General features: G+C 36.0%; 50 protein-coding genes and 8 pseudogenes. 37 read left to right on the top strand and 21 right to left on the bottom strand.

Going from position 1 to position 51939, the window contains the following annotated elements:
* The coding region (locus tag FFM68_RS12460) for an IS6-like element IS1216 family transposase (protein ID WP_163309879.1) at window positions 1-554 on the bottom strand (554 nt) is incomplete at its 3' end.
* 61 nt (window positions 555-615) lie between these two features.
* Here FFM68_RS12460 and FFM68_RS12455 point away from each other — a divergent pair.
* The 5 genes and pseudogenes from FFM68_RS12455 to FFM68_RS12440 form a co-directional block, all read left to right on the top strand.
* Entirely contained in the window at window positions 616-1383 is a 768-nt protein-coding gene (locus FFM68_RS12455) for a ParA family protein (RefSeq protein ID WP_239585174.1), read from the top strand.
* Complete coding sequence (locus tag FFM68_RS12450; RefSeq protein ID WP_137619605.1) at window positions 1376-1717, top strand: DUF5388 domain-containing protein; 342 nt, start codon at window positions 1376-1378, stop codon at window positions 1715-1717. Before FFM68_RS12455 ends, FFM68_RS12450 begins: the two co-directional genes overlap by 8 nt.
* A gap of 132 nt (window positions 1718-1849) precedes the next feature.
* Window positions 1850-2224 carry a hypothetical protein gene (locus FFM68_RS12445; RefSeq protein WP_137619604.1) on the top strand — a complete coding sequence of 125 codons (375 nt, stop codon included), beginning with the start codon at window positions 1850-1852 and terminating at the stop codon, window positions 2222-2224.
* Window positions 2217-2402 carry a hypothetical protein gene (locus FFM68_RS13150; RefSeq protein ID WP_167483495.1) on the top strand — a complete coding sequence of 62 codons (186 nt, stop codon included), beginning with the start codon at window positions 2217-2219 and terminating at the stop codon, window positions 2400-2402. The genes FFM68_RS12445 and FFM68_RS13150 overlap by 8 nt, the downstream gene beginning before the upstream one ends.
* Window positions 2403-2502: 100 nt before the next feature.
* Window positions 2503-2796: pseudogene (locus FFM68_RS12440) on the top strand (Fic family protein); the annotation flags it as partial.
* Window positions 2797-2850: 54 nt separating this feature from the next.
* On the opposite strand, the pseudogene FFM68_RS12435 reads toward FFM68_RS12440, so the two are convergent.
* Window positions 2851-3057, bottom strand: a pseudogene (locus FFM68_RS12435) (IS6 family transposase); the annotation flags it as partial.
* Between the two features lie 32 nt (window positions 3058-3089).
* On the opposite strand from FFM68_RS12435, the gene FFM68_RS12430 reads away from it, so the two are divergent.
* Complete coding sequence (locus FFM68_RS12430; protein WP_244925820.1) at window positions 3090-3488, top strand: zinc-binding metallopeptidase family protein; 399 nt, start codon at window positions 3090-3092, stop codon at window positions 3486-3488.
* A 113-nt stretch (window positions 3489-3601) separates the two neighbouring features.
* Here FFM68_RS12430 and FFM68_RS12425 read toward each other — a convergent pair whose 3' ends face one another.
* The 10 genes and pseudogenes from FFM68_RS12425 to FFM68_RS12380 form a co-directional block, all read right to left on the bottom strand.
* Window positions 3602-4144 (bottom strand): TetR/AcrR family transcriptional regulator, encoded by a 543-nt coding sequence (locus FFM68_RS12425; protein ID WP_137619602.1) that lies wholly within the window; start codon window positions 4142-4144, stop codon window positions 3602-3604.
* 21 nt (window positions 4145-4165) lie between these two features.
* Window positions 4166-5026, bottom strand: coding sequence for a phytoene/squalene synthase family protein (locus tag FFM68_RS12420; RefSeq protein ID WP_137619601.1), 861 nt, complete (start codon window positions 5024-5026; stop codon window positions 4166-4168).
* The gene (locus tag FFM68_RS12415) at window positions 5016-6503 is read right to left on the bottom strand and encodes a phytoene desaturase family protein (RefSeq protein WP_137619600.1); all 1488 of its coding nucleotides are present in this window, start codon (window positions 6501-6503) and stop codon (window positions 5016-5018) included. The genes FFM68_RS12420 and FFM68_RS12415 overlap by 11 nt, the downstream gene beginning before the upstream one ends.
* 3 nt (window positions 6504-6506) lie before the next feature.
* On the bottom strand, window positions 6507-7190 hold the full coding sequence (locus tag FFM68_RS12410) for an ABC transporter ATP-binding protein (protein WP_137619599.1): 684 nt from the start codon (window positions 7188-7190) through the stop codon (window positions 6507-6509).
* A gap of 11 nt (window positions 7191-7201) precedes the next feature.
* A complete protein-coding gene (locus FFM68_RS12405) occupies window positions 7202-8269 on the bottom strand; it encodes an ABC transporter permease (RefSeq protein WP_137619598.1) in 1068 nt (355 codons plus the stop codon).
* A gap of 38 nt (window positions 8270-8307) precedes the next feature.
* The gene (locus FFM68_RS12400) at window positions 8308-9081 is read right to left on the bottom strand and encodes a DUF1295 domain-containing protein (protein ID WP_204652637.1); all 774 of its coding nucleotides are present in this window, start codon (window positions 9079-9081) and stop codon (window positions 8308-8310) included.
* Window positions 9078-10859 carry a DegV family protein gene (locus tag FFM68_RS12395; protein WP_137619597.1) on the bottom strand — a complete coding sequence of 594 codons (1782 nt, stop codon included), beginning with the start codon at window positions 10857-10859 and terminating at the stop codon, window positions 9078-9080. The genes FFM68_RS12400 and FFM68_RS12395 overlap by 4 nt, the downstream gene beginning before the upstream one ends.
* A 5-nt stretch (window positions 10860-10864) precedes the next feature.
* The gene (locus FFM68_RS12390) at window positions 10865-11272 is read right to left on the bottom strand and encodes a DUF2177 family protein (protein ID WP_137614767.1); all 408 of its coding nucleotides are present in this window, start codon (window positions 11270-11272) and stop codon (window positions 10865-10867) included.
* Window positions 11273-11512: 240 nt separating this feature from the next.
* Window positions 11513-12193 (bottom strand): IS6-like element IS1216 family transposase, encoded by a 681-nt coding sequence (locus tag FFM68_RS12385; protein ID WP_001015311.1) that lies wholly within the window; start codon window positions 12191-12193, stop codon window positions 11513-11515.
* Window positions 12194-12267: 74 nt separating this feature from the next.
* Window positions 12268-13092 (bottom strand): annotated as a pseudogene (locus tag FFM68_RS12380) (Y-family DNA polymerase); the annotation flags it as partial.
* Between the two features lie 595 nt (window positions 13093-13687).
* On the opposite strand from FFM68_RS12380, the gene FFM68_RS12375 reads away from it, so the two are divergent.
* From FFM68_RS12375 to FFM68_RS12340, 6 genes are all read left to right on the top strand, one after another.
* On the top strand, window positions 13688-14500 hold the full coding sequence (locus FFM68_RS12375) for a ParA family protein (RefSeq protein WP_002287942.1): 813 nt from the start codon (window positions 13688-13690) through the stop codon (window positions 14498-14500).
* A 16-nt stretch (window positions 14501-14516) separates the two neighbouring features.
* Window positions 14517-14942: a hypothetical protein gene (locus tag FFM68_RS12370; RefSeq protein WP_002389872.1), complete on the top strand. Its 426-nt coding sequence runs from the start codon at window positions 14517-14519 to the stop codon at window positions 14940-14942.
* A gap of 591 nt (window positions 14943-15533) precedes the next feature.
* Window positions 15534-17033 carry a primase C-terminal domain-containing protein gene (locus FFM68_RS12365; RefSeq protein WP_137619596.1) on the top strand — a complete coding sequence of 500 codons (1500 nt, stop codon included), beginning with the start codon at window positions 15534-15536 and terminating at the stop codon, window positions 17031-17033.
* 135 nt (window positions 17034-17168) lie between these two features.
* Window positions 17169-17456 (top strand): type III secretion system protein PrgN, encoded by a 288-nt coding sequence (locus tag FFM68_RS12360; RefSeq protein WP_137619595.1) that lies wholly within the window; start codon window positions 17169-17171, stop codon window positions 17454-17456.
* A gap of 3 nt (window positions 17457-17459) precedes the next feature.
* Entirely contained in the window at window positions 17460-17774 is a 315-nt protein-coding gene (locus tag FFM68_RS12355; RefSeq protein ID WP_091898667.1) for a hypothetical protein, read from the top strand.
* A gap of 1648 nt (window positions 17775-19422) precedes the next feature.
* Window positions 19423-20205, top strand: coding sequence for a TdeIII family type II restriction endonuclease (locus FFM68_RS12340; RefSeq protein ID WP_137619593.1), 783 nt, complete (start codon window positions 19423-19425; stop codon window positions 20203-20205).
* A gap of 13 nt (window positions 20206-20218) precedes the next feature.
* Here FFM68_RS12340 and FFM68_RS12335 read toward each other — a convergent pair whose 3' ends face one another.
* The 5 genes and pseudogenes from FFM68_RS12335 to FFM68_RS12315 form a co-directional block, all read right to left on the bottom strand.
* Window positions 20219-21595, bottom strand: a complete 1377-nt coding sequence (locus tag FFM68_RS12335) for a DNA cytosine methyltransferase (protein ID WP_137619592.1) — start codon at window positions 21593-21595, stop codon at window positions 20219-20221.
* A 205-nt stretch (window positions 21596-21800) separates the two neighbouring features.
* Window positions 21801-21920, bottom strand: a pseudogene (locus tag FFM68_RS12330) (zinc ribbon domain-containing protein); the annotation flags it as partial.
* Between the two features lie 3 nt (window positions 21921-21923).
* Window positions 21924-23096, bottom strand: coding sequence for a hypothetical protein (locus FFM68_RS12325; protein ID WP_137619591.1), 1173 nt, complete (start codon window positions 23094-23096; stop codon window positions 21924-21926).
* 39 nt (window positions 23097-23135) lie between these two features.
* Window positions 23136-23648: a hypothetical protein gene (locus FFM68_RS12320; RefSeq protein WP_137619590.1), complete on the bottom strand. Its 513-nt coding sequence runs from the start codon at window positions 23646-23648 to the stop codon at window positions 23136-23138.
* Between the two features lie 515 nt (window positions 23649-24163).
* Window positions 24164-26092: a hypothetical protein gene (locus FFM68_RS12315; RefSeq protein ID WP_137619589.1), complete on the bottom strand. Its 1929-nt coding sequence runs from the start codon at window positions 26090-26092 to the stop codon at window positions 24164-24166.
* A 407-nt stretch (window positions 26093-26499) separates the two neighbouring features.
* On the opposite strand from FFM68_RS12315, the gene FFM68_RS12310 reads away from it, so the two are divergent.
* From FFM68_RS12310 to FFM68_RS12220, 16 genes and pseudogenes are all read left to right on the top strand, one after another.
* Window positions 26500-27096 carry a helix-turn-helix domain-containing protein gene (locus FFM68_RS12310; protein ID WP_137619588.1) on the top strand — a complete coding sequence of 199 codons (597 nt, stop codon included), beginning with the start codon at window positions 26500-26502 and terminating at the stop codon, window positions 27094-27096.
* Window positions 27097-27258: 162 nt separating this feature from the next.
* Window positions 27259-27483, top strand: coding sequence for a DUF3173 domain-containing protein (locus tag FFM68_RS12305; protein ID WP_137619587.1), 225 nt, complete (start codon window positions 27259-27261; stop codon window positions 27481-27483).
* The gene (locus tag FFM68_RS12300; protein WP_137619607.1) at window positions 27473-28795 is read left to right on the top strand and encodes a site-specific integrase; all 1323 of its coding nucleotides are present in this window, start codon (window positions 27473-27475) and stop codon (window positions 28793-28795) included. The genes FFM68_RS12305 and FFM68_RS12300 overlap by 11 nt, the downstream gene beginning before the upstream one ends.
* Before the next feature lie 28 nt (window positions 28796-28823).
* On the top strand, window positions 28824-29039 hold the full coding sequence (locus tag FFM68_RS13310; RefSeq protein ID WP_002311035.1) for a hypothetical protein: 216 nt from the start codon (window positions 28824-28826) through the stop codon (window positions 29037-29039).
* Window positions 29040-29257: 218 nt separating this feature from the next.
* Window positions 29258-29449: a hypothetical protein gene (locus FFM68_RS12290; protein WP_002314345.1), complete on the top strand. Its 192-nt coding sequence runs from the start codon at window positions 29258-29260 to the stop codon at window positions 29447-29449.
* A 941-nt stretch (window positions 29450-30390) separates the two neighbouring features.
* Window positions 30391-30579, top strand: coding sequence for a hypothetical protein (locus tag FFM68_RS12280; RefSeq protein WP_002311028.1), 189 nt, complete (start codon window positions 30391-30393; stop codon window positions 30577-30579).
* 721 nt (window positions 30580-31300) lie between these two features.
* Window positions 31301-31723, top strand: a complete 423-nt coding sequence (locus FFM68_RS12270; RefSeq protein ID WP_002307506.1) for a cupin domain-containing protein — start codon at window positions 31301-31303, stop codon at window positions 31721-31723.
* Window positions 31724-31806: 83 nt separating this feature from the next.
* A complete protein-coding gene (locus FFM68_RS12265; protein ID WP_010742427.1) occupies window positions 31807-32460 on the top strand; it encodes an ABC transporter ATP-binding protein in 654 nt (217 codons plus the stop codon).
* Window positions 32457-33221 carry an ABC transporter permease gene (locus FFM68_RS12260; protein WP_114526051.1) on the top strand — a complete coding sequence of 255 codons (765 nt, stop codon included), beginning with the start codon at window positions 32457-32459 and terminating at the stop codon, window positions 33219-33221. Before FFM68_RS12265 ends, FFM68_RS12260 begins: the two co-directional genes overlap by 4 nt.
* Before the next feature lie 467 nt (window positions 33222-33688).
* Window positions 33689-34878, top strand: a pseudogene (locus FFM68_RS12250) (IS256 family transposase).
* Between the two features lie 535 nt (window positions 34879-35413).
* Window positions 35414-35986, top strand: a complete 573-nt coding sequence (locus FFM68_RS12245; protein WP_002307615.1) for a Dps family protein — start codon at window positions 35414-35416, stop codon at window positions 35984-35986.
* Between the two features lie 184 nt (window positions 35987-36170).
* Complete coding sequence (locus tag FFM68_RS12240; protein WP_137619585.1) at window positions 36171-36878, top strand: Crp/Fnr family transcriptional regulator; 708 nt, start codon at window positions 36171-36173, stop codon at window positions 36876-36878.
* Between the two features lie 228 nt (window positions 36879-37106).
* The gene (locus tag FFM68_RS12235; RefSeq protein WP_137619584.1) at window positions 37107-37445 is read left to right on the top strand and encodes a hypothetical protein; all 339 of its coding nucleotides are present in this window, start codon (window positions 37107-37109) and stop codon (window positions 37443-37445) included.
* Complete coding sequence (gene lgt / locus FFM68_RS12230) at window positions 37430-38284, top strand: prolipoprotein diacylglyceryl transferase (RefSeq protein WP_060812728.1); 855 nt, start codon at window positions 37430-37432, stop codon at window positions 38282-38284. Before FFM68_RS12235 ends, lgt begins: the two co-directional genes overlap by 16 nt.
* A 146-nt stretch (window positions 38285-38430) precedes the next feature.
* Complete coding sequence (locus tag FFM68_RS12225) at window positions 38431-38664, top strand: heavy-metal-associated domain-containing protein (protein ID WP_003103602.1); 234 nt, start codon at window positions 38431-38433, stop codon at window positions 38662-38664.
* 197 nt (window positions 38665-38861) lie between these two features.
* On the top strand, window positions 38862-40766 hold the full coding sequence (locus FFM68_RS12220; RefSeq protein WP_137619583.1) for a heavy metal translocating P-type ATPase: 1905 nt from the start codon (window positions 38862-38864) through the stop codon (window positions 40764-40766).
* 360 nt (window positions 40767-41126) lie between these two features.
* On the opposite strand, the gene FFM68_RS12215 is transcribed toward FFM68_RS12220, so the two are convergent.
* Both FFM68_RS12215 and FFM68_RS12210 read right to left on the bottom strand, forming a co-directional pair.
* Entirely contained in the window at window positions 41127-41567 is a 441-nt protein-coding gene (locus FFM68_RS12215) for an OsmC family protein (RefSeq protein WP_137619582.1), read from the bottom strand.
* A gap of 301 nt (window positions 41568-41868) precedes the next feature.
* A complete protein-coding gene (locus tag FFM68_RS12210; protein WP_103892184.1) occupies window positions 41869-42429 on the bottom strand; it encodes a TetR/AcrR family transcriptional regulator in 561 nt (186 codons plus the stop codon).
* A 184-nt stretch (window positions 42430-42613) separates the two neighbouring features.
* Between FFM68_RS12210 and FFM68_RS12205 the strand changes: the two genes are divergently transcribed.
* From FFM68_RS12205 to FFM68_RS12165, 9 genes and pseudogenes are all read left to right on the top strand, one after another.
* Entirely contained in the window at window positions 42614-43552 is a 939-nt protein-coding gene (locus FFM68_RS12205) for an ABC transporter ATP-binding protein (protein WP_137619581.1), read from the top strand.
* Window positions 43539-44432 carry an ABC transporter ATP-binding protein gene (locus tag FFM68_RS12200; protein WP_048602892.1) on the top strand — a complete coding sequence of 298 codons (894 nt, stop codon included), beginning with the start codon at window positions 43539-43541 and terminating at the stop codon, window positions 44430-44432. Before FFM68_RS12205 ends, FFM68_RS12200 begins: the two co-directional genes overlap by 14 nt.
* Window positions 44433-45902 carry an ABC transporter permease subunit gene (locus FFM68_RS12195; protein ID WP_137619580.1) on the top strand — a complete coding sequence of 490 codons (1470 nt, stop codon included), beginning with the start codon at window positions 44433-44435 and terminating at the stop codon, window positions 45900-45902.
* Window positions 45903-46168: 266 nt separating this feature from the next.
* Window positions 46169-47295, top strand: a protein-coding gene (locus FFM68_RS12190) for an IS3 family transposase (RefSeq protein ID WP_102578318.1) whose coding sequence is annotated in 2 segments (ribosomal slippage) — window positions 46169-46397 and window positions 46397-47295 — 1128 coding nt in all. Because the reading frame shifts where the segments join, the coding sequence is not laid out codon by codon here.
* Between the two features lie 505 nt (window positions 47296-47800).
* The gene (locus tag FFM68_RS12185; RefSeq protein WP_137619579.1) at window positions 47801-48400 is read left to right on the top strand and encodes a tyrosine-type recombinase/integrase; all 600 of its coding nucleotides are present in this window, start codon (window positions 47801-47803) and stop codon (window positions 48398-48400) included.
* A gap of 48 nt (window positions 48401-48448) precedes the next feature.
* Window positions 48449-48739 (top strand): annotated as a pseudogene (locus FFM68_RS12180) (Fic family protein); the annotation flags it as partial.
* A 15-nt stretch (window positions 48740-48754) separates the two neighbouring features.
* Window positions 48755-48973, top strand: coding sequence for a tyrosine-type recombinase/integrase (locus FFM68_RS12175; protein WP_338070792.1), 219 nt, complete (start codon window positions 48755-48757; stop codon window positions 48971-48973).
* Window positions 48974-49091: 118 nt separating this feature from the next.
* Complete coding sequence (locus FFM68_RS12170; RefSeq protein WP_137619576.1) at window positions 49092-49985, top strand: hypothetical protein; 894 nt, start codon at window positions 49092-49094, stop codon at window positions 49983-49985.
* A 121-nt stretch (window positions 49986-50106) separates the two neighbouring features.
* Window positions 50107-51113: pseudogene (locus FFM68_RS12165) on the top strand (Y-family DNA polymerase); the annotation flags it as partial.
* Here FFM68_RS12165 and FFM68_RS12160 read toward each other — a convergent pair.
* Window positions 51092-51547, bottom strand: coding sequence for a site-specific integrase (locus tag FFM68_RS12160; RefSeq protein WP_239585175.1), 456 nt, complete (start codon window positions 51545-51547; stop codon window positions 51092-51094). The pseudogene FFM68_RS12165 and the gene FFM68_RS12160 sit on opposite strands and share 22 nt — an antisense overlap.
* Window positions 51548-51653: 106 nt before the next feature.
* Window positions 51654-51939 (bottom strand): annotated as a pseudogene (locus FFM68_RS13200) (hypothetical protein); the annotation flags it as partial.

Below are 51939 nucleotides of genomic sequence, written 5' to 3'. Positions count from 1 at the left end.
GTGCGTAAACTTCGATAGAATTTATTGCGTCTCTTTACTGGACGATGGTCTTGTTCAATCAAATTATTCAGGTATTTAATGGTACGATGTTCTGTCCCTTGATAAAAGCCGTATTCTTTTAGTTTCTTAAAGGCACTTGTAATAGAGGGGGCTTTATCTGTGACTACAACCTTCGGTTCATCAAACTGCTTCACTAACCGCTTAAGAAAAGCATAGGCTGCTTGTGTGTCCCGTTTTTTACGTAACCAAATATCCAAGGTTAAACCATCTGCATCGATGGCTCGATACAAATAATGCCATTTTCCTTTAATTTTGATGTACGTTTCATCCATTTTCCATGAATAAAAGGATTTTTTATTTTTCTTTTTCCAAATTTGATAGAGTAGTTTGCCATATTCTTGCACCCAACGATAAATCGTCGTATGAGAAACGTTAATGCCACGATCATATAAGATTTCTTGAACTTCACGATAGCTAAGGTTATAACGAAGATAGTAGCCCACGGCTACAATAATCACATCCTGCTGAAATTGCTTTCCTTTAAAATGATTCATCGTCATTCCTCCTGCTATCTTTTTCTATTATTCTACCTTATTTGATAGTAGATTTAAAACTTTGCAACAGAACCTGGGGTATCATCTAGCTGCAAAAGGTTTTAAAACACTTCTAATTGATTTGGATCCCCAGGCAAATGCAACGGCACTTTATTCTCTTACAAGACAAAGTCAAACTGGTGAGGTTATGACGTTCAATAAAACATTAATGTCTGCTATTGCGGAAGATGATGTCAAAAGTATAATTACACCTATTAAAGAGAATCTGTTCTTGTTACCTAGCTTCGCAGATTTAACTTCTTATCCTTTATTTTTAGAAAAAAAGTTCCCAAATAACTTAAAAAAACGGTCTACTTATTTCTCTGAAATTGTTAAACAATTTGAAGAGAATTTCGACTATATTTTATTTGATGTACCTCCTACACTTTCAACATTTACCGATTCAGCAGTTCTTGCTTCAGACTACATTGTTATTGTTTTGCAAACGCAAGAGCGTTCATTTATCGGAGCCGAAGCATTTATAAAATATTTACAAGAATTGATGGAAGTTTATGAAACAGACTTTGATATTTTAGGTATCTTACCCGTCTTGCAAAAAAATAATGCAATTGTCGACCGATCAGTCTTGCAGAATGCAACCGAATCATTTGGTAAAGAAAACATGTTTAAAACAGTGATTAAAAATATGGAGCGTTTGAAACGTTATGATATGACCGGAATCGTCGATCCTAAAATCAGCGAGAGATTTGACGTTCACGATAAGAATGTCCATGCCTTATACAGTGACGTGACAGACGAATTGATTGAAAGGATTGAAGGGAATGACTAATAAGAAAAAATCTAATTTATTAAAACCAAGTACGCCAGCGCAACCAGCACAAACGTATACGCGACAAAATATCTATTCTGTCACAAATTCAGATGCACTACCTACTAAAGTGCTTCCTGAAGCAAAATCAGTTAGAGGAAAAAGAACATCAATTAGTTGCTTTCAAGATACAAAAAATAGCCTACAAGCTTTAATTACTATAATGGATAAAAAAAACGTCGATGAAGTCGTGGAATCTCTCGTTGATGCCTACAAAGACTTAATGTCTGACGAAGAACTCAATGAATTTCGTTTAATTCGAAAATCATTAGATAAACGTACTATTAAACGTTAAAACGTGTTGTCAGAAGAGGTTTTAACGGTGTTTTCAGGTTTATGATCGATGAGTTATACGTATATGAGCCTGTAAATCGCATGAAAAACATACTCTATAATAGGAATAAATGAATATAGGATGGTGTATCGAATGGCTGATGAAACGTTAAAAGATGTGATCCATGATATAGAAGTGTTTAAAGAAAAAAATGTTGAACAGGTCCGACTAAATATTAATAATGAAATTTCTACACTTAAAAAAGATATTCCACAAGAACTCAACACCGACGAATTTGATTTAAAAATTCAAAAAGAAATTGATACAAAGTTAGCTAAATTTCACGATGATCTGGATATTAAGCCCAAAGCTCTTTACTATTCATTAAAAACGGATATAGAGCTTAACGAAAACATAACTGAGAAAGAATTAACCCTATCTGCTTATAACTTTTTAGAAAAGTACACTAAGAATAAAGTGTTAAAAAAAATACTAAAAGAACTTAAAAAGGAGAATAAAAATGGCTAAGCCTCTTGTTAGTTTTCTTATGAAAATAATGGCAGTAATTGCGACTGCTATATTAAATCAAATTCAAGATTATCTTTCTAGCGAACAATTCAAAACCTTAGCCAAGTCGACGATTAAGTCCTTTGTTGAGCGGATTGTTCAATTAGTAATGAAAGAACAGAATATGCCGATAAAATAACAAAAAGATAAAAGAATCGAAACCTTGTTTTAAAAAAGTTTTGATTCTTGAATTTTTGCTTTAATTTAAAATCAGTAGTAAAAGAAGAGAGGGAGAGCGTATGAAACGTTTTTTAGATACATTCACGCAGGATTATCTTGATGATATTCTTGTACGATTAGCCCACCACTCAGCAGGAATTGAAGGCAATACCATTTCCTTGCCTGCGACTGTTTCAATTATTGTGAATGGAACTTTACCTATGAGTGGGAAGGCGACCGTTCGTGAATTTTACGAGATTGAAAACCACAAACAAGCTTTTGAGAACATGCTGTCCCACTTACTGAACGAAGATCCCTTAACGATTGCTATTGTTAAGGACATACATGCCGATTTAACAGATCGTTTGCAGTATGGTTCTGTTGCAAAGTTTTAAATAAAGAATAAAATCCCTTACGGTATCTATGATTTAAGCTGGGATTCCCAATAATACCTTGATTTCAGTACAGACCGAAAACCCGAAGAGAGTGCCTTCTTTTCGGGTTTTCTTATATAATCCTCGAATGGCTTCCATGCCTTTAATCGTGGTAGAGGCAGTGCGTAAACTTCGATAGAATTTATTGCGTCTCTTTACTGGACGATGGTCTTGTTCAATCAAATTATTCAGGTATTTCATCTATCCAAGTGATGGCAGAGGCAATTTCAAATATGAATCTTTTGAAGATTGATGAAAATACAACAACAACTATCGGAAAAGTAATTTGTGACTATCCAACAAATGTTGTTCCTGAGATTACAACATTTGCCATGGAAATACGAAGTCTTAATCATGAGAGTGGTAAAAAACAGTTAGATCACGTTATTGAAACGCTTAAAAAAGCAGCAGATAAATTTGACGCGAAGTTAGAATATGAAGTCAATCAAAGCTTATATGCTTATTATCATGAAGACGATAATCGGGTAATTAAACGTTTTAAAGAAATGTGCAAACGGCATAATCTTAACTATCAAGGACTAGTAATGCGTGGAGGTACAGATGTTAGCGGTCTGACTTTTAAGGGGATTGTTGATGATAGCTATCAGCCTTTTTTTGAAGAACTTGATTAAATAGTGTGATAAGTTTTTTCAACCACTTATACTTACTGAAAATTCTGTTTAACTGGTAAACAAAGATAAATCCAAATAAGAGGTTATATGTACATAGCCTCTTATTTGGATTATTATTCAGACTGGTATATCCCATGTAAGTATAAATAGATTCTTTTAGAGAAATCTTCACTTCTATCCGTGCTATCTAAGTATGCTGCCATTAATATAAATAATTGACTTACTGCAAAATCAATATCCACTGAATGTCGTAGATGATTTTTATTTTCTTGTAGTAGCTGGATAAATGGAGATTTATAAGACTTTAAAAATAATTGATACAGTTTCATAGAAGTTTCTTTAGATACAGTATGCTGTATATCATGCATCATTACAAATAAATTAAAAGGATGCTTGGCTTTTAAAAATTCAACCATCTCTAATAATTTTATCTCTAAGGCAGAACTTGACGCGTTTGCAATTTTTTTTAAGTTAATCTCTACGTCATTTGATAAACGCAACATAACTCGATAGTAAATATCTTCCTTATTTTTAAAGTGATAGTAAATTGTTGGTTGTGTTACGCCCAAAATTTGTGTGATTTGTCTGGTAGATGTAGCTTGATATCCTTGAGTCATGAATAGCTGTTCGGCTACATCTAAAATTTCTTCGTACATAAAATCACCTGAATTCTTATTCTACATGTTTCTTTTTAATGCATGAATTAACTCAATTTTTCTACGAGTACTAACCACATGTTTCTTTTCATAAATATTATAGTGGTTTCTTCTAATTTCAGGGAGTAATTCTTTGTAAATCATAAGTGCACTTAAGAGTGCATGGCGTGTGTCATTTGCAATAAAAGGAATCATTTCTAAGGATTCATTATATAGTTTTTCTGCTTTTTTTGCTAGTTCCTCCCAAAGATTAATAAAATTGTCTGATATAATTTGTTTTTCTAAATGTGTTGTTGTAATTTGGTAACGAAGCATATCTTCTTTCGGGAGATAAATTCTACCTAAACGATAATCTTCGCCAATATCTCGCAAAATATTTGTCAGTTGCATTGCTTCGCCTAATTTTTTTGCGGGTGTGATAATTTTAGTTGGGGTAGGAGATAGCACAGGTAGAAGCATTAATCCTACACTACCAGCTACATAATAGGCATAATCTAATAGTTCTTGTTGTGTTTTTGGCTGTTGAAAATTCAAATCCATGCGTTGTCCTATTAACATATCATAAAAGGGGCGGATATCCATTGGAAATTCACTAAAAACGGCTTCTAAAGCTAGCCACATTGGATGATTGGGAACTGATCCAGCTTCAAATGATTCTAATTCTTGAAAAAGTTGTTGTAATTTTTGAGCATCTTTCTCTTCGTCTACTATATCATCAGCTACTCGACAGAATGTATAAATTGCATAAATACTTTGAGCTTTCTTTTTTGGTAGTTGAGAAAAAGCGGCATAGAAAGACTTTGAATGTTGTTTGATAGTTTGTTCGCAAATTTTAAATGCTTGTTTGCGATCTTCAAAAATATTTTGCTGATTAATTTTCATCTCTAACTAACTCCTCTACTGCCAGTTTTGCACTTTGCATAACAATAGGAACACCGGCTCCTGGATGGGTACTACTACCACAAAAATAAAGATTTTCTGCATAATCAAATTTGTTGTGTGGACGATAGTAATTACTTTGTGACAAGATTGGCTTCAACCCAAATGTCGCACCATTATAGGCATTGAATTGTTGCTTGAATTTATCTGGTGTGTAATATTCTTCAAACACGATATGATCATTTAGATCTGTAAATTGCGTTTTCGTTTGGATCAACTCAACAATTTTATTGCGATACGTTTGAATCGCCTGATCTGACCAATCATTATATTTTGACACTTCTGGTACTGGGATCAAGACATATAGACCTTCCTTGCCTTCTGGTGCTAAATCTTTATCAAGTAAAGTTGGACGATACAAATAAAATGAAGGATCTTCTGGAAGTACACCGTCTTCAAACAAATCACTCACATTGCGTTCAAAATCTTCAGCAAAATAAATACTATGTAACGTCTCTCCTGGATAATGCTTATCTAAGCCAAGATACATCAAGAAGCAAGAACATGAATACTCCATTTTATCGATTTTTTTGTTAGTATATTTTCCGCGTTTCTTTTCGTCTGGGATCAAATGCTTCATTGCATATGGAAAATCAGCTCCACACACGACAGCATCGGCTGCAATCATCTCTTGGCCAATACGGATTCCTTTGGCAGACTTTTGTTCGATGACGATTTCATCGACTGGTGTGCCATAATGAGCTGTTCCACCTAATTCTTTGAACAATCGGTCTAATGATTTCGCTAAGGTATACATCCCACCTTTCATAAAATGGACCCCATAAAAGAGCTCGATCATCGGAATAATCGTATACAGTGATGGACCTTGATACGGTGAAACACCGATATACAATGTCTGAAAGGCAAGCGATTTACGCAAGCGGTCATCTTTGACAAATTTAGAGATCGAAGAATAGGCATCACTAAACGTACGCAAACGAACACCCGCCCACAACGATTTTGGATTATAAAAATCAAGCGGACCACGGAACGATTTCATGATAAAGTGTTCTTTTGCAATCAAGTATCGTTTGTAGATATCCGCTAAAAAGGCAAAATAGCCTTGCGCATCTTCTTCTGAGATATCTTCTAACGTTTTTGTCAACGTCGTAAGGTCACTTGAAAATAGCAATGGGTCATCGTTTGCAAAAAACAATTCTAGCATTGGATCGACTTTTTCCATTGGAATATAGTCATCAGGATCTTTCCCGCAGACTTCAAACACCTCACGATAAATTTCGGGCATCATCACGATCGTTGGCCCTACGTCAAAAAGAAAGCCATCTTTTTCGATTTGATTCATTTTCCCACCAGGCTTGACGTCTTTTTCATATAAATGAACATCATAACCCAGATTTTGTAAACGAACAGCTGCACTTAATCCTGCTACGCCTGCTCCAACCACTATAATTTTTTCCATGTACTATTCACCTGACTTTTCTTTTTTTTCGGTTAACTCTCCATCTTTCATTATATAAACTTTATCACAATAGTCGACTAAACGGAGGTCATGCGTGACCATGATCGTCGCTTTTTGTTTTTCTTTCGTTTCTTTTGCTAAAATTTTGACCACTTCATAAGCTTTTTCCGTATCTAAACTTGCAGTGGGCTCATCAGCTAAAATAATCGTAGGATCATGATATAAAGCACGGATGATAGCGATTCGTTGACGTTCTCCTCCTGAAAGCTCTTCTGGATATTTTGAAACTAATTTTTCGACGCCTAGTTGAGTAAATAATTCTGTTCCAACTGACCGTGCTTTTTGTTTCGTGACTTTATCGACTAATTTCAATTGATCTTTGACGGTCAAAAACGGAACAAGATTTGATGCTTGTAAAATAAAGCCGATTTCTTTAAAACGTAAAGCCGCTCGTTGTTTTTCTTTTTTCTGACTAAATGGTTGGCCGTTGATCAAAACTTCACCTGAAGTTGGACTCTGTAAGCCTCCGATAATGGTTAAAAATGTACTTTTTCCAGATCCCGATGGTCCAATAATAGCTACAAATTCTCCTTTATCTACTGAAAAATTCGTTTCTTTTAACGCATGAATCGTCTCATCACCATCCTGAAATTGCTTGGTCACGTGCTTCATTTCTATCGCGCTCATCTATTTTCCTCCTAACTAATGGCTTTTAATGGATCGATTTTGACAATAGTACGAACTGAGAAAAAGGCTCCAATGATTGCAACGACAACCATCATAATACTGACTGCGGCAAAAAATAACGCATTACTTTGAAACGGTACCGCTTCTGGCAATATAAGTCCTGAGCCGATCGTAGCAAGCAACCCGATCCCAACACCCACAACCGCTAAAAAGAACGTTTGGGCAATAACAGAGCGGGCAATGTAACTACTAGAGATTCCTTGGGCTTTCATCACACCAAAAATCGCCGTTTTTTGCATCGTTAAAACATAGATGAAGATCCCAATAACTACTGCAGCGATGACGACTAAAAAGCCGATCATAAAACCAAAAGTCAACACTTGGGCATTATATCCCGGAAGTTTATTGATAAATGTTGAAATCGTTAAACGTTGTAAACTACTTGGTACATCCGTTAGTTTCCCTTTTGTCACAATGGCATTTAATTTCATCGGTTGCATTTGCGCACGTTCACCGTATTTTAGTTTGTGGACCGTATCTAGCGTTGTGTACAGGATTGGTGCCACATTAAATTTTGCATTTTTTGTAAATCCTGTGATAGTTAATTCTTCTTCATTTGTTGCTAAGATGATCGTATCGCCGATTTTATACCCTGCATTGATTTTTAAACTTTCATCGGCAACGACCTCATTATCTTTTGTAAATAATTTTCCTTCTGTAACTTCTGGAGTAATAAACTGATCTGGATTGATTCCAAAGAAACTGACATTTTCTTTTTCTGATTTATCCCCTTCACGATAGACGATACCAGAAAGTTGTGACAATTCAGCCTTGTCTTTGACATCAACCTTATCAAAATCTTTAGGATCGATCATCGACATATTCAAATTATCATTGGCTTCACTGGATAATAAAATATTATCTGCTTGCCATTTATCGATTCCCATTCGATTTTCTTGGGCTAATCCGTAAGCTAATCCTGTCAAAAAAAAGACCAGATAGGCAATTAAAAACATCACACCAATGACTAATGTGTAACGTAATTTAGAATGTTTGATTTCATTTAATGCTAAAAACATCGATTTTCCCCCTTTTTGGTAGAAAAAAAAAACTAAACTTATAGCCCTTTTTTCCCAATAATTGGAAAGAATTTTGCAGTATGTGCTGCATATTCTTTAAAGTCTTGACGATCATGGTATTTCTTTTCTAATAATGGAACTCCTGAAACAAATAATAACAACAATGTAATACAGATTGGACTTAAAATCAGCCATAATGTCGACCAACTTGTCAGCGCAACTAAAAATACACCCCACCAACAAACGGCTTCACCAAAGTAATTTGGATGACGTGTTACCGACCAAAAACCACTTGTTAGTAATTTGCCTTTATTCTGTGGATTTTTTTTGAACTGTTCTAATTGACGATCGCCGCCAACTTCAAAAATAAAGCCAATCAACCAAATCAAAACGCCAAGCCATTGCCACCACATCATGGATTCATTTGGGTTAGCAAATGTATACGTGATCGGTAGCGCAATAATAAATAATAATACGCCTTGCAAGACGAATACATTTAAGAACGCTTTGATATCGACATATTTTGTCCCCCAGCGTTTACGCATGTTCACATAGCGATAGTCTTCTGGCTTGTTCCAATTGCGACGAGCAAGATGGGTAAATAATCTTCCACCCCATAATGTCACGAGTACTAAAATAGCTAATTGTTGTAATGTAATCAAATCTGTAGCAATCAAACCGCCCCAAGCTACTACAACGAACCCCCCACCCCAAGCAATATCGACTAACGAATACTTGCGTTTACCTTTTGAAATAATAAACCAACAAATAAAATAGATGAGTAATGCAAATGCAACAATCCCATACATCATTTTTCTTCCTCCTTTAATACCCCGGCGATCGCTAAACTTGATTGTCCCGCACTGATCGCAATCGCTGCTGAGCTTTCTACGATCGCATCGACTGGTATCGCTCGTGCGTTTAAGCTCGTTTTCCAATCAAGTGCTGCTTGTTCATTAAACACATGTGTGACATAAACTGCTTCTAAACGCTGTTTGTTAGCAAATCCGCTGACCTTTTTTGTGATTTTTTTCAAACTTTGTTTTTGACTCAAAGAAGCGCCAATCAACTTGCCATCGCCTTCTTCATTTAGACTGACGATTGGATGAACAGAGGCTTTTTGAGCGATTTTTCCTAAGAATTGGGGAATTCTGCCAGATTGAATCATCGGATCTAAATCCGCTACTGCTACATATATAAAAATACGTTCACGCAAGGACTGCAATTCATTCACGACTGTTTCAAATGATTTATCTGCCTCAACTAACTCTACGGCTCGTTTGACAAGTAATCCTTGGGCAATCGAATTGAGCTTCGAATCGATTACTTGAATCCAGTTAGAAGAGAGCTGTTTTTCTTTTATGCGTTGGGTGATCAATTGATACGTTCCACTTAATTTAGCCGCTACACTGATAACCAACACATGATCATATTTCCCTTCTAAAAACGAAAGCAAGGCATCGACCGTTTTTATATTCGGTTGCGCAGTACTCATACTTTTAGCTATTTTTAGTCGTTGCTGTAAATAATCTGGTTCGATAGTCAATTTGTCTAAAAATGTTTCTTCATCTAGTAAAAGATTCATCGGTAACACATGTACTTGATGTTCCAAGCTAAAATCTTTTGGTAAGTCTGCGATCGAATCGGTTACAATCGCAATTTTTGCTTTTGCGTTTTGTCCAATTTGATATTGCAATTGCATATCGTCGACTTTTTGATACGCCACTTGACCATTAGATACTAAATAAGACATCAATCGTGCAGGTTCACTAGTGTGGATATGTATCTTTACTTGTGTTTGATCACCAATCAAAACCAAAGAATCACCATAGTGTGCCAGTTGTGCTTTAAATGTGTCAAATTCTATCGTCAACTGTTTGACTAAAAATTCTGAACAATAACGATATCTAGGTGCCTCGCTTAGAAAATGTTCTTCGATTGCTTCCTGTTGATCTACTTGCATCTTTTCATAGTGAGAGACATCCCCATTACAAAAATATTCGGTTAGACCGGCAATAAAATAATAAAATCCTTTTGCACCTGCATCGACTAATTTATTCTTTTTCAGTACAGCCATTTGGAACTGTGTCTGTTCCAACGCTGCTTTAGTCTGTCTTTTTGCAACCGTCAACGCCTCAATCAGGGTATTTCCGTGTTCGATCTGCTCAACGAGATGTTCTGACCACACATGCATAACTGATAAAATCGTACCTTCTTTTGGTTCCAAGACAGCTTGATATGCTTTTTTTGACGCTTCTTGTGCTGCATAAACAAGTGCTTTTTCTGCTACGAGTGCATCATCATAGCTAGTACTTAACCCATAAAAATATTGAGCAAAGATCATACCCGAATTTCCTCTAGCACCCATCATTGCCGCTTCTGATAATTGGTTCAATCCATCTTTGATGCTGTTTGTTTGTATGGAAACTTGGTCTAAGATCGTTTGCATCAAAGCAGCCAAGTTACTCCCAGTATCTCCATCAGCTACAGGAAATACATTGATTCGATTCAATTCTTGTTTTTGATTGACAACTTCTTTAGCCCCATTCAAAAAACCTTCGAGTAACTTGGTTCCTTCTGATTCTTTCATTTCATTCACATTCCCTTAAAAAAATTCGCTTGGATCATATAAACAATTGCCGACGTCACAGCGGTTACACCAGTCCCCCAAGCAAGGTCGATAATCGTCATCTTCACTGGCCAATCTTTAAGCGTGGCTAAATTTGTCAAATCGTACGTTGCGTAACAAATCAACCCAAATAATGCTCCCGCACCGATTGTATAAAGAATACTCTGTTTTTCGACTCCTGGTAATAATACGAAAAAGACAACACCTATCACATAAAGCACATAAAAAATCACTGCTGGAGCCAATTTTACTTCTCCCATTAGTTGTCCAATAAAATGTTGATACATTTTTTTCGATACCACCAACAACCAAAATAAGTCAAAAATCAAAAAGACAATCGCACTTGTTAAAAATAATTTGAAAAATTGTGACATGCCTTTCTCCCCCTTATCACTTGATAAGCAAAGTGTAGCATATCTCCATTTTCATGCCTAGATTGTTGCTCAAATTCAAGCGCTTTTTTCTACTAATTAACTAACACGTTACTTTTTATGACAAAAAAAGAACATGCTCTACGCATGCTCTTCTACTGAACCAAATAATATAGCAAAGAAAAAACCGGTTCTGTTGCAAAGTTTTAAATAAAGAATAAAATCCCTTACGGTATCTATGATTTAAGCTGGGATTCCCAATAATACCTTGATTTCAGTACAGACCGAAAACCCGAAGAGAGTGCCTTCTTTTCGGGTTTTCTTATATAATCCTCGGATGGCTTCCATGCCTTTAATCGTGGTAGAGGCAGTGCGTAAACTTCGATAGAATTTATTGCGTCTCTTTACTGGACGATGGTCTTGTTCAATCAAATTATTCAGGTATTTAATGGTACGATGTTCTGTCCCTTGATAAAAGCCGTATTCTTTTAGTTTCTTAAAGGCACTTGTAATAGAGGGGGCTTTATCTGTGACTACAACCTTCGGTTCATCAAACTGCTTCACTAACCGCTTAAGAAAAGCATAGGCTGCTTGTGTGTCCCGTTTTTTACGTAACCAAATATCCAAGGTTAAACCATCTGCATCGATGGCTCGATACAAATAATGCCATTTTCCTTTAATTTTGATGTACGTTTCATCCATTTTCCATGAATAAAAGGATTTTTTATTTTTCTTTTTCCAAATTTGATAGAGTAGTTTGCCATATTCTTGCACCCAACGATAAATCGTCGTATGAGAAACGTTAATGCCACGATCATATAAGATTTCTTGAACTTCACGATAGCTAAGGTTATAACGAAGATAGTAGCCCACGGCTACAATAATCACATCCTGCTGAAATTGCTTTCCTTTAAAATGATTCATCGTCATTCCTCCTGCTATCTTTTTCTATTATTCTACCTTATTTGATAGTAGATTTAAAACTTTGCAACAGAACCTTTTACTTTGTATTTCTGACCTAAGAATGATCGATCGACGCCCCAGCTGTGTGCATATAGTTGAGTACCTAAGACACCAAAATTTTGCTTCAGCTGATAGTAATTTGCGTGTGCCAGATCATGCATAGTAAATATACCCATTCGCTTCAGTCTGATTGCAGTCCGACGTCCGATACCCCAAACGTCTGTAATGTTTTCTACTGACCAAAGCTTTTGATGAACGTCTTCATAACGCCATTCTGCTTTCATATCTGAATTTTTTTTACTTTCGAGGTCTAGTGCGAACTTGGCCAAGAGCGGATTGTCACCTATTCCGATCGTTGTGAAAATTCCAGTTTGTCGATAAACGTCTGTTTGAATCATTCTCGCCAGCTCTCTTGCGTCCTTTGCACTGAACAGCTTTAATGAGTCTGTGACGTCCACGAAGCTCTCATCGATGCTGTATACGGAATGATTTTGTTCGTCAGCGTACTTCTTGTAAATGTTGTTAATCTCCATATTCTTTCTCATATACAGTGCCATTCTCGGTGGTGCGATTACGAGGTCTTCCGGATACGGAAAAGGAAGATCTCGTGATCGACTGACATTAGAAATTCCATAGGCTTTTTTTGCGGCCGGACTCGATGCCAGGATCAACCCACTCCCCCGCTGAGAAGGATCGTCTGAAGGATAGGACATGACAACTAACTTTGCCTTTAAAGGATTTAGTCCTCTTTCTACGCATTCTACGGACGCATAAAATGACTTACAATCGATACAAAGAATATCCCGTGAGGGTTCTTTTGTGTAGTCAAACCTTGGGTTTACGCCAAATTGCATAACCATGATAAATCACCTTTTCTAAAAAAAGATACGTTTTATATACACATTAGAACACATGTTCGTTTTTTTTAGTCAAGGAAATTCAACGATTAAAAATATTATTATAGATTAGTCTTCAATAAATTATAGTATATCTTATACATTAAATAATAAAGTATAAGATATACGTTTAATTAAGCATATCTTATACCATAAACGTTATTTTGAAATTTTATCAGAATGATTTTTTTACGTCAGCCAAACACTGAATCAAGAAATTTGTTGTATGAATCTGCTATTAAATAAAATATAGCAGAAATAATAAATATATTTTGTGTAACTTATATATTAAATAATAAAGTATAAGTTATACGTTTAATTAAGTATAACTTATACCATAAACATTATTTTTAAATTTTATCAGAATGGTTTTTTACTTCAGCCGGAACACTAATTCAAGGGATCTGTAGTATATATCTGCTATTAAATGAAACATATCAGATATATTGAATATATTAAGTATAACTTATACTTAATATATAAAGTATAAAATAAATATTGAATAAAATAAATATATAAGTTATACTTTAAATAAAGATTAAAGAAAGTAGGTAAAAATATGACAGCAACTACTTATACAGTCGGGAACTTTAAAGGTGGAGTAGGAAAAACCAAGATAGTTACAATGCTAGCTTTTGATAATGCTGTAGTAAATAAGAAAAAAACACTGGTAATAGATATTGATCCGCAAGCCAACGCTTCACAAATATTAGCAAGAACTGTTGACTTAGATCATATTGATAAAACAATAGTTGATGGAATCAACGAAGAAAATCTTTCAATTTGTATAACGCCGATTATGGAAAATCTAGATTTAATTGCATGTGATACAAGTTTTAGATCGTTTTCTAACTATGTTATTGCTAACTTCGAAGATGAAAAAGAACAAATCATGGTTTTAGAAAAATTGTTGGAACCTATTAAAGAAAATTATGAGACCATTTTTATTGATGTGCCTCCAACTATTAGTGCATATTCAGATAATGCTATGGCGGCCTCTGATTATAGTATAATAGCTTTTCAAACACAAGAGGAATCGTTAGATGGAATTGGAAAATATGTTGGGTACCAAAAATTTATGATTAACAACTACGATATTGATCTTGAAGTGATATCTATAATTGCATGCATGCTTGAACCAGACGATGATTTAGATAAAAGTGTATTGAGCGAGGCTATGGATTTATATGGATCCGCTGTATCGAAGAATATTGTTAATTTCCAAAAACGACTAAAACGTTATTCTAGAGAAGGAATATCTTTGAAAAAGTATCGAAACGGAAATTATGATCAATGGGACTATAGGGCACATGAACCGTTTATAAAAATACTAGCCGAACTTGAATCACGCAGAAAAATATTTGAAGAATAGCTAGGAGGGAAAGAATATGAGTGAAAGGAAAGAATTTAATGTTGATACCAAAGTTGATACAGAATATGCTGGTCTCTTACAACCAGGAATAAAAAAGAAAAAATCTGTATCAATTAGAGGAGAAAACGAATTTGGATACTCTTCTTTGATGAATAAGAAACCAAAAGCGATTACTTCAGTAGCAAGTAAAAAACGAGGACGTCCTATAGAAATTACAGATGAGAGATTTAAAGTTACAAAACCCAAAAAAATATCTCCTGCTTTGGAGTCAAAATTAAACGTACTACAAGACTACGTTGAGGAACTTCAATCAGTGCAGGGGAGGATTACCTTTGAAAAACTTATTGACACTTTATCGGAAGCGTATATTACACAAAAATTAGGTGTGGCGAAAGAGGAACACTTGAGAGAAGAAATAAAAGATGCATTTGATAAGCTTTAATTTTTTAAGTCATTCAACAATAAAAGTATAAGTTATTACTGATTACCAAAACATAAAGTATAAGTTATACTTTATGTTTTTGCGTCACAAAATATTTGTTGTTAGGGAAAGCTTATTTTGAAGGTATCGTTTTATTACCTAATGAAGTGATTTAAAGTATAAGATATACAATAATGTCTAATTAGGTATAACTTATATGAGGTTTATTTAAGTATAACTTATACTTTATTAAAATTTCTTCTTGTACAGATTTAACTGTTTTGTTATATTCAAATAAATAATACATATAAAAAAGAGACGGATAAAAAAGTGAATTTGGCCTCACTTCTTCATCTGAATCACATACAACAACTATGTGTTCTCGTTCGTCTCATGGAAATTATGTGAGTGGCTGGAAACCACTTATGTGATTTGAATAAATCTATTCGGACTACCAATCCGAACCTATAGGTTTATTTTACCATTTTTTGACGAGCAACTCAATATATATACGCTTATTTTGTCGTTCCTTTGAGACTTCTAAGCTATTGGGAGAACACAAATCTTTAAGATTATTTGTGTTCTCTTTTAGTTTGGGAAGGAATAACAGTCATGGCAGCTTCTTTGGATGTCGTATATTCGACGGTATTACAAAATGGTATCCGTAAATTTAAATATAAAAACAGCCACCTAAAACCGGTCTCTTTTAGTGATCAGTCAGGAAAGGGGGCTATTTTTGCGTACCGTTCAAAGAAACACATGATCGAAGGGATTGGGCTAGTGATCACTTCAGAAGAAGGGGTGATCGAGAACAATAATCGATTCACCCATTGGACACCAAATGTATTTCGCTATGGAACGTATGCTGATGAAGCCAGAATGTTTACAAAAGGTCATTCTGAGGACAATTTGCGTCAAATCAATACTTTCTTTGTTGATTTTGACACATTGGATCCAAACTTTGACTATGGAGAAATTATCTTGGCCAGTCACGAGATCGGCTTTATGCCGACAATGATTCTACGTACACCGCATGGATTTCAAGCTTTCTATGTACTAGACAAGCCTGCATACGTGACGAAGAAATCAAATTTTAAAGTGATCAATGTGGCCAAAATGATCTCAAAAAATCTAAGAAACAAATTTTCAAATGATTATCGGTTTCCTGTTGATGTAAATGCCAATCATTTTGGGATCACACGAATGCCTTCTGAAGAGAATGTTTTATTCTTTGAACCACAGTATCGTTATAGTTTCGAAGAATGGATCGACTGGTCAATGAGAGAAGATGCGGACAAAAAAGCTGAGATCAAGAACGTTTTTGTATTACCATCTACTCAAGAATTTCGTCAAGTCGATGAACCCTGGTTCCAGCTGTTGCTAAAAAGTCAAAAAATACAAGGTGAAAAGGGCGTATATGGTCGAAATAATGTCATATTCACCTTGTCTTTGGCATACTTTTCGTCTGGATACGAAGTAGAAGCATGTGAATTGACGATGTTAGAATTCAATGACCGCTTGGCTAACCCTTTATCTGATCGAGAATTAACCAGAATCATTTGTTCCGCTTACTCCGGAAAATATCAAGCAGCGCACAGAGAAAAAGTTGTCCTATTATGCCAAGAGTGGGTCGATGCCAATCTTTCTGAAGAGCAACTATTCAACAAAAAACGGGGTTGGTGGAAATTCAAGAAAGAAAGAGCTGTTCGCAAGTATTCACATAGTCATGAATGGGCAGAAGATCTACTGTCCTATTTGAATGAGCAATCCTATGAAGAACAACCATACATTATTTCTACAAAAAAAGAGTTAACTGAACGTTTAAAGATCCCAAAACGTTCCCTGGACAAAGTACTGAAGCAGTTAAGAGAAGAGAACAAAATTCATTTTCGTGTTCGTGCTGGTCGTAATGGGGGTATTATGTTAGCTTCGATACATGGATTGATGCGCTCCGTTATCCGGCTAAAAAAAGAAAGCCGGGGGGCTTATTTCGCTGCGATCTCAGAAGCTTTTGGAAAAGAATACACGTTTATCCAGACAGCACTGAAACGCTTGATAGATCCCAATAAGATCGGCGTGCAAACAGATCTGTTCATGATCGATACAGGCTGAAATTAAAAGGTGCAAATTGCCTATTACATTATATCTATGATACGTTCCTTCTTTTCTCCGCTTTGCTTGCTGGTCTTAAGAAAGAGTAGTATTATTATCGCAAACGTAATAATATGGGGGGAGGTCTTTCTGACTATGAGTATCAATACCTTTGTATATCCCTATCCGATCAATGTGTTTATTATTTCGCAGTTAGGTCTGACAGTAGAGCAATTTTGTGAATTACATGGCTATAAGCAGAGTACAGTAGCAAGTTGGGTAACAAGAAACCGTACCGTAAAGACGTTGCCTTGTGATTTTTTGTATTGTCTAAGCCTTTCTTCAGGCTGGTCAATGGATGATGTTTATCGTCATTTATTGGTGTTGGAGGAGAGGTTTTTAAAGAGTATTGATCCCAAGAAGAAGAAAGAGCAGGTGGATTGATGAATGATTGAGGAGGAAATAGCTGAGCTTAATAGGATCAAAGAATGGGCTGTTATTTTGAAAATCTATTATGGTATTCTGATTCTTTCTTTTATTACGGCCGGATTAGTTTCTCTTTTATTGGTTCTTTTATCGTTATGGACGAATATGATGCTATTTTTGTCTTTACTTTTACTGTTTTTCTTAGGATTAGGGGGAGTAGGTACTGCTATTTTGGATGACTATAAGTGGTCGTTGTTTAGTGGAATTTGTAGGAGAATGAAAAAAAGTGCAACTGTTGAGTCTTATGAATGCTGGAAGAAGGAAATGAATGTGTAGAGGTATACAAAAGAGCCTAGCAATAGATACTAGGCTTTTTCCTATGGCTTTAAAATGTATACAGGTGGAATATGAATGTTGTTTGGACGATCAACGTTTCTGTCAGATAAACGTTGGAAAGCGCCGTGTAGACCTTCTACCAAATGACTGGATGGCAATAAATTGTGCCAATTTGTTACGATTTGATTTAATTTATTTAATCGATTCTGTTTTTCATTAAGTTGATCATCCATGTAAATATTTAGTACGTTTGTTAGGTATTGTGCCCATATTTTTAATTCGATAGAGTCCACATGGTCTGCTACGAAAGCTAGTTTTTCCAATACGAGTTTAGATTTTTCAAAGTACACTAAGTCTATTAAGTAGTCAGATAGGATAATATTTTTTGTAAAAATGGCTGAATAAATCCATGGCATTGAAGTCAACAGCAAGTAGTTTCTGGCTAATTATTGGCAGCTGGTCAATAGTTAATGGGGTAATAAAGTCTGTGAAAAATTGGAAATCATAAGAAGTCAGGTACGTGGCTTCTTATGATTTGATTTATAAGACCCAGGGCTTTAGTGATATCGATTTTAGGAATTTGAGTAGTGTCATTTGATAAAATTTTCTCAAGCAGCATTCTTAAACGGATTAGTGTCAAATTATTGTTTTCGTTTCTAAAACATCCTTGTATAGCAAGATAGCTTGTTGAACATCATGATGTTCAACAAGGTTGTAACGTTTTTTTGAGTGTTGTTGTCTTCGGATATCGAATTCAAACAATCACTACTTATCACTAACAAGTCAATTATCAGATTGAACAGAAAAGTGGATTGACAGCTGAAGCAGTTGCAGAGCTCAAAGATTACTCAAATAAACAATTTCAAGGCTAGTATATGATACAAAATTCATCATTAGGGTAAAAAGAAGTGTTTGGAGATACGGTACCTTGTACGATAAAAGCGACCTATCCATTTTTATTTCTGCTAGACAATATCTCTGTGAAAATCGGAATTGAAGGGTAAGTGCCTTCTCAAGTGAGTTGAAGATATTGGAAAAGATTTTTCCTTTGAACGAAATGAAGTTGATTACTGATGAATATAACTAGGAAATGACGCAATCGATTGGGAATAGCCTAGTAAATCAAATTGGAGTGTCGACGCTGATTTTACAACATTTTGTTGCTGTAAAACTAGCATAATTTCAATTAAATTCAAATCGTGCCCCACCAAATACCCCACCAAAATTCTTGGTGGGGTTTATTATTGTTTTTTTAGTTTAGTGTATATGAAACAGATGCAGGTCATTTCATTTATATTTTCTCTTACTATCTAGTTAGGTATTTTGTAGCAAAACTCCTTAAAAGTACTTTCCACCTTCAACATCTGAAACAAACTCTACTGACTAATACAGCAACTACTTGCTCGTTTGCCCGCACCACCGTTTCAGAAACCATTTTATTTAGTCGGATTCACATCCATAAAAAAAAAGAGCCTATAGTAGCGTATACTACTTATAATATCCTCTCTTGATTACGGTCAAAAATACACGGGGTAGGGCTACCCCATTCTTTTGTAGCATGATTTCTTCTAAAACGTCCCCTAAAATAAGTATTCGTTTTCTGCTATACTGAATATAAAATACGCACGTAAAGTGGAGGATCACAGTAATGAATAGCAAAACAAAAATTAAAGTTGAAACAAGGATACGTGAAAAAATGGACAATATCCTTGCTAAAAGGCTTAAAGAACTAGACAGCGATATGACTAACATTCGTCAAAATAATCCTTTTGGTAGCAGACTCGTTCCAAATGAAATATGGAAAGGCTCAAAATTCGAACGATCTTTTGTAACTTCCTTCGGTCAGGGTGTTTATGAGCAAATAGCACTTGATATAGCCATTGGCAGTGGAGCTTTTGCAGAAAATCAACATAGCGAAATAGTTAAAATAAACTCTTGGCAGGAGGAAGGAATAAACAACCTGCTTTCTAAACAAAGGAGCGGTGCTAATGCAGGTACACCTGATTGGGAAAGTGAAGTTGAAAAAATTTATGCCTTAGATACCCCACGTTATTCAGAGGTTAATACTCTTTTTGATTTATACGTACAAAGGGACAGCGGCACAAGCGAATACTATTCCATAAAAACTGTAAAGCCCAATCTAGATCAAACTGAGATTGCTAAGCGAGATATGTTACGAATCAGAATGGCAAAGCCGGATTCAAAGGCCTACTTTGCCCTACCTTACAATCCTTATGGCGAAGAAAATTCTTATGATTGGAAAATGCCTTACAAACTTTTTGACATGAACAACTGTCCCGCCGTTCTAATAGGATCAGATTTTTGGAATGCTATTGGAAATGATCAACATACATTTTCTGAACTCCTTGATATTTTTGACGATTTGGGAGAGGAATATCATGAGAAAATTAAAAGAGACTATTTGGGTTAATAGTCTCTTTTATTTACCCTCTATCTAAGCTGTGGATTCGTTTCATCTCATTCTCAAAGGTTATTTCATTAGTGTTTTTATACCTAGAATACTTGAAATTATCAAATTGTGGCAACGCCTCGCCTCTCATATCAGCTAAAATAGTTCTCGCAACTGCCTGCCCCAATTGAATAGGTACAGCATTACCAATTTGTCTATAAACATCTGTCAATTCTCCGCAAAATTTCCATGTTTCAGGAAAACCTTGAATTCTTTTATACTCTTGAATACTCAAAGGTCTATCTTTTTCTGGATGACATAAATCTGTTGCTGGCATAGTCGGGTTAGTAACTAGAGTAGGTGACGGTTTATCATAAGACAATCTACGATAAAAACCTGTTTTACCACCACCTAATTCAAATGATTTTCCCATAGCTTTGGGTTGTACATCTTTGGGTAAGTTTCTCCAATTTTGTCCTTCTGATAGCATTCTATAATATACAAGTCTTTTTTCAGGAAATTTGACATAATCATGATCTCTATCGTCCTGAGAAATACCAACTAAAGCTTCCCTTAATACTTTCCACTTAGGTAGATCGTATTCTGACTGATCGGAGTTAGTTGGCGATAGGTATGGAACTTTTTCTGCTCCTAATTTACAAATCATGATCACACGTTCTCTGGTCTGTGGACTACCAAAGTTGGCAGAATTATACAACTCAAAAGAGACACTATAGCCAAATTCCTTAAGCAAGTCCATTACATAAAGAAGGGCTCCGCCTTTTACCGGCTCTCCTCCATCAACAACTGGGTATTTAGCAGATAACAACCCACGAACGTTTTCGATTAAAGCGTACCTAGGCTTCAGATCGCCTATTAGTCTAACGAACGATAAAAAAACATTTCCACGGTCATCATCAAATCCTAACCTTTTTCCTGCTGTAGAGAATGCCTGACACGGAGGCCCTCCGTAGATCAAATCTATCGTTTGGTCTTTTGGTAACTTAGCATAATTTAATATATCTTCTGCTGTATAACGTTCCATGTCACCTATTAAAGCAATATCTGGCTTATTTGAATGAATTGTCTTTCGTGTTTCTTTATCTATTTCACTAGCCAGTAAAGGAGTTATCCCTTCTTTCTCTAGCCCAATATCTAAACCCATAGCACCAGAAAAAAAGCTTAATGCTACAATTTCAGGAATATCACTCGTTTCTCTCGGGTGATCCTCGGGTTCAACCACAATATTATAGTCCTTTATATATCTTTTTAGATCATTTTCATTTATAATCCATTGGTTACCTATTTTTTTTGCAAGTATACTACCAGCCCGTATTTTAGAGCTTACATTTTGTTTGGTTACTTTTAAAAAATCAGCAACTTCAGAGACACTCAAAAGCTTCCCTTCCAAGGTATATCACTCTTTTCAATTCGGAATTTTTTTATATACCTATAATAATGTATTTGCCATTCTAAATCAATGGAAAAATCTTAAGTCTTAAGAAATACCCACTTTTCACTATCGATCATATGAATAATACGGTTTTGTTTCGAGCTTCAATATTAATAAATCAAAAACGTGATTACTTGTAAAATTCCTATTTCATTTTCACTCTCTAATCTATAAAAAGAATTTCACTATATGGTATCTGAACGTATATTTTATCTTTCTTTGGATAGTATTCAATGTTGATATTAATTGCACTGCCGTTATCTAGTTCAGCTTTTGCCTCATAAAATTACTGTTTGATCATATCCTCAGTGACAGTTCTACCGTCGTCTAAATGAAATCTTACTTTTGCTTTATTATGGGAAACCCATTCCACTTGCACGGTTGAAATATTTGCTGATCCATTGATTGAAAAACTACTACTGTAATCAATAGTGTTAGTATCTACCGTTTTAGGATTTTCAAAAGCAAATTTCTCATTGCCGAAAAGATAAGTTGCCCCATAAGGTGAAATTATGATTTCGCTTGCTAAACCACTGATTTTCCAATTACCAATTAATGGATTACTTTCATTTTCTGATGGAACTGTAAAACTAGAAGTGGACGCAGTTGTACTTTCATGCCGTACCCCATCACTACTCTTTGAATTATTAGAGCTAAAGGAATCTAGTACCATGAAATCCTCTGTATCTATTAACATAATTTTCTCAACATCTTTTGTATCATCAGACATTGCAACAACCATAACCTGTTCCTCAGATTTATCTATTACAGAATAATCACTCACCTGTATTTCCTCAGGTGTTTGTCCTTCACTTTTCAGTGTTGCCATTATTACAGCCTTTTTTCTATTTGAGAGCTCGGTATAACTTTGGGCACTCTCTTGAGAAACTTCTTCAATTTCATCAGATGTCAATTTTCGATTTTCTTTTTTATCACTTGAGCTTTCTTCGCTTTCTGTCAAATTATCTCGTGTATCAGATTCTTCGCTCTTTTCATTGTCTCTTCTAATAAAATTAATTGATAACGGCTCTTCCTCCTCTGTCCCGTCACCGTATGAATAAATAATCGTTAATAACAACGACTCTCTTCCAGTCTTTTTTTCAAATGAATTATCTCTCGTAAAGATTCCTTTGCCGTTCTCTATGTCACCGTTTTGAAACATTTTTGGAAATAATTCTTTTAAAGAATCACCATCTAAAACAAGACCAATTAAATCATCTTGCTTTTCATAATTTGGACTCACTTCCGTTGTTTCTACCTTTCCAAGCATCGCATGAGTTACTAAAACCCTATCTTCTGTAATCCCTAGAACAAACTTTGGTGTGGTAGTAGAAACCCATTGCCCCTGAAACCATTCAGCCTCTTTTTTACTCACATCTGTTTTACCTACTAGTGAACACCCACCAAAGAATAGCAATATTACCATCATGATCAATAATGACTTCCAACATTTTCTCATTGATTATTCTCCCTTGTACACCCGTTAATTTTGTATTATTTAGTTTACCTCACGTTTATCAAAATAATATTTCAGTCCAAACATAGCACTTGTGACAATAATTAGAATATTTCGAATTGAAAATTTACTTTTCTTAAAGTTAGACTCTTTTTTTGAAATTTTATACAACGGTAGTTTATATGAAAACTCTCCGTCATTTCCAGTTATATAGATAACATCCGTCTCACCACTAGGGCTCGGATTTTCTATTTTAGGTGTTGTAATATCGTACATGAACGACGTATCAGGAATGTCTTCTTTGTCAATAAGGTAATCTACCCCATCCTTTCTTAGACTATATTTGATTTCTTCACCCTCCGAGGTCAGTTCATACATTTTTTTATTATCTATTTTAAATTGACTTCCTTCTGCTAGAACATCTGTTGGTTCCCAATACCCATTAAAGCCTTTGTACTGACTATCAAAAAAATAATTAGCGATAAATCTTCCTCCAACTAAACTAATTACCATAAACCCTAAAAAGATGACCATTGATCTACTAAATCTACCCATTACAATTCATTCTCCTTATTCACTGTATTCATTTTAACTCATATGATAAATTGTACCGGTTATAAATTATTAGCACAACCCACTTTAAAAGTCATCATCCTATTTTTTACAAGTAATTATAAAATTTAAACTAACACTAAAGGAACTTAGGCACATAACCACTGCAGGCCATCGCTCGTTATGAGACTAAAAAGCCTCTCAGAGGTACTAGGGGCTCCTCTGAGCTATTTTGTAGATGAAAGCGAGCCCTACTAAAACTTGGTGAAGGGGAATATACCACTGTACCGTTCTCTATCAAAGGAAAATCAAAACAAAGATATTGGATTTTTACAATTGCTAAAACGTCAAGAAATGGAAAAAATCTATGACCACGTTCGATAAGGAAAACTATACAAAACGCACACGAGGATTTTCTGATAAATAGAAAAAGCGATGCTGATCAGCATCACTTAATCTAATATCTCTTGCCTTGTTACTATTAGTATATCGTTAGTGAGGCTTTAATATAAACTGTATTAGGTGTCTCTGTATGATTTTGGAACATCAGGAGGCATAACACTGTAAACCAAAGAATTTTTAGGTATCTCCAAATTGAGATTATCGTTGGTTTCCATGATTGATCTAAAGAGGTAGTGTCCAGACTTAACAAAATATCCCCTGTTTTCCTTAAGAACATTCTGGACGCTTACAGAGCTATAGCCAGGGAATGACTTTCCGACCTCCTTGATCAGCTCTTTTTCCGCAATCGCACACACCGTTAACGGATGGAGGTTTTCTAAGATCATGTCAGCTTTTTCTAATATTCGCTTTTTCTTATTACTTAAATCTATTCTCTCATTTTGGGGAAACACCTTCTTTGCTTCCGCTTCACCAAAGCAAAGTTTTACCCAAGCGTATGAAAAATGTTGATAAGTGAAATAAAAATTTTCCATTACTGGAATAATCTCATTTATTAATCGATCAAAAAAGGAAGCATCTAGTTTGCGCAATCGGTAGACATTAACCCTTTTTGGCTCAAATGCTTTTCCTTTATACGAAAAATACCCATTTTTTTCTTTGGTATGTTCTGCGATCTGATCTAAATAGGTTACAACGTCGATAGATAAATCATTGTCATCTAATTTATCTACCATACCGATGAAAGTCATGAACGATAACAACTTGTTCCATTTTCCTATACTGTATTCAATATTAGTTTTGCGCCCGTACCGTTGATCCATCAACTCTGCTAAAAGACTTCCTGACATAATACTAATAGTATTTCCTTGTTTATCTGTTGAAAAATAGACTCTTGGTATAAGGGTTTCGTAAATCTCCTTCATATCAGACACCTTACCCCTTATTGCTTTATGTAAGGTAGGTTTTAAAGCATCAAGCGTATCGAAACCTATTGGCATTTGTTCAATAATTGATTGGTATTCCGAGGGATACAATTCCAGCTTCATTAAAAACCAATTGAATGTTTCCCCACGACTGTCAAGCCCTCGCACCCCTTTTACTATGCTCAAAAAATCTCCTTTGACACCGCATGATTCACTGAAACAATGATAATACGAATGATCATTGTCACCTTTATAAATTGCCCCAGACGGATGTCTGTCATCATGAAACAGACAACAAAATTTCTCGCTCTTTATATTAAGCAACTTCTTCATATCAGTTTTTAGCAACCGATCATATATTTCATTGATGGTCATGTCAGCAGAACTGAAAATAGAGTCACCAAACCACTCTTTCATTTCTTGACTGTCTCCCCTTTTGATCATCTCAGTAAAATCATCTGTACTGCTTTTCATAGAATCTGGTAAAATGACTGATGTCTCCTCTACGATTTCCTCTAAATCATCAATAAGAAGTGCACCGTTGTCAAAAATATTCCCTATGCTGATCACTGCGTTTTCATCAGATTTTCCACCGTAGAAAATTCTAGTTGATAGACTCACCTGTTCATCACAATATGGAATTTGCTTTTGTAGGTACATATACAATTTTTTATTCTCTTTCCAGTTAGTAACGGGGGCTTTCAGAAGAAATACTAATCTGAATCTTTCCGATTCTTCCGAATGTCGGATACTCTTTTGCACCGCAAACGCTTCGTCCTTTACAATAGGTAATCCTATAGCTTTCTCTATACTCAAATACCTTGGATCATCCTTGCTTAGAGGTACTGGCTTACCTTCCTCATTGAGTTCCGTGTTGTCAATATCAAGGATGACTAAATGAGTCTCAAGAAGACTTTCCTTACTGTTGGTAAATCCCTTTGTTTTACAAGGTATGAAAGATTTTCCAGTACCTAAAATCTCCAACAACTCCTCCTCACTAACTTCCTGATAATTTTCCTTACGTAGGCATCTTCCCCAAATGCCGTTACTTCCCTCAGTATTTCTTTTAGTTGGCTTACTAGTGATTCTTACAGTGTCTACCATAATGGGTATTTTTTTCATTGTTTGTTACTCCTTTGCTGTTTTAGTATTTTTGTTAAATCATATAGATAAGTTAGTAACCCATAAAACATATCTATATGATTCAATTAAAAGTTTCGTAGCGTTCGTCTCCATTGGTCAAACGTTTACCAAAATAAATATTTATAAACATTTAAAAAGAACGATCGTTACGGTAAAAATATATCACCCAGCCTATTTATTTTCAATAGAGAACTAAATAAAAAACATCATAAAAAAATTTAAAAATCAACTCTATTGACTTTATTTAATAGACTGAAAGTTAAATCCCCTACCCAAAAAAACCAAATATTACAACACTATTAAATAACTATTTTATTCTTTTGTCAATATTTTTATGTTGACCAGTAAACACGTGTCGTGTATACTCGGAAATAGGAGGTGAAGAGATGTTTATAAAGGAATCAGACTTGATTGACCCATTTATGGTAGGGGAGAGGATTAACTTAATCCGCGAGAGTTTCGACTGCACTATGGAACAATTCGGACGCCTAGTAGGAGGTACCAGTAAAGCGGCTGTCTATAATTGGGAACACGGAAAAAGGCTCCCTAATAAAGAGAGCCTTGAGTTGATAGCCATTCTAGGAAAAACTACCAGTTCAATACTACTATACGGTGTTCTAGAACATTTTATTGCTTCATTATTTAATACAGATTCAAAAACATACCATAGTTTAAGAAGTTTTTATATAGACTTTGGTCGTAAGGAGCTAGTTAATGCGTATGAACTTGCTCCACTTAAAACAAAAGAAGCAATTATACAGAAGGTGATTGAGAAGACTAAAAAGAATAAGTGGAGTTACTCAGACCTACCCCACATTGCTGATACATTTTTAATCATTGCTGACAAAGAGTTAGGGACACAGTATTACATGGAGAATGTCCCAACAAAAATAAGTGATGTACTCTCATTCATCGAGAAACAAAATCTATCAGATGAGGAAGTAGATTTACTATTAAATACTGTACGAGATTATTTCCAGTAACAGCAACGCAAACACAAAGATTATAGAGAAAAGCACAAGAAAAGAGACCGTCACCACGCCTTGGACAGCAAATAATGACGATCCCTCTCACAAAGTAGATGAGAAATCTACCTACTTAGTATCTCATGCTTTTCGAATTATGAAAAGAGGAGGATTTACCACATGGTAGACACGATTTGTAAAAAAGACTTGGTACAGATTGGTTATAAGGAGCACACTGCTCGTTCATTAATCTGCCAAGCAAAAACGATTATGGTAGAACGTGGTTACCCGTTTTACAACAACAAACGGCTCGGATTAGTTCCCAAGCCTGTTGTTGAATCAATCATAGGTGTCACACTCCACCTAAATAAAGATGAGAGCGATGTGATTGACGATGACAAGTAAAAATCAGCAAACAACGAAATACCCTGGTGTATTCAAAGACCTAAAGAGCGGATGTTTTTTCTATCAGACAGAGCTTGGCGTAGACCGAATAACGGGCAAACGCATCAGAAAGAAAGATCGCAAGGATAGTAACGGGAAAATCTTTAAAACAGCTTCTGATGCTAACAAAGAGCTAGTACGGGTGAAAAGAGAGTATCACAAGGTCAATAGCTATGCCAATTATAAAATGACGTACACTGAGTTTATGAATGAGCTCTACATCCCCTTCTACAAGACAGACGTAGAGGAAAGCACCTTTGCCGTACGAGAAAAAACGCTTCATACTATTCGTGACCGTTTCGGTTCAAAACCACTCAGACAGCTCACCGTCGAAGATGTACAGAACTACCGTACGTACCTGCTAACATCTAAGGATGACGGCGGTGCAGGTTATTCACAGTCATATGCTAGCTTAGTGTTCGGCATGTTCCGCAAGAGCTTAGACAAAGCCGTTGAGATGCGTTATTTAGAGCACAATATCTCTAAACGTGTAAAAGCTATCCCTAAAGGAAAAGCCTGTGTTCCATTTTGGACAAAAGAGGAGTTTGAATCAGTGATCGCCCAGATATATATAGGTGACTTCTACGAGCATTTAAACTTTGTCATGCTGTGGGTTTACTACATGACAGGTGTACGGGTTAATGAAGGCATGGCTCTCTGGTGGGATGACATCGACCTTGAGAAGAAGCGTATGCGTGTACATCACATGTTAGTACTAAAATCTAAGAGCGATTGGAAGCGTAACGCTTATACTAAGACAGAGGATGGAAAAAGAATGATTGCCTTAGATGACGATACGGTCTCTATACTTCATGAATGGAAGAAACGGCAGACTACCATTGGTCTTGGCGGTGAAACTGATTTCATTTTCAGCTACGATGGAAAACCGATGATTAAGTCCACTCTTGCCCGAATTATCAAACGCTATGCTGAATCTGCAAACGTAAAAAGAATACAAGGCAAAGGGTTACGCCACAGTCACGCTTCTTATTTAATCAACGAGTTCAACGTCTCTGTATTAGTTCTTTCACAGCGCATGGGACACAGTTCCCCTGAAATAACGTTAAAACACTATGCTCACATGTGGAGCGGTGCAGACAAGAACATAGCAGAAGAGATGTCGGGGAATATTACAATCAAAACCGCAGACAAAACTAACGTCCAATTTATTGGGAATCAGTCCGTTACACAAGCTGTAAAATATTGTTCCCCACCAAACACCCCACCAAGCGATGGCAAAAGTCACTTGAGGATAGTCGTAGCAACGGGTTAGCTATCCCCGTCTTGGATAGAGTGGGGATATGGACCTTGAAGATGCCAAAATTAGCATAGAAGATCTAAGTGTTTATACGAACGATGATCAAACCTATTTCGTCGTTTTTGATCTCAAATATGAAGGATTGGATTCAAATCAAGTCCTTGTTTATGTAGCATCCGATCACGTCAGTTATTCCAATATAATCGATCATTATGAGCTAATCGCAACAAATACCAAATTAAAAAAGTGGAATAGATGATGGCTATTTTCGAAAAAGTCTCTTACTTTATTTCTATCGATCATCGGTAAAGTATCGTCGGTCGGTCACAAATCAAGTCAAACACCTGGAACGGGTGACGAGCAATGAATTTGATCAATTCAAAAATAAAGTAGCTTTTGAAAAGCTGCAGCGTGAAATCGAACAAGCAAAAATGAGTCAAGAGTCAGACCTATTCAATTAGGAGAAAGAGGAAAGTCATGGAAAATTATTACTTTATCAATAGCGTGGATCCAGAGAACCAAATGATGCGTATTCAAGAAGTGGGTGCTGGCGAAATGAGTGCGCAACAGGTACGTATCACGAAAGAGGATGCCGATGTTTATTCTTTAATGTTGGATGAAGCAACGCAAGAAGGGGAGCCGCTGATCGTTCAGCTGGATCTAAAATAAAGTCAAAATCAGCCGTAGAAAAAATTTTTTCGACCAGTACAAATAAAAACCGATTTTCTTTTTTTAGAAAGTCGGCTTTTAATAACGAAGCTAATTTAGTTGAAGTAGTTGCTCAATAATCGAAGAGCTGCCTGGTAAAAATAAAAGTAGACTACCTATGACTAACAAGATCCCTAAAACAAAACAGGCTATTACGAATTTGGTTGATCTAGATACTTCTTTATTTGAAACACTTATGATCAACAAAGTTATACCGACAGCTAACGTTAAAAAATACCAAAATCCCATTGTTATCGCCCACTTTCTTTGAATAGTTTTTACTTTCAAACTGTTTAATAAATTTTATCATAGACAAGAAGAACTAATCCTTGTACAAGAAAAATATATGTAAAGTTTAAACTTTCTTATACTATATAGGTTGAATTAAATACTTTACATCCGCACGCACAGTCGGTCAATCACTACCAAGCCAGGTAAAAGCAAAGGGGCTATTTTTGCGTATCGCTCAAAATCAAGCATGATTGGCGGACGTGGCGTTGTTCTGACTTCCGAAGAAGCGATTCACGAAAACAAAGATACATTTACGCATTGGACACCCAACGTTTATCGTTATGGAACATATCTTGCCTGTCGCTAAAATAGTGTACCGCCAAAAAACGCTTGAAAGGAATTTTTCTTTTGCTCGCTTGTTGCTTTGTAAGAATAAGTAGCTATTCTGCAAATAACCCTAATATTTCGTATTTCTCTAAAAAACCAGTGTTTGAGAGGGAAGTTCTACGCTCATTTCAGATTGATCTATGGGTAACTATCCATGAAAATGCCTGTAAACCGCTCTTTTTTCAGTTTTTTTAAAGAGAGAGAAAATAAAAATAAAATACCAACTTTTTACGTATATTAATAACGAAGGACTTAAATATAGGATGATCAAAGGAGGCGTTCTTATGTATGAAGACGAATGGAGAGAATACTATGCAACCAAAAATGAGAGCATACATATTACGAGAAACAAACTCATTTTCCAATGCAATGAAGGAATCGCTCTGTCTACTCATAAAACGGAAATTGAAAGAATCATGCATGCATTGGCACTTAAACTCTTATTACTGGAGTTAAATTCATATGATTTTTAATCTGCAAAAAAGTTTATAGCACCGTCGCTTATACCAGAAAATATAACAAACGCCGCATTGTTTTTTTGTGCACTTTAATAATCTATTCAACTAAGGAATTAAGCTGGCTGTCAAGAGAGTAATATCGTATTGAATCTCAGGTGGAAATTTTCTGCGGTATCTTTTTTGACTGAAATGACATTAGTGTCTTTTGGGGATTGTGTATGTAAGTATTTTTTAAAATCATTTTAACAAGTTTTGGACAAAAATTCTCATGAAAAAACAGAATTTAAATAGCATGATAAATTAGAGAAGATAGTTTAATGTGCTTATAGGAACACCCCACTTTTACAGTCACAATCAATAACCTTGCTACTTTCTTTCGAAATTGATAAGAGTCTAAAGGATTGACAACGCTTGATAGTGAGCATAAACTTAATGTACGCTAGTTAGTTTACAAGTGCAAACTAAAAAAGTATGATGTGTCGTCTCTGAAATTCTCCCTGATTCAAGTCATAACCAGAGTACATATCGGTTATTTTTTGATTCCATATTTTTTCCTTTATGTGCTGAGGATTAAGGGGTACCAATTGTAATTGCGCGTTATATGGTCTTTTTTAGAATCGCTCTCCAAAAAGCCAATTTTTTGCATAGAATTTTAGATGTGGTACCATTAATTAGAATTATTATAAATAAGAAGTAGGTATCATTGTTTTAGTAAAAAGACTAGGAGGAATGGAAGATGGAAATAGACTACAAGGATCATGGGAAGAAGCCGTATATCATTAATATTGAAGACGCCACCACAGGAAATGATAATTACCGGACGACCATTTGGACAGGCAGTAAACTGCAAGTCACCGTAATGTCCATTCAACCGGGCGATGACATCGGTTTGGAAGTGCACGAAGGCATTGACCAATTTATCCGTATTGAAGAAGGAGAAGGCGTGTGTAAAATGGGGCCTTCTAAAGATAACTTACATGTTCAACAAAAAGTGATGGATGATGACGCCGTATTTGTTCCGGCGGACATGTGGCACAACATCGAAAACACCGGTGATAAGCCGCTCAGACTGTATACCATTTATGCTGGTCCAGATCACCTTGAAGGAACGGTTCACCCTACTCATGAAGACGCCAAAAACGATCCAAACGAACACTGAGGTACACTAGGATGAAACAAAAGCCCTGCACCCGTATGGATGGTCCACTGGTGCAGGGCTTTTTTATAAAGGAGAGAAGTGGTATGAGTGATTCATTGTTTAAATTAGAGAAGGTTGGTTTTCAGGCAAACGGAAACCAAATCCTTCAAGATATCTCTTTTACAGTAAACAAAGGGGAAGTGATTGTTTTTTCTGGTCCTTCTGGAAGTGGAAAAAGTACCCTTTTGAAATTAATTGGTACGCTGCTTTCCCCAACTTCCGGAAAAATTTATTATCGAGGTACGGATCTGCAAAAAATCGATCCTGTGGAGTATAGAAAAGAAGTCTCTTATTTCTTTCAAAACGCTTCTCTATTCGATGAGACAGTTCAAGAGAACTTGTCTTTTCCTGCCCGCATAAGAGAAGAAGGATTTGATCGGGAACGTGCAAAAAAATTGTTAGAACGAGTTCAAATACCTGAAACTTACTTATCGAAAGAGGTCAAGGAACTATCAGGAGGGGAAAAACAACGGGTTGCATTGGTTCGAAATTTGATGTATCAACCGAAAGTGTTGCTCCTGGATGAAGTTACCAGTTCATTGGACCAAGAAAACAGAGCGATTGTCCTTGATTTAGTCCGAGACATGATGAAAGACCAACAAACTACGGTGTTGGCCGTCACTCACAACCAGGAAGAAATCGACCAAGCTTCTCGTCTGATTACTATCAAAGGTGGAAAAATGGAGGAATCGAAATGACAAACAATTTGGAAATCAGTAATCTTTCTTTGCTTTTATCCTCTGTCCTCTTGATAGTTGCCTTGTTGATTGATTACAAAGAGAAATTGGGATTAGGAAACGACATTTTTATTGCGGGAATTCGCGCTGTCGTTCAATTATTCCTTATTGGATATGTATTGAGCTACGTATTACGAGTGGATAACAACTTTCTCACTTTAGCGATGGTTTTGTTCATTGTGTTCAACGCTTCTTATAACGCCCATACACGCAGTGAGGGGATCAACCGCTCTTTTAAAATTTCAACGACGGCTATTGGAGTAGGAACAGCCTTGTCCTTACTCATTCTTGTTTTTTCAGGAGTCATTGACTGGTCCCCTTCCCAAATCGTTCCAATTACAGGCATGATTGCCAGCAACGCCATGACTGCGATTGGAGTGACCTATCGGTCTTTGAATTCAAAATTTACGGACCAACGCCAACAGGTATTGGAAAAATTGGCATTGGGAGCCAATAAAAAACAAGCGTCCATAAGTATTGTAAGAGAAAGCGTCAAAACGGGCATGGCTCCTTCTATTGACCGAACAAAAACGGTTGGACTTGTCAGCCTACCAGGTATGATGTCAGGGTTGATTTTTGCGGGAATTGATCCTGTTCAAGCGATTCGTTACCAAATTGTTGTGATGTTTATGTTGATTTCAGTTACTGCGATTTCTTCGTTTATTGCTAGTTATATGGCTTACCGTGAGTTTTATAACAATCGCAGTCAATTAATTATATGATTTGGGATGATACACTACTCTTAAAACCAGTGGTTACAATTTTATGTAGTTAAAAGAAGACCTCACGAGAATAATTGCAAAAAGAACTTCATTTTTTAAGGAAGAAGGATATTTTTGTCATCGAATCTTTGGAACGACTAGGGCGAAACTATGATGAAATTTTTTATATAGTGCAGCAACTGGATTAAAAGGATATCGGACTGATTGTTTTGAACATGCCTATCCTCAACCAATGAGAACTTTCGACGAAATCATGTTCTAGAAAGAAATTTCTATCCAATAAGAATTCCAAATCATGGACACTATTATCAAAGAAGCTTTAATAGATAAAATATTCAAAGCAGATTCTAAAAAAGTCGATTCCACAAAATATGAGAGTGTAAAATATTTTGTGTAAATAGAAAAAAGGAAGTCCCTTCTGTAGAATAGAGTTACCACAACACATTCACAGAAAAGAGGACTTCCATATGAACGATTTTACTACAGAAATTCTAAAGACTCTAGCGAACAAAGGCGATTTGAATGAATTATTCCGTGTCCATTTGGAAAAAGCTGTCAATACACTTCTCAAAACGGAGTTAACGGCTTTCCTCGATTACGAAAAGTACGATCGCATTGGTTTTAACACGGGTAATTCTCGTAACGGCTCCTATGACCGTACGGTCAAGACCGAGTACGGGGAACTTCATCTCCAGATTCCGCGCGACCGCAACGGGAGTTCAAGCAACAGACTGTTCCTGCTTATAGACGGACGAATGATACCTTAGAGGAGACCGTCATTCACCTCTTCCGAAAAGGTATTACCATGTCGGAAATCGCAGACTTGATTGAGAAAATGTATGGGCATCACTACACGCCCCAAACCATGTCCAATATGACTAAATCATTTACGGAAGAAGTCACTTCATTTAAGGAACGTGAGCTTCATGACCGTTATGCCGCTATTTATATGGACGCAACCTATATCCCTTTAAAGCGGAAAACCGTCGCCAAGGAAGCCATTCATATCGCAGTTGGCATTCGCCCGGACGGTTCAAAGGAAGTGTTGAGCTATGCGATTGCACCAACTGAATCTATCACGATTTGGGAAGAGATTTTAATAGACCTCCAGGAACGTGGCGTGAAAAACGTCCTCCTTTTCATCGCGGATGGCTTAAAGGGGATGGCAGGGGCCGTGCAGCGGTTCTACCCCAAAGCCCGTTTTCAACATTGCTGTGTGCACGTTTCCCGTAATATCAGTCACAAAGTGCGTGTCGATGATCGTAAGGAAGTCTGTGATGATTTTAAAATGGTGTATCAAGCGTCATCTAAAAAGGCGGCATTGGAAGCACGTGGTGCTTTTGCGGAAAAATGGAAAACCAGCTATCCAAAAATGGTGGAATCGATCCTTTCGAACGATTACCTGCTCACTTTCTATGATTTCCCATTAGCCATACGCAAGACTATTTACTCTACGAACTTGATTGAATCCTTTAATAAGCAAATCAAGAAATACAGCCACCGCAAGGAACAGTTCCAAAATGAAGAGTCGATGGAACGTTTCTTAGTCTCGTCTTTTAATACTCACAACCAAAAATTCCTAGGTCGCAGTCATAAAGGTTTCCAACAGGCCGAAGGCGAGCTCGAACAAATGCTGAGTCAACCGATGGAGAATTAGAAACAATCTACAGTAGGGAAGAACCATTTACACAAAATTATTGACGCTCCCAAGCTAAAACTCCTATTAATCGATCTACTAAAAATAAATAAAAAAATTCTTTTCAATTTTTATTTATGGTATGACATAAATAAAGTAAAGTTATTCTTCTAGGTTAATCTTATTAATACTCTTTCTCACTAGTGTTGCATGCAACACTAGTGAGAAAGAGCATTAAATATACTGCAAGGCAAGACATTTGGTAATTGAAGAATAACAAGCAAAAAAATAGCAGTCAGGTCTCTTGACAAAGTATAGTTGCTATTCTTTTTTTAGGCCCTACTTTAATGAAATTTTTGTTTGGAGGGAACGACTTCATTCCTTTGATTATTTCAGTTGAATTTAATAGAGAAGCCTGGCGTCTATTAAGAAATACTTTTCTTGATGAGCGTCAATTTTTTTAACGGAAATCTATCCTATACTAAATTCAGTAAAGAAAAAGGAGGAATCAAAGAAAGCTATTTTAAACAAACCAAAATTATAGGAGGAATAAATCATGACTGAAAATAAAGCTACTCAAGAAAGAACACCCCAAGAAAGATTGCAAGAAGAACAAGAACACAAGGAACATGTTCATCATACGAAAATTAATGCAGCGGCCATTGCGGATCATCTTTTAGGCAACATGCATACATTACATGTGAAACTGCACCAATATCACTGGTATGTAAAAGGAGCCAATTTCTTTACGTTGCATGAAAAATTTGAAGAGTTGTATAACGAAAATGAAAAATGGTTCGACAAACTTGCGGAGCGTCTAATTACTTCTGGGCATAAACCTGCTTCGACAACGGTTGAATTTGAAAAATATTCGATGCTTTCGGAAGATGCAGTTAATAAATACGCTAAAGCAGAAGACATGGTTGAAAATATTATCGAGGACTTCAGAAGCACTCGTGACCTAACTATTCGCGCGATTCGTTTAGCTCAAGACGAGGGTGACGATGCTTTAGAAGATACATTGATTGCTTTTAAAAATGACTTAGACAAGAACATTTGGATGCTGCAAGCGTTCATTGGCAAAGAGGCATTGGAAGACGACGATGCGTTCGATGAGGATGAAGATTAGGTTTTTCGTAAACATACATTTAAAAATTAAAGATTTTGGGGTTGGGACTCTTTCCAGCTCCTATTTTTTTGCCGTTAAAAAGACTTTTCTTGATGAGTGTCAATTTTTTTGAGGTAGGGGGCCTTTATACTAAATATAGGAAAGTTAAAAGAAGGACAATAAACTGATAAAGGGGAAGAACGAATTGACTCAATACACCCAACCACATGCAGCAGGAGACCACTCAGCTTGTATCCGCTTAGTCCCAATATTCAATCATTTGGAGGAAAGCTCGATGGATCGCATCGCTGGAAAAGCTCACACGAAGCACTATCAAAAAGGGGAGTTTCTGTTTCGCTCGCAAGAAAAAGATGATGCCTTGTATATTGTGAATCGCGGAAAAGTCCGCATCTATCGCTTGTCTAATTCTGGCAAAGAGCAACTAGTTCGTATTTTGAATCCGGGTGACTTTACGGGAGAATGGACGTTGTTCAATCCTGATGCTGTGCACGAGGAATACGCAGAAGCTACTCGAGATACGTCTGTCTGCATGATTCAACAACATGATGTACAAGAGTTTCTAAAAGAGTATCATGCAATTTCGTTAAAGCTGCTAGGAGAGATGTCGCAGCGGTTAGAAAGCTCCGGACGTCAAACTGCACAAGTAGCCGTGGAGAGTGTCATTACCCGTTTAGTTTTGTTTTTGGCAGAAAATGTGGAACCTGAAATGGGCAACTCTCCCACCATCACCCTGCCGATGGCAAAAAAGGACATTGCTTCCTATTTAGGAACGACACCTGAGACCATCAGTCGTAAATTTGGAGAATTGGAGGACGAGGGATTGATTCAACAGCTGTCTGGGAAAAAGATCAAGATTCAGGATTTAGATGATTTATTGCTTTACAGCGAATAATCGGACACACTTTTTTCTACACGTTGGTGTTCTGTCGCTCTTCATTAATAACGGGACAGAACTCAGTGCTTTTGCTTCCATCTGTCCGTTTTTGGCTTTTTTAAGACAGAACGACCTTCATTCATTGGAAAAATAAAAGCACAAACATGATAATCCTCAAGTTTCTTTGTTTTATTTTTCTTTAAGATAGGGTTGCCGAACAAAACGTAAAAATAAGTAGAGGTGAATGTGCATTATTTTTGGGTGATAGTTGCCATCACGTTGTCAGCAGCGGGTGCATTCTTTGTCGTCCCTTTCACCAAGAACACGATTGGCGGCGAAGCAAAAACGTCTAACGTTGTTGAGGCAGATAGGTTAGCTATGGAAAAAGAAGAGGAAGTTGTAAAAGGAGCCGGCGTAATCGGACACGGAAAAGTGGCGTATTACGAAGCGAGTGACCAGGGAGCTAAAAGTGAATTCCCTGTTTGGTTTCCATGGAGCTTAGCCGGAATCTTGTTCAGCATCACCATGACTAGAATGACGCGAAAAATTGAAGAAATGGAGCAAATAGAATGGAATTCGTATTAGGCGTTTTGAATCCCCATGTGGTGGAGATTGGTTCTGTTGTGATTCATTGGTATGGAGTCATTATTGCAGCGGGCATATTAGCGGCTCTCCAGTTGAGCACCAAGGAAGCAAAGAAAAAAGGACTGGAAGAGGATACCATTATCGATATGGCCTTATGGGCAATTCCGATTGGACTCCTCGGCGCTCGGCTTTATTATGTGTTATTTGAACTTGGTTATTATCTGCAAAATCCAGGACAAATCCTTGCGATTTGGAATGGCGGCATTGCGATTTATGGGGGATTGATTGCAGGAGGGGGTACGCTATATTGGTATGCAAAGAAAAAAGGTACTTCTTTGGCACTCGTTCTTGATATTTTAGCGCCCAATGTATTGTTAGCCCAGTCCATTGGTCGTTGGGGCAATTTTATGAATCAGGAAGCTCATGGTGGACCGGTTACTCGTCAATTCTTGGAAAATCTTTATTTACCTGAATTTATCATTGAACAAATGAATATCAATGGTACCTACTACCATCCGACTTTTTTATACGAGTCATTGTGGAGTTTGTTGGGCTTTGTCCTCATCGTCACTATACGGAACCGAAAACAGCTTTTGCGTCAAGGAGAAGTCGCTTTGAGTTACGTTTTGTGGTACTCAGTGGGTCGGTTCTTCATTGAAGGTATGCGAACGGACAGTTTATGGATTGGCGAGTGGATCCGCGTTTCGCAAGCCTTGTCTCTGGCCCTGTTTATTGGCGCGATTGTAGTATGGTTTATACGCAGACAAGATTATCCACCAATTTCTTATTATTCTGATGGCAATAAGGGGCAGAAAAAGACTATTAAGATGGTGAATTGAGCAAAAAGATAAAAAGAAGTGCAAAACTTGATATGCGTCAATTTTCGTTTGCTAAAAGGGAGCTATACTACAGTTGTAAAGAGGAAAAGGCAGTGTTCATTAATCTGCTGCCGATAAAATAAAAACACATAAAGGAGATAGGAATTATGGAAAAAGCTATATTGCAATTAGAAACGTTGTCTTGTCCAAGTTGTATGCAAAAAATTGAAGGTGCTGTGAAATCAGTTAACGGTATTGATAAAGACAGCATTAAAGTATTATTCAACTCCAGCAAAGTAAAAACCAATTTTGATTCAGCTGTCACTTCGATTGAAGAGATTCAAAAAGCTATCGAAAACGTAGGCTATCCGGTCCTTAAAGCAAAAGTCAAGGCCGCTTAACAGATTAAATGAACTAGGCAATTCTGGAAGAAAAGCTATTTTTCCAGGATTGCTTTTTTTGTTGCAATCCGATTCGAGGTGCTTAGAAACGATAAAAGAGAACTTTCTAAACTTGATAGCCGTCAATTAATTACTTAGGCAATTATCTTATACTGTGTTTATCAATAAAAGAGAAATTAAATTTGGAGGGAAAAAGCATGCAACAATATATATTAAGCAAGAAAAATGTTATCACCGTCATCAGTGGATTGTTAATCGTACTCGGTTTCTTCAGTCACTTTGTTTTAGAAAACGTAGGACTTTCAGAGTGGTCTTTGATCATCGCCTCTGTCTTTGGGATTATGCCAATTGCCATTCAAGCGTTTCAAGCAATGAAAGTCAAAGTCATCAGTATTGATGTCTTAGTCAGTATTGCAGCGATTGGTGCGCTTTTTATTCAAAATTATGAAGAATCGGCTATTGTCACGTTCTTATTCTTATTCGGACACTACTTGGAACAACGAACATTGAACCAAACGCGATCTGCTATCAAAGAATTGACTGAAATGGCACCCGAAAGCGCCTTGAAACAAATGGATAATGGCGAATTTGAAGAAGTAGAAGTGGATGATGTAGATGAAGGGGATATCTTGCTCGTTAAAACGGGTGCGAAAGTTCCAGTAGATGGTACAGTCCTTACGGGTGAAGGGCATATCAATGAAGCTAGCATTACAGGTGAAGCTGTTCCGGTCAACAAGCTAGCTGATGCAGAAGTTTTTGCAGGAACCATTTTAGAAAACGGAACGATTCAAATCAGAGCTGACCGAGTTGGTGAGGACACCACATTTGGAAAAATTATTGAACTCGTGGAAGAAGCACAAGATTCTAAATCCGAAGCGGAACGGTTCATTGATCGCTTTTCTAAATACTACACACCAGCTGTCTTGGTTCTGGCAATTGTTGTATGGGCGTTCAGTCAAAATATTGAGTTAGCAATCACCATCTTGGTTCTAGGTTGCCCAGGCGCATTAGTTATCGGAGTGCCTGTCTCAAACGTTGCCGGTATTGGGAATGGTGCTCGTAACGGTGTTCTTTTAAAAGGGAGTGAAGTCATTCAAGACTTCAGCAATGTGGATACAATTGTATTTGATAAGACAGGTACTTTAACTGTCGGAAACCCAACCGTTGCAGCGACTGAACTGTATGAAAAAGATCCTGCTGAAACGCTTGGCTATCTGGCCAGTGTGGAACGGGAATCAGATCATCCATTAGCAAAAGCGGTCTTAAATCAAATTGGAGAAACAAACTTTTATCCTGTTGAAGGAACTGAAGTCGTGAAAGGCGGCGGAATCGTTTCAAGTGTAGCTGGACATAGAGTGGCTGTTGGGAATGTGGCCTTGATGGAAAAAGAAAATGTCACTCTCAGCAAAAAAGTGCAAAAAGATGTCAAACGGTTTGAACAACAAGGGAACTCTCTCGTTTTGACAGCAGTCGACGGTGAATTAAAAGTACTGATGGGCATTCGCGATCAAGTCCGTCCGGGTGTGAAAGCTAATTTGCAGGAATTAAAAGACTTGGGCGTGAAAAATCTAGTCGTTCTTTCAGGAGATAACCAAGGAACCGTTGATGTGGTCGCCGGCGAACTTGGTTTGACCGAAGCTCACGGCCACATGTTGCCGGAAGACAAATCGGCTTATATCGGAAAACTTCAACAACGTGGTCAAATTGTAGCCTTTGTTGGAGATGGCGTTAACGATAGTCCGTCCTTAGCTTTAGCAGACATTGGAATCGCAATGGGAAGCGGAACGGACGTAGCGATTGAAACATCCGATGTCGTTTTAATGAACTCGAACTTCAGCAACTTGCCTCACGCATTAGGATTAGTAAGAGCCACCGCAAATAATATGAAACAAAATATCGTGATTTCAATTGGAGTAGTGTTGGTCTTGTTGACCAGCGTCTTCTTCAGCGAATGGATGAATATGTCTATCGGAATGTTGGTTCATGAAGGTAGTATCTTGGTGGTAATTTTCAATGGCATGAGATTAATGAAGTATAAGTTGAAAGGTCGGAAAGAACAAAAAGAAGTATCAGCACCTGCAGAGAAAGTAAAAATATCTTAAGAATAAATTAGAAGAGGCTGAGACAATAGTCCATCCTTGAAATGACAAAAGCGGAAACTCAGATTTTTAAATCTGGGATTTTCCGCTTTTTTGAGTTCTTGAAAAAAAAAATAAGAGTATAGAGTATGTTCTTTATAAAATTAATTTTCGTGTAAATGATTAAAAAATTTAACAATAAAATTTAAATTCCTATTAAGTTGTAACACATGAAATTGCTTAAAATAATGTATTTAAAATCTTGATTTAACTAGTTTTTTTCTCTCGTCTTTTTTATAGATATGTATACCTTCGAAAAGACAAGAAATAAAATAGAAATACCTGTTTAGTGCAAAATGAGAAGAATCTTTTTTAATTCATAGTTTATAATTTATGGATTTCTGATTTAGTCGTAGGTGCATTTTTAATGGTATCAGCTACCGGACAAGTACGATCAATAAATGCGATAAAATCTGAAATCTCTTCATCAGTATTATCAGCTTCAATATAAAATTTAGATACGATTGCAGAATAGCCTATTTTAGCTGCTTTATTTTTTCCTATAAAACCATCAGGATCTAATACTCCATCTATCTCTACACGGATATCGTTTAAATTTATGCCCTGCACTTTAGCGAAAGATCGAGCTACAATAACTTTACATGCTCCAAGAGAGGCTAATAAAGCTTCAATCGGATTCATCCCTTCATCTGATCCACCTAAATTTTTTGGTTCATCCAAAATAAATTCAAAATTCCTGGATATACATGAAACTTTCATTCCACCAATTGACTGAGCTACTGCATGAAATGTTTCTTTTGCCATAAAAATAACCTCCTTTTAATTTAATAACTTTATCGTATCATGAAAGCATTATTTTTACCCGCATAGTCACATGAGAAACAGAAAAATTTATATTTTTGAATTTTTTTGCAAAAAATAAAAATCTTTTGTGCAATTGAATAGGTTAATGCATGGAAAAAAGCAGCAAACATAAATCAAAGTGGATCCTATAGAATAGACACTAAAAAAAGTGCCTTTATAGGGTCCTTTTCAATCCATTTTAGTTTCATAAGGTTTCTTTTTTTAAAATGTCCTTGACATAGAATCCATTTCAATTCTTCGATTAGCTAAATTTTTCTAAAGTCTGTGTATATAGTTCAATAATTTCTTCACGACTAATTTGATTTCTTTTCTCCTTATACCAAAAGACGGATTGAATCGTGATCCCCATAATGATCTGTCCTTTATAACTAAGCTCTATGGGTAATTCTTCGTCACTAGCTCCTTTTTTTATGCGGTTACCTAGCATGCTCTTCCCGTACTCGCGCACACTTTCAAGTTCAAAAATGATATTAGCATTCATTTGAATACTGAAAATGAGATATAAGAGATTATCAAATTGATCCAATAGTTGTTCAAAAACAATAATAAAAAAGTTGTCTTTTTCTTCATTTGAGTTTTTGATAGCAAAATCAAATATTTCATTCATTTTATGTTTAATAAAAAAGGTTATAAAATCATATTTATCCAAGAAATGATTGTAGAAAGTTGGTCGTCGAACCATAGCAGCATCACATATTTCTGTTACTGAAATATTTTCAAATTCTTTTTCATGTAATAAGTTTTCAAATGCTTCTATAAGTGCCTTATGAGTTTTTTGAACCCTTAAATCTAATTGTTGCATATAGGGCCTCCTTTTTAGAGAAAGCATCAATTATCGAAAAAATGTAAATTATTTATCAGATCCTGAAAATATGTCTCTTGTCCTCCTTTGTGAGACTAGTATAATAAATATTATAACATTTGTAAATAAAGAAACGATTGTTAATTATCTTATAATCGATATTTAAAAGAAAGGTAGGAATATGATGTCAGTTATTGAAGTGAAACATGTGACCAAAGACTATGGACATGGACGTGGAATATTTGATGTTTCTTTTGAGATAAATGAGGGAGAAGCTTTTGGATTCTTGGGACCGAATGGTGCTGGAAAGTCGACAGCTATTCGCCACTTAATGGGCTTTTCTAAAGCTGATGAGGGAGAACTTTCTATTAATGGAAAAGATAGTTGGAAATCAGCAGCCAATATTAAACAAGATGTTGGTTATTTACCTGGAGAGTTGGCTTTTCCAAAAGGAATGACAGGAGACCAATTTATTGAGTTCATGGCAAATGAAAGAAAAATTACTGATATGACAAGGACAGAGCAGCTTAAAGAGCTCTTTAAAGTAGATACTTCTAAAGAGATTAAAGAAATGAGTCTTGGGACCAAAAGAAAGCTAGCGGTCGTTACTGCTTTTATGCATAATCCAAAAATATTGATATTAGATGAACCTACTTCAGGATTAGATCCTGTTATGCAAGAACGCTTCATTCAATTTATCTTAAAAGAAAAATCAGAAGGGAAAACAATCCTCCTATCTAGTCACATCTTTACTGAAGTGGATGCAACATGTGATCGCATTGCCATCATTAAGGATGGGGTAGTGGTTTCAACAGTTGAATCCAATGAATTGAAGCAGAGTACGAATAAATCATTCAAAATTGAGTTTGCTAGTTTTGAGGATTATCAGAAGTTTATAGAAAATACCGAATTTACTATTCCAACTAAAAGACCTGAACAAAATCAAGTTAAACTAAGTTTAACGGATCAGAAGATGCAAGAATTTTTTACAGAATTAAGTGAGGTAAAGGTAAATTTTATTTCAGAAATTAAATTTACTTTGGAAGATTACTTTATGGACTTTTATGATCGTAAGAAAACAGTGGCTGCTGGAGAGGAGAATTTGCGATATGGCTTACATTGATATCAAACATTTGACTAAGGATTATGGAAATGGACACGGAATATTTGATGTATCTTTAGAAATTGAAAAAGGAGAAAACTATGGCTTCGTAGGTATCAATGGTGCAGGGAAAACGACTACTATCCGGCACTTGATGGGTTTCCTGAAACCTGATGAAGGAAGCGTCACTATTAATGGACTTGATGCCACCAAAAGTAGTGCAGAAGTCAAACGTTATGTATCTTATATTCCTGGTGAGATCAATTTTCCAGGAAACAAAACCGGTGAAGAGTTTTTAAAAGATCAAATCTATTTATCTGGACGCGGAAGTTGGGAACGTGCTAAAGAGTTAAGTAATCTTCTTCAATTAGATGTGACGGCCAATGTGCGTTCCATGAGTAAAGGGATGAAACAAAAAACAGCTATTGTTTCAGCATTTGCATCTAATGCAGATATCTTAATTATGGATGAACCAAGTACAGGTTTAGATCCTCTAATGCGTGACATCTTCCTTGATCTTTTAAAACAAGAAAAGAAACAAGGAAAAACGATTCTTATGTCTAGCAATATCTTCCAAGAAGTGGAAGAAGTCAGTGACCGAGTCGCAATCATCCGAGAGGGCAAAATTATTGATATCACAGATATGGCAGACATTCGTTATAACGAGAATAAAAGTTATCGAATGGAATTTAAATCACTCGCCGATTTCGAACGTTTCTTAAATTTAGGCTACCAATTGACTATGGTAAAAGCGGAAGATTTACAAGTTTTCGTTCAAATTCATGATAAAAATATTAATTATCTCATTCAAGATTTAAAAGATTTTGACTTGGTCTATTTTAAAGAAATTAAATTCTCATTTGAAGATTATATTACTGAGATATTTAAGGAGGAAGTATAAATGTTTTCAAAACCAATATTTAAGCAAAGTATCAAAACCAATTGGAAACTATGGGCAATTATCACAATCGTCGCTTCAGTCATTTTATCTGGTTTCATCATAGGTTATGATGCGGCAGGATATGCATCGATTGCCGCTGCAGCGGAAGGAACCGCTTTTTCCAGTCTTCTCTCATCAATGGACAGTCTCTTAGGAAACTTAGAAAATTTCTATAAACTGATTGGTCTTATTCTTGGAATTGTTTATGTTGTATTTACAGCAAATACTCTTGTAGTGAGCGAGGTAGACTCTGGATCTATGGCTTATACTTTATCAACACCCATAAAACGTTCAAGTGTCATTTTTACCAAATCGCTTTACCTCATCTTATCGGTTATTTTAATGTATGTCATTGTTTCATTAGCCGGTTTAGGTGCCTCTCAATTAAAGTACAACAACGTGACGGGCTATCCGATCACAGAGGATATAGAAAAAGCATCAGAAACATTAGATAAAAGTGAAGGTTATCTATCTGAACATTTATATTTAATTAAAGATAATGAACAAGCTATGCGAGATGCTGCTGAAGCTCGCGATATGGATCTGGACGCCTATTCAATATACTTAGGAGAGGTCATCAAGGATCACTCCTATGAAGAGGCTGCAAAAATTATCACCGATGAACGTCGGGATATCTATGAAGATGATGATGACATGGAAGATGATGATATTGAAATCACAACTGAGGAATTGATCAAAAACCCGGCGATGATATTAGCAAGTAATGACGCATTGAAGGCTGGTGCAAGTGTACAAGGAATTTCTGTTAATGAGTACCGTCAATTTCTAGCAGATGAAATAACTGCACTTAAAGCTGAAAAGAATGAAGAAAATAAAGGAAAATCTCAGCCAACTGTCATGATTACGAAAGCCAATCGCGAACTCTTATTACAGGCTGTTATTGACTCTTCTGCAAAGGCCTTAAATATGAATAGTGCCCAAGTGAAAGATAATTTGACTTTAATTAAAGATCCTACCGCTTTAGAGGCGTCTATGAAAGCAACTTATTTAAATAAAAAACAAATCATTACGATGGCAAACCATGCCATGGTATCATCTGCAAGATCTGTCGATGCTGCTCTGGAATTTGATACAGAAACTTATTTTTGGTTAAGTCTTGGTCTACTCATCTTAATCCTAGCCATAAGCTCTGTTTCATTCTTCGCATCAACTCTATTTAACCGCTCAGGATTAGCTTTAGCTATCGGTGGGGGGATACCATTTGCTTTCTTCCTACTTACTATGGTTCAGCAACTGATGGACGATGCTCCAGTTATACTCGAGTATCTAACGATAACAACTCTATTTGATACAGATGCGATATTAGCTAGTGGCGAGTTTGGTTGGGGATTAGTTGCTTTAGGAACCATTGCTTTCGTTCTATATGCAGCGTCAAATGTTATCTTTACAAAGAAAGATTTACCACTTTAATATTGAAAGAACTATCAGTAAATTCCTTAGCAGCTACCGATAAATGAAGAGAATATAATGTGAGAAAGAGAATGAGACGGGCAAGATGATCTGATAACAGTTAACCTGGCAACTAATAAGTATTGGAGATGGTGCGAAGTAAGATTGATAAAAAATGGATAAAGGATTAGATTTAATACAATGTCTTATGGTGTTAGTATCAAATCTTAGACAACTTTTCGTAGAGACAGAAATAAATTAAACTTATCTACGAGAGGATGGATTTTATGACCCGATACGAAGAAAATTTCAAACAGATGATTGTTGAGCTGAATCAAACTGGACGTTCTGTTCGAGGATTGGCGAAAGAATATGGCTTATCTGAAGCAACGATTTACAAATGGAAAAATTTATATTTACCAAATCAGTCCACAGGACTGACCGGAAAAGAAGCGGCTGATTTGAGAAAAGAAAATGCTCGTTTGAAAGAGGAACTTGAAATATTAAAAAAAGCCGCAGCCATATTCTCTCGAAAGACCTAAAGTCACTTGTTCGATTCATTGAAAAATGGTGTAAGGAGTACACTGTTTCTTTGTTGTGTCGGTTATTAGAAATTCCTAGAAGCGTCTACTATTTTTATAAAAATAAATCGTTAACAGCTACAGAAGTCAGAAATAACCAATTGAAAAAGAAGATTTCAACGATCTTTTTTGATCATAAACAGAGATATGGTGCAACAAAAATCCATCAAGTGTTGCTAAAAGAAGGAATTTCAGTATCTCTTAAGCATGTACAAAAACTGATGAAACAATTAAATCTAAGGTCAATTGTGGTTAAGAAATACAGACCTCAACGGCCTGTTCAGCCGGTTGTTTTAAAAGAGAACATCTTAAATCAGGACTTTTCTACTAAAACTATCTGTGAAAAATGGGTAGCTGATATCACCTACATTCCAACTAAGAAAAATGGTTGGTGTTACTTATCTTCGATTATGGATTTACACACGAAAAAGATTATTAGCTATACATTTTCTAAACGAATGACTGTCGATTGTGTGTTACAAACATTCAATCAAGCAAAGCAACGGTACCACATCCCAGAAGGAATGATTCTACACACTGATTTAGGTAGTCAATATACAGCAATCGAAGTGGAAAATTGGCTTGAAAACAATAAAATAAGGCATTCCTATAGTCGCAAAGGAACACCATATGATAATGCAGGAATTGAGTCCTTCCATGCATCATTGAAAAAAGAAGAAGTATACACGACGACTTACTCAGACTTCGAAGAAGCGAATCGATCTTTATTTAGCTACATTGAAGGATTTTATAATCGTAATCGAATCCATAGTTCGATTCATTACTTAACTCCACAGGAGTTTGAAGATTTAGAAACAGAGAAAATGTCTTAGCAGTCTCTACTAAAATATGTCCAAGATATTGACTCAAATCCATTATCACGATTCTAATGATTTGATGAGAGTGTCAAAACAATGATGAAATCATTTAGTTCTTATAAATTAGACAAGAGAAAATAAATATTCCATATCTACTTTATTGGATCCATAACATGACTAAATTCTGAATACTTTTTAAAGCTTATCATTTGGTAAAACTGAATATAAGTTAATTATATAGACTGAAAATTTTGAATTTTCAGAATAGAATAACTTAAAAGTACTGACAAAATTTTTTAAAGGGGCAATATTAATGTTCTGAGATAATTAAATCTTACCGAAAATATCAAAAGTCCAATGTGACACAATCGGATTCTGTCACATTCGTTAAAATCGCTCTATCCTTAGAGGCTCTAAGAGGAAATCACTTTTCTTTTAGGGCCTTTTTTCTATAGCTTGTTTAAATGTGACTTATTATCTGTTATAATCATATTAAGTAACATTTGATAGGGGACTAAAAATGAAGAGCGTGGAACCGATTCGCGATAAAAAAAAGATCGATGCCATGAAGGCAATTTTGGCTTCCGGAAAATATGGGCAACGAAATTTGGTGCTTTTTTCGATCGGGATCAATACAGCGTATCGAATCTCCGATTTAAGACAGTTGAAATTAAGTGACGTGTTAGAAATTTCTCGTGGCCGAGTGATTGTCAAAGAACGTCTGGCCATGAAGGAACAAAAAACAGCTAAACACAATTCGGTTTTCATTTCGAACAAATTACGAAAGGCGATTCTCGATTATGTTCAATCCGAATTTCCTGAGCAGCTGCAAGCACAAGACTTCAGCAAATATTTGTTTCCAAGTCGCAAAGGAGCAGATACGCCTTTGACCCGACAAAGCCTTTGGCGGATCATTCATGAAGCAGGAACAGCGGTTGGTTTAAAAGAAATTGGTCCCCATTCGATGCGCAAGACCTTCGGCTATTTTTTGTACAAGCAAGGGACCAAAACAGAGATCATTCAGTCGCTGCTCAACCATTCTTCGCAACGGGAGACCTTACGCTATATTGGGATCACCCAGGAAGATAAAGATACCGCAGTAAAGAGTTTGGATCTATGACAGAATAATGCCCTATATAATAGAAGAAAAAATTCAAGAGGTGAGAAGATGAACGAAGAAAAGCGTCCGAAATTTCCTGATAAATACCACTTATCTCGCAAAGAGTCTGTGTATTTATTGAAGAAAAACATTGTGGAACTGGTTTATAATGCGGGAAAATTTGAAGGGTTAAATACAACGCTATTACAAACAGAAGAGATTATCAAGTATAATCGAGCTAATAATGTGGCTGTAGATGATGTCCTGATCGTCGTTAACTTAAAAAGAGGCTTTGAAATGCTTTTAAACGACTTACAGGAGCCCCTAATAGAGACAAGTAAGCGGATTAATCGGATCGTTGTGTAAAGGGCCACGATAAAATGTAGGAAAGTTGGAGATTTGTTAAATTTAGACCATTTAGGAACACATACTATGAGAAAAACATTTGGTTATACTGTTTACCAAAACAAAAAAGATATTAGGTTGGTAATGGAATTATTGAATCACAGCTCCGAAAAAATTACATTGAGATACATAGGGATTTCGGAGGAACAAAAGAAAAATACAGTAGAGAACATTGATTTCTTCAAGTAATAAATTGGAAGGAAAACTAATACGTTCTTTAATTAAGTATTCTGTTTTGTTAATATAAAATTCGTTTGAATGGACAATTTATTTTTATTTAGTCAGATAACAGAGTGAAGGGGTTTTAATGATGAAGGAGTTAAGCACTAGGGAAAAAGCATTTATGGGTGTTGTTACTGCAGTTTTAATAATCTTCGTTTTCTATGCAATGACTAAAGAACCACCTGTGACAGAGTATATATCAATACCTGATAATCAAGAAAAAGAAATTGAATTAGCACGAGGACAGGAACATGAATTAGTATTTGGATTAAAAGATTTCAAAGAACCTACTACTCTTTATTTAGTAGATATATGGAATAATGAAGATAAGTGGGCATTTGAAACTAGTGAAAGTATTCAAGAGATAAAGGTTGATAAAAAAGCACTTAAGGCTAAAAAAATAAAGATTAAGAAGGCATTGAATGGCAATGAAACAAGAAAAATTTGTATTCTTTGCTTCAGTAAAGAGGAAGCAGAGAACATAGTAGACTCTGATGAGGAAGTTACTAAAGACGTAGGAGGTAATACAATTGCCGACAATGACTTTTTTCAAGGTATTGAAGACCATAATGTTTATTATTCTCTACTAAGTTCTGAATTTAATCAAAAGTATGAAGCGGAAAGAGAAGTGAGACAAGCAGCGGAAGAGCAAAAAAGAGCGGAAGAACAAGCAAAAGAGGACGCTCTAAAACAAAAAGAACAAAGTAGTGAGATAAATAAATTGTCAGAAATTGATGGAATGACTCAATACGAGATTAAAGTTCCAAGATATGCTCGAACTATCAATATTTCAGGTAATTCAGAAGGAATAGCAAGGTTTAGATTAACCACAACTGATGGACAATATGTTGGTAGTGAGTTAATTAATGGTGGTGTATATAATGCAAAAATTTATGCTAGGGACATTGATGCTTCTGATTGGTATTACTTAGAAATAACCTATTCTCAAAAAATTGATTGGGAGATTTCTTTTGAATGAAAATCAAAACTGGACCTCAAAATAAGAGGTCTTTTTTTCTGTCTTATAATTATGTTCGCTTGACTAAAAAAACGAACGTATGTTCTAATTATTATGAAATTATATAGATGGAGTGATTGAAATGGATGATTTTTTTAAAATGAATCCAATTTTTGATTACAGGAAGGAGCCGTCAAGAGACATATTATGTATAGACTGTAAGAGTTTTTATGCCAGTGTTGAATGTGTAGAAAGAGGTTTAAATCCACTTAAAACCAAGCTTGTAGTGATGAGTTATCCGTCTGATGACCCTTCAGAAAGAGGGTCAGGACTAATTTTAGCAAGTAGCCCAATGGCTAAAAAAGCTTATTGTATCAGTAATGTTAGCAGAGCTAGAGATTTACCATTCCCCTACCCAAAAGACCTTATTATTGCACCGCCAAGGATGGCTTATTATATGCGGAAAAATATGGAAATTAACAACATATATAAGAAATACGCTGATGAAAAAAACCACCATGTATACTCAGTAGATGAAAGTTTTTTAGATGTAACTGATAGTCTAAAACTATTTAAAGTTAAATCTGCCTTCGAATTAGTTAAAATTATCCAGACAGATGTCTATAAACAAACAGGAATTTACACAACAGTTGGAATTGGAGATAACCCTTTATTAGCAAAATTAGCATTGGATAATGAGAGCAAACACAATTATCACATGAAAGCAGAATGGAGATATGAAGATGTACAATCAAAGCTATGGAAAATACCTGAGTTGACTGATTTTTGGGGTATTGGAAAACGTACTGCTATTCGTTTAAATAAGATGGGTATCCATTCAATCTATGATTTAGCACATGCAAATTACCATGTTTTAAAACAAAATATGGTATACTAGGAACCCAATTATATGCCCATTCCTGGGGCATAGACCGACCATTTCTAGGACAAGAATACAAGGTGAAATCTAAAAGTATTGGTAACAGCCAAGTTCTAAATAAAGATTATACTCGTAGAGAAGAAATCGAAGTAGTCATAAAAGAGATGGCTGACCAAGTTGCTACAAGATTAAGGCGTGTAGGAGCCAAGGCAAGTGTAATAAGTTTATGGATTGGCTTCAGCATGGGTTACATTGACCAAACTGGTAAAGTAGTGTCTGGAATTGTCTCAACTCGTTTCTTGGGTTCCTTTAGCTTTAAGATGCTTTCTGACACACTTTTGCTTCTTGTAATGTGATGTAAAAATCCTTTATATTGCTTGATACCTTTTACATCTACATAGGCTCTAGTAGCCACATCTTGTTCAATATACTCGAATTGGTAAAGAAATTTGTAGAAGGAAAGTACTGCTGTAACTTTTAAGTTGATCGTTTTTTCACTTCTTAAGGTGGGTGGTATGAGGTGTTGAACTTTTTCAATTAAAGTGGGGTTCACTAACCAGGAAAGAAAGTTTGCTATTGTCTTGATGTTGGCATTCTCATAATTTGTTTCCGTCAAAGACAAAAAAACAAAATAGTCTCTCAATGCAAAGCAGTAGGTACGCTGTGTATTTGGACTTTTTTGTATGTTATCAAGATATTTCATATACTTTAAAACTGGTAGTACTGGTTTCCCTTGATCATCAAGGACTAGATATCTTCTCCCTTCATTAGGTAATATAACTTCTTGTACTCTCATAGAAAGCCTCCTTTTAATCAATTCTCTCATATGATAGACGGTAATAACAAGACTGTCTATTATATAAAGGAATATGGATATATTGAATATCTTGGTCTCTAATAAGTGTACTATAGATAGTGCTGCGAGCAATCGCACGTCCGCCTTCCATAATGCTATTTGCATGGACGATTGACTTAAATCCGAATTTTTTGCGTATGGTATCTACAACATAATCGATTTGGTTCTGTTGCAAAGTTTTAAATAAAGAATAAAATCCCTTACGGTATCTATGATTTAAGCTGGGATTCCCAATAATA

The sequence above is a fragment of the Enterococcus xiangfangensis genome, from assembly GCF_005405365.1.
In the GTDB taxonomy this organism is placed as follows: Bacteria; Bacillota; Bacilli; order Lactobacillales; family Enterococcaceae; genus Enterococcus_A; species Enterococcus_A xiangfangensis.
This window is presented reverse-complemented; position numbering and strand designations above follow the sequence as displayed.

Excerpts from the sequence above, each read along its gene's own strand:
- FFM68_RS12450 (WP_137619605.1), top strand. The coding sequence starts at position 1,376 with ATGACTAATAAGAAAAAATCTAATTTATTAAAACCAAGTACGCCAGCG.
- FFM68_RS12445 (WP_137619604.1), top strand. The coding sequence starts at position 1,850 with ATGGCTGATGAAACGTTAAAAGATGTGATCCATGATATAGAAGTGTTT.
- FFM68_RS13150 (WP_167483495.1), top strand. The coding sequence starts at position 2,217 with ATGGCTAAGCCTCTTGTTAGTTTTCTTATGAAAATAATGGCAGTAATT.
- FFM68_RS12430 (WP_244925820.1), top strand. The coding sequence starts at position 3,090 with ATGAATCTTTTGAAGATTGATGAAAATACAACAACAACTATCGGAAAA.
- FFM68_RS12425 (WP_137619602.1), bottom strand. The coding sequence starts at position 4,144 with ATGTACGAAGAAATTTTAGATGTAGCCGAACAGCTATTCATGACTCAA.
- FFM68_RS12420 (WP_137619601.1), bottom strand. The coding sequence starts at position 5,026 with ATGAAAATTAATCAGCAAAATATTTTTGAAGATCGCAAACAAGCATTT.
- FFM68_RS12415 (WP_137619600.1), bottom strand. The coding sequence starts at position 6,503 with ATGGAAAAAATTATAGTGGTTGGAGCAGGCGTAGCAGGATTAAGTGCA.
- FFM68_RS12410 (WP_137619599.1), bottom strand. The coding sequence starts at position 7,190 with ATGAGCGCGATAGAAATGAAGCACGTGACCAAGCAATTTCAGGATGGT.
- FFM68_RS12405 (WP_137619598.1), bottom strand. The coding sequence starts at position 8,269 with ATGTTTTTAGCATTAAATGAAATCAAACATTCTAAATTACGTTACACA.
- FFM68_RS12400 (WP_204652637.1), bottom strand. The coding sequence starts at position 9,081 with ATGATGTATGGGATTGTTGCATTTGCATTACTCATCTATTTTATTTGT.
- FFM68_RS12395 (WP_137619597.1), bottom strand. The coding sequence starts at position 10,859 with ATGAAAGAATCAGAAGGAACCAAGTTACTCGAAGGTTTTTTGAATGGG.
- FFM68_RS12390 (WP_137614767.1), bottom strand. The coding sequence starts at position 11,272 with ATGTCACAATTTTTCAAATTATTTTTAACAAGTGCGATTGTCTTTTTG.
- FFM68_RS12385 (WP_001015311.1), bottom strand. The coding sequence starts at position 12,193 with ATGAATCATTTTAAAGGAAAGCAATTTCAGCAGGATGTGATTATTGTA.
- FFM68_RS12375 (WP_002287942.1), top strand. The coding sequence starts at position 13,688 with ATGACAGCAACTACTTATACAGTCGGGAACTTTAAAGGTGGAGTAGGA.
- FFM68_RS12370 (WP_002389872.1), top strand. The coding sequence starts at position 14,517 with ATGAGTGAAAGGAAAGAATTTAATGTTGATACCAAAGTTGATACAGAA.
- FFM68_RS12365 (WP_137619596.1), top strand. The coding sequence starts at position 15,534 with ATGGCAGCTTCTTTGGATGTCGTATATTCGACGGTATTACAAAATGGT.
- FFM68_RS12360 (WP_137619595.1), top strand. The coding sequence starts at position 17,169 with ATGAGTATCAATACCTTTGTATATCCCTATCCGATCAATGTGTTTATT.
- FFM68_RS12355 (WP_091898667.1), top strand. The coding sequence starts at position 17,460 with ATGATTGAGGAGGAAATAGCTGAGCTTAATAGGATCAAAGAATGGGCT.
- FFM68_RS12340 (WP_137619593.1), top strand. The coding sequence starts at position 19,423 with ATGAATAGCAAAACAAAAATTAAAGTTGAAACAAGGATACGTGAAAAA.
- FFM68_RS12325 (WP_137619591.1), bottom strand. The coding sequence starts at position 23,096 with ATGAGAAAATGTTGGAAGTCATTATTGATCATGATGGTAATATTGCTA.
- FFM68_RS12320 (WP_137619590.1), bottom strand. The coding sequence starts at position 23,648 with ATGGGTAGATTTAGTAGATCAATGGTCATCTTTTTAGGGTTTATGGTA.
- FFM68_RS12315 (WP_137619589.1), bottom strand. The coding sequence starts at position 26,092 with ATGAAAAAAATACCCATTATGGTAGACACTGTAAGAATCACTAGTAAG.
- FFM68_RS12310 (WP_137619588.1), top strand. The coding sequence starts at position 26,500 with ATGTTTATAAAGGAATCAGACTTGATTGACCCATTTATGGTAGGGGAG.
- FFM68_RS12305 (WP_137619587.1), top strand. The coding sequence starts at position 27,259 with ATGGTAGACACGATTTGTAAAAAAGACTTGGTACAGATTGGTTATAAG.
- FFM68_RS12300 (WP_137619607.1), top strand. The coding sequence starts at position 27,473 with ATGACAAGTAAAAATCAGCAAACAACGAAATACCCTGGTGTATTCAAA.
- FFM68_RS13310 (WP_002311035.1), top strand. The coding sequence starts at position 28,824 with ATGGACCTTGAAGATGCCAAAATTAGCATAGAAGATCTAAGTGTTTAT.
- FFM68_RS12290 (WP_002314345.1), top strand. The coding sequence starts at position 29,258 with ATGGAAAATTATTACTTTATCAATAGCGTGGATCCAGAGAACCAAATG.
- FFM68_RS12280 (WP_002311028.1), top strand. The coding sequence starts at position 30,391 with ATGTATGAAGACGAATGGAGAGAATACTATGCAACCAAAAATGAGAGC.
- FFM68_RS12270 (WP_002307506.1), top strand. The coding sequence starts at position 31,301 with ATGGAAATAGACTACAAGGATCATGGGAAGAAGCCGTATATCATTAAT.
- FFM68_RS12265 (WP_010742427.1), top strand. The coding sequence starts at position 31,807 with ATGAGTGATTCATTGTTTAAATTAGAGAAGGTTGGTTTTCAGGCAAAC.
- FFM68_RS12260 (WP_114526051.1), top strand. The coding sequence starts at position 32,457 with ATGACAAACAATTTGGAAATCAGTAATCTTTCTTTGCTTTTATCCTCT.
- FFM68_RS12245 (WP_002307615.1), top strand. The coding sequence starts at position 35,414 with ATGACTGAAAATAAAGCTACTCAAGAAAGAACACCCCAAGAAAGATTG.
- lgt (WP_060812728.1), top strand. The coding sequence starts at position 37,430 with ATGGAATTCGTATTAGGCGTTTTGAATCCCCATGTGGTGGAGATTGGT.
- FFM68_RS12225 (WP_003103602.1), top strand. The coding sequence starts at position 38,431 with ATGGAAAAAGCTATATTGCAATTAGAAACGTTGTCTTGTCCAAGTTGT.
- FFM68_RS12220 (WP_137619583.1), top strand. The coding sequence starts at position 38,862 with ATGCAACAATATATATTAAGCAAGAAAAATGTTATCACCGTCATCAGT.
- FFM68_RS12215 (WP_137619582.1), bottom strand. The coding sequence starts at position 41,567 with ATGGCAAAAGAAACATTTCATGCAGTAGCTCAGTCAATTGGTGGAATG.
- FFM68_RS12210 (WP_103892184.1), bottom strand. The coding sequence starts at position 42,429 with ATGCAACAATTAGATTTAAGGGTTCAAAAAACTCATAAGGCACTTATA.
- FFM68_RS12205 (WP_137619581.1), top strand. The coding sequence starts at position 42,614 with ATGTCAGTTATTGAAGTGAAACATGTGACCAAAGACTATGGACATGGA.
- FFM68_RS12200 (WP_048602892.1), top strand. The coding sequence starts at position 43,539 with ATGGCTTACATTGATATCAAACATTTGACTAAGGATTATGGAAATGGA.
- FFM68_RS12195 (WP_137619580.1), top strand. The coding sequence starts at position 44,433 with ATGTTTTCAAAACCAATATTTAAGCAAAGTATCAAAACCAATTGGAAA.
- FFM68_RS12185 (WP_137619579.1), top strand. The coding sequence starts at position 47,801 with ATGAAGAGCGTGGAACCGATTCGCGATAAAAAAAAGATCGATGCCATG.
- FFM68_RS12170 (WP_137619576.1), top strand. The coding sequence starts at position 49,092 with ATGATGAAGGAGTTAAGCACTAGGGAAAAAGCATTTATGGGTGTTGTT.
- FFM68_RS12160 (WP_239585175.1), bottom strand. The coding sequence starts at position 51,547 with ATGAAATATCTTGATAACATACAAAAAAGTCCAAATACACAGCGTACC.